Annotated in this window: 42 protein-coding genes (2 of these 42 cut by a window edge); 15 read left to right on the forward strand and 27 right to left on the reverse strand. The window is 49.0% G+C overall.

Translation table 11 applies throughout. The annotated features are described in order from the left end of the window. The 5 genes from ACN0S4_RS01380 to ACN0S4_RS01400 all read left to right on the forward strand — a co-directional run. Nucleotides 1–12,283: the 3' portion of an amino acid adenylation domain-containing protein gene (locus ACN0S4_RS01380; protein ID WP_417655956.1), read on the forward strand. Its footprint begins 5,564 nt before the window's first position; 12,283 of the gene's 17,847 nt are visible here — the last part of the coding sequence; the start codon falls outside the window, past its left edge; the stop codon is at nt 12,281–12,283. 2 nt (nt 12,284–12,285) lie between these two features. After that, on the forward strand, nt 12,286–23,826 hold the full coding sequence (locus ACN0S4_RS01385) for an amino acid adenylation domain-containing protein (RefSeq protein ID WP_417655957.1): 11,541 nt from the start codon (nt 12,286–12,288) through the stop codon (nt 23,824–23,826). A 68-nt stretch (nt 23,827–23,894) separates the two neighbouring features. Then, entirely contained in the window at nt 23,895–24,284 is a 390-nt protein-coding gene (gene gloA, locus ACN0S4_RS01390; RefSeq protein ID WP_417655958.1) for a lactoylglutathione lyase, read from the forward strand. A gap of 25 nt (nt 24,285–24,309) precedes the next feature. After that, entirely contained in the window at nt 24,310–24,963 is a 654-nt protein-coding gene (rnt, locus tag ACN0S4_RS01395) for a ribonuclease T (protein ID WP_417655959.1), read from the forward strand. 35 nt (nt 24,964–24,998) lie between these two features. Beyond that, entirely contained in the window at nt 24,999–25,589 is a 591-nt protein-coding gene (locus ACN0S4_RS01400; RefSeq protein ID WP_417655960.1) for a DUF2238 domain-containing protein, read from the forward strand. A 69-nt stretch (nt 25,590–25,658) separates the two neighbouring features. Here ACN0S4_RS01400 and ACN0S4_RS01405 read toward each other — a convergent pair whose 3' ends face one another. Then, nucleotides 25,659–26,276, reverse strand: a complete 618-nt coding sequence (locus tag ACN0S4_RS01405) for a peroxiredoxin (protein ID WP_169930040.1) — start codon at nt 26,274–26,276, stop codon at nt 25,659–25,661. A 63-nt stretch (nt 26,277–26,339) separates the two neighbouring features. Then, nucleotides 26,340–26,678 carry a Grx4 family monothiol glutaredoxin gene (grxD, locus tag ACN0S4_RS01410; protein ID WP_417655961.1) on the reverse strand — a complete coding sequence of 113 codons (339 nt, stop codon included), beginning with the start codon at nt 26,676–26,678 and terminating at the stop codon, nt 26,340–26,342. Between the two features lie 223 nt (nt 26,679–26,901). Between grxD and ACN0S4_RS01415 the strand changes: the two genes are divergently transcribed. Beyond that, on the forward strand, nt 26,902–27,486 hold the full coding sequence (locus ACN0S4_RS01415; RefSeq protein ID WP_417655962.1) for a superoxide dismutase: 585 nt from the start codon (nt 26,902–26,904) through the stop codon (nt 27,484–27,486). Between the two features lie 61 nt (nt 27,487–27,547). On the opposite strand, the gene fadR is transcribed toward ACN0S4_RS01415, so the two are convergent. After that, nucleotides 27,548–28,258, reverse strand: coding sequence for a fatty acid metabolism transcriptional regulator FadR (gene fadR, locus ACN0S4_RS01420; protein WP_417655963.1), 711 nt, complete (start codon nt 28,256–28,258; stop codon nt 27,548–27,550). Between the two features lie 183 nt (nt 28,259–28,441). Between fadR and dsbB the strand changes: the two genes are divergently transcribed. Beyond that, nucleotides 28,442–28,975 (forward strand): disulfide bond formation protein DsbB, encoded by a 534-nt coding sequence (gene dsbB / locus ACN0S4_RS01425; RefSeq protein ID WP_417655964.1) that lies wholly within the window; start codon nt 28,442–28,444, stop codon nt 28,973–28,975. On the opposite strand, the gene ACN0S4_RS01430 is transcribed toward dsbB, so the two are convergent. The 10 genes from ACN0S4_RS01430 to ACN0S4_RS01475 form a co-directional block, all read right to left on the reverse strand. Continuing rightward, nucleotides 28,947–29,366 carry a YcgN family cysteine cluster protein gene (locus ACN0S4_RS01430; protein WP_417656545.1) on the reverse strand — a complete coding sequence of 140 codons (420 nt, stop codon included), beginning with the start codon at nt 29,364–29,366 and terminating at the stop codon, nt 28,947–28,949. The genes dsbB and ACN0S4_RS01430 overlap by 29 nt on opposite strands. Nucleotides 29,367–29,406: 40 nt before the next feature. After that, nucleotides 29,407–30,045 (reverse strand): fumarylacetoacetate hydrolase family protein, encoded by a 639-nt coding sequence (locus ACN0S4_RS01435; protein WP_417655965.1) that lies wholly within the window; start codon nt 30,043–30,045, stop codon nt 29,407–29,409. Nucleotides 30,046–30,066: 21 nt separating this feature from the next. Further along, nucleotides 30,067–31,059 carry a lytic murein transglycosylase gene (locus ACN0S4_RS01440; RefSeq protein WP_417655966.1) on the reverse strand — a complete coding sequence of 331 codons (993 nt, stop codon included), beginning with the start codon at nt 31,057–31,059 and terminating at the stop codon, nt 30,067–30,069. Further along, nucleotides 31,056–31,319, reverse strand: coding sequence for a YcgL domain-containing protein (locus ACN0S4_RS01445; RefSeq protein WP_169930048.1), 264 nt, complete (start codon nt 31,317–31,319; stop codon nt 31,056–31,058). Before ACN0S4_RS01445 ends, ACN0S4_RS01440 begins: the two co-directional genes overlap by 4 nt. Nucleotides 31,320–31,323: 4 nt before the next feature. Further along, the gene (gene rnd, locus ACN0S4_RS01450; RefSeq protein ID WP_417655967.1) at nt 31,324–32,466 is read right to left on the reverse strand and encodes a ribonuclease D; all 1,143 of its coding nucleotides are present in this window, start codon (nt 32,464–32,466) and stop codon (nt 31,324–31,326) included. Beyond that, nucleotides 32,467–34,146 carry a long-chain-fatty-acid--CoA ligase FadD gene (gene fadD, locus ACN0S4_RS01455; RefSeq protein ID WP_417655968.1) on the reverse strand — a complete coding sequence of 560 codons (1,680 nt, stop codon included), beginning with the start codon at nt 34,144–34,146 and terminating at the stop codon, nt 32,467–32,469. A gap of 68 nt (nt 34,147–34,214) precedes the next feature. After that, a complete protein-coding gene (locus ACN0S4_RS01460; protein WP_417656546.1) occupies nt 34,215–35,240 on the reverse strand; it encodes an alpha/beta fold hydrolase in 1,026 nt (341 codons plus the stop codon). Continuing rightward, the gene (locus ACN0S4_RS01465; protein WP_417655969.1) at nt 35,125–35,700 is read right to left on the reverse strand and encodes a Slp family lipoprotein; all 576 of its coding nucleotides are present in this window, start codon (nt 35,698–35,700) and stop codon (nt 35,125–35,127) included. The genes ACN0S4_RS01460 and ACN0S4_RS01465 overlap by 116 nt, the downstream gene beginning before the upstream one ends. A gap of 115 nt (nt 35,701–35,815) precedes the next feature. Further along, complete coding sequence (tsaB, locus tag ACN0S4_RS01470) at nt 35,816–36,505, reverse strand: tRNA (adenosine(37)-N6)-threonylcarbamoyltransferase complex dimerization subunit type 1 TsaB (RefSeq protein ID WP_417655970.1); 690 nt, start codon at nt 36,503–36,505, stop codon at nt 35,816–35,818. Beyond that, entirely contained in the window at nt 36,498–38,432 is a 1,935-nt protein-coding gene (locus ACN0S4_RS01475) for an ATP-dependent DNA helicase (RefSeq protein ID WP_417655971.1), read from the reverse strand. Before ACN0S4_RS01475 ends, tsaB begins: the two co-directional genes overlap by 8 nt. 398 nt (nt 38,433–38,830) lie before the next feature. On the opposite strand from ACN0S4_RS01475, the gene hisG reads away from it, so the two are divergent. From hisG to hisIE, 8 genes are read left to right on the forward strand one after another with little or no spacing between them, the layout of a single operon-like run. Further along, nucleotides 38,831–39,739 carry an ATP phosphoribosyltransferase gene (gene hisG, locus ACN0S4_RS01480; protein WP_417655972.1) on the forward strand — a complete coding sequence of 303 codons (909 nt, stop codon included), beginning with the start codon at nt 38,831–38,833 and terminating at the stop codon, nt 39,737–39,739. A gap of 26 nt (nt 39,740–39,765) precedes the next feature. Continuing rightward, complete coding sequence (gene hisD, locus ACN0S4_RS01485) at nt 39,766–41,076, forward strand: histidinol dehydrogenase (RefSeq protein ID WP_417655973.1); 1,311 nt, start codon at nt 39,766–39,768, stop codon at nt 41,074–41,076. Further along, nucleotides 41,073–42,140 carry a histidinol-phosphate transaminase gene (hisC, locus tag ACN0S4_RS01490; protein ID WP_417655974.1) on the forward strand — a complete coding sequence of 356 codons (1,068 nt, stop codon included), beginning with the start codon at nt 41,073–41,075 and terminating at the stop codon, nt 42,138–42,140. Before hisD ends, hisC begins: the two co-directional genes overlap by 4 nt. Beyond that, the gene (gene hisB / locus ACN0S4_RS01495; protein ID WP_417655975.1) at nt 42,137–43,213 is read left to right on the forward strand and encodes a bifunctional histidinol-phosphatase/imidazoleglycerol-phosphate dehydratase HisB; all 1,077 of its coding nucleotides are present in this window, start codon (nt 42,137–42,139) and stop codon (nt 43,211–43,213) included. The genes hisC and hisB overlap by 4 nt, the downstream gene beginning before the upstream one ends. Beyond that, nucleotides 43,210–43,830 (forward strand): imidazole glycerol phosphate synthase subunit HisH, encoded by a 621-nt coding sequence (hisH, locus tag ACN0S4_RS01500; protein ID WP_417655976.1) that lies wholly within the window; start codon nt 43,210–43,212, stop codon nt 43,828–43,830. Before hisB ends, hisH begins: the two co-directional genes overlap by 4 nt. 3 nt (nt 43,831–43,833) lie before the next feature. Further along, nucleotides 43,834–44,583: a 1-(5-phosphoribosyl)-5-[(5-phosphoribosylamino)methylideneamino]imidazole-4-carboxamide isomerase gene (gene hisA / locus ACN0S4_RS01505; RefSeq protein WP_417655977.1), complete on the forward strand. Its 750-nt coding sequence runs from the start codon at nt 43,834–43,836 to the stop codon at nt 44,581–44,583. After that, nucleotides 44,553–45,344 (forward strand): imidazole glycerol phosphate synthase subunit HisF, encoded by a 792-nt coding sequence (gene hisF / locus ACN0S4_RS01510; protein WP_417655978.1) that lies wholly within the window; start codon nt 44,553–44,555, stop codon nt 45,342–45,344. The genes hisA and hisF overlap by 31 nt, the downstream gene beginning before the upstream one ends. 11 nt (nt 45,345–45,355) lie before the next feature. Beyond that, on the forward strand, nt 45,356–45,976 hold the full coding sequence (gene hisIE, locus ACN0S4_RS01515; RefSeq protein WP_417655979.1) for a bifunctional phosphoribosyl-AMP cyclohydrolase/phosphoribosyl-ATP diphosphatase HisIE: 621 nt from the start codon (nt 45,356–45,358) through the stop codon (nt 45,974–45,976). On the opposite strand, the gene ACN0S4_RS01520 is transcribed toward hisIE, so the two are convergent. From ACN0S4_RS01520 to ACN0S4_RS01585, 14 genes are all read right to left on the reverse strand, one after another. Beyond that, nucleotides 45,973–47,355, reverse strand: coding sequence for an MATE family efflux transporter (locus tag ACN0S4_RS01520; protein WP_417655980.1), 1,383 nt, complete (start codon nt 47,353–47,355; stop codon nt 45,973–45,975). The genes hisIE and ACN0S4_RS01520 overlap by 4 nt on opposite strands. A 30-nt stretch (nt 47,356–47,385) precedes the next feature. Beyond that, nucleotides 47,386–48,570, reverse strand: a complete 1,185-nt coding sequence (locus ACN0S4_RS01525; protein WP_417655981.1) for an aminotransferase class V-fold PLP-dependent enzyme — start codon at nt 48,568–48,570, stop codon at nt 47,386–47,388. Nucleotides 48,571–48,573: 3 nt separating this feature from the next. Next, nucleotides 48,574–49,410 carry an alpha/beta fold hydrolase gene (locus ACN0S4_RS01530; protein ID WP_417655982.1) on the reverse strand — a complete coding sequence of 279 codons (837 nt, stop codon included), beginning with the start codon at nt 49,408–49,410 and terminating at the stop codon, nt 48,574–48,576. After that, on the reverse strand, nt 49,407–49,817 hold the full coding sequence (locus ACN0S4_RS01535; RefSeq protein ID WP_417655983.1) for an MAPEG family protein: 411 nt from the start codon (nt 49,815–49,817) through the stop codon (nt 49,407–49,409). Before ACN0S4_RS01535 ends, ACN0S4_RS01530 begins: the two co-directional genes overlap by 4 nt. Before the next feature lie 88 nt (nt 49,818–49,905). Continuing rightward, on the reverse strand, nt 49,906–50,550 hold the full coding sequence (gene adk / locus ACN0S4_RS01540) for an adenylate kinase (RefSeq protein ID WP_417655984.1): 645 nt from the start codon (nt 50,548–50,550) through the stop codon (nt 49,906–49,908). A 125-nt stretch (nt 50,551–50,675) separates the two neighbouring features. After that, entirely contained in the window at nt 50,676–52,583 is a 1,908-nt protein-coding gene (gene htpG, locus ACN0S4_RS01545; RefSeq protein ID WP_417655985.1) for a molecular chaperone HtpG, read from the reverse strand. Nucleotides 52,584–52,662: 79 nt separating this feature from the next. Beyond that, nucleotides 52,663–53,271 carry a recombination mediator RecR gene (gene recR, locus ACN0S4_RS01550; RefSeq protein ID WP_417655986.1) on the reverse strand — a complete coding sequence of 203 codons (609 nt, stop codon included), beginning with the start codon at nt 53,269–53,271 and terminating at the stop codon, nt 52,663–52,665. A gap of 10 nt (nt 53,272–53,281) precedes the next feature. Beyond that, entirely contained in the window at nt 53,282–53,611 is a 330-nt protein-coding gene (locus ACN0S4_RS01555) for a YbaB/EbfC family nucleoid-associated protein (RefSeq protein WP_169930070.1), read from the reverse strand. An 11-nt stretch (nt 53,612–53,622) separates the two neighbouring features. Beyond that, entirely contained in the window at nt 53,623–55,569 is a 1,947-nt protein-coding gene (dnaX, locus tag ACN0S4_RS01560) for a DNA polymerase III subunit gamma/tau (RefSeq protein ID WP_417655987.1), read from the reverse strand. A 74-nt stretch (nt 55,570–55,643) separates the two neighbouring features. After that, nucleotides 55,644–56,162 (reverse strand): adenine phosphoribosyltransferase, encoded by a 519-nt coding sequence (locus ACN0S4_RS01565; protein ID WP_417655988.1) that lies wholly within the window; start codon nt 56,160–56,162, stop codon nt 55,644–55,646. Nucleotide 56,163: 1 nt separating this feature from the next. Further along, nucleotides 56,164–56,580, reverse strand: a complete 417-nt coding sequence (locus ACN0S4_RS01570) for a response regulator (protein ID WP_417655989.1) — start codon at nt 56,578–56,580, stop codon at nt 56,164–56,166. 47 nt (nt 56,581–56,627) lie between these two features. Further along, on the reverse strand, nt 56,628–56,753 hold the full coding sequence (locus tag ACN0S4_RS01575; protein WP_417655990.1) for a hypothetical protein: 126 nt from the start codon (nt 56,751–56,753) through the stop codon (nt 56,628–56,630). Nucleotides 56,754–56,803: 50 nt separating this feature from the next. Beyond that, nucleotides 56,804–57,559, reverse strand: a complete 756-nt coding sequence (locus tag ACN0S4_RS01580) for a DNA-binding domain-containing protein (protein WP_417655991.1) — start codon at nt 57,557–57,559, stop codon at nt 56,804–56,806. Beyond that, nucleotides 57,556–57,671, reverse strand: partial view of a DUF692 domain-containing protein gene (locus tag ACN0S4_RS01585; RefSeq protein WP_417655992.1) — the 3' end only. Its footprint extends 721 nt past the window's final position; the window shows 116 of its 837 coding nt (coding positions 722–837); the start codon falls outside the window, past its right edge — the gene reads right to left on this strand; the stop codon is at nt 57,556–57,558. The genes ACN0S4_RS01580 and ACN0S4_RS01585 overlap by 4 nt, the downstream gene beginning before the upstream one ends.

Raw genomic sequence — 57,671 nt, forward strand, 5'->3', positions numbered from 1 at the left:
GACGGTCCGCCAATCGTTGGTGCTTACCAAGGATACCCTGAATAGCAAGGTGTTGGTGGCTTATTATTTGGCCGATTCAGTGCTGGACCACAATAAGCTATCGACCGCTTTAGCCAGTCAATTGCCCCCTCATATGGTGCCTGTGCATTTTATCCATGTTACAGAATTCAAGTTAACCGTTAATGGCAAGCTGGACAAAAAAGCTCTACCGCAACCGGATTTCAGCTCACAAAATTACATCGCGCCACAAAATGAACAGGAACAGCAAGCCTGCCTGATTTGGCAAGAGGTATTAGGTGTTGAAAAAGTGGGAATGCAAGATGACTTTTTCCAGATTGGTGGCGACTCCATCAACAGTATTCGGGTAGTAGCCCGACTCAAAGATCTTCGTTTGGATATTTCAGTTCGGGATATTTTTGAGCACCGAACCCTAGCAGCGTTATTCAGAAACGCGGGCAAGTACAGTGCAGATCAAGCCACTTATGAAGCGTTTGAGCTGGTAGAACCCGCGCTACTAAACCAACTGAGTGTCGACCTTGCCTCACTGGAGGATGCCTACCCCGCAACCTGGTTACAACAGGGCATGTTCGTTGAATCTGATAAGAATCAGCAGGTTTATCACAATATCGAAGTGAACCACATCCCTGCTGCTTTTGAGATGCAAACTTTTGTCCAAATTTGGCAGCAGCTCATCCAAAAACATGAGTTGTTGCGAGCTAGCTACCTAAAACAGGATGGCCTGGGTTATCTGACCCTGATCCACACTGTTGTGTCCTGTGAAGATAAAATTGTCTTTTATGACAAGTATGCTGAGGCTTATCAGCAAGAGCTAGCAACGCCGTTGCCGATCGACAATGCAGGTTTATTCCGTTTGGCGATCGTCCGTGAGCCCGATGCTTTTCAATTACTGTTTACCTCCCATCACTCTATTGAAGATGGTTGGAGTGTGGCCTCATTGCTCAGCGAGTTTATTCAAGCTTATATAAATCATCAATCCATTCAAAAAGACCATGACTTACTGTTTGCCCATTATGTAAAGCAAGAGGTGGAAGCACTTAAAGATCAGACGCATAGCCGTTTCTGGCAGGAATACCTAGCGGATTATAGCATGCCCACAGTGCAGTTCACCGAGCGGCAACAAGAGGTCGATAGTCCCTTGCTGCTGGAGTCTACTCTAACTTTAGACGCGGAGCTGAGTCAGGCATTGTCGCAACTCGCTTTCCAACAGTCTGTTTCGGTAGATACCGTCTATTTATCCGCATATCTCTACCTACTCAGTGTATTTTTCAATCAGGATGATGTTACTGTCGGACTGGTCGTCAATAACCGGCTAGAGTTGGAAGGTGGCGACCAGCAATTCGGTCTGCATCTCAATACTATACCGCTTCGCATGCAACTGACGGATAGCGCTAATTTACTGAAAGAGACCCATCAGCAACGGCTGCAACTACTGCGGCACAAAATATATCCCTACGGTAAAATCAAAGCGGATTTAGCGCTGCAGCAAGATATTTATCAGGCAGCTTTTAATTACATCCATTTTTATCAAAAACATGCCACCTTAGAAAAATCCGGCTCTGAACTGTTGGATGTGTTAGCTATTACTAATATTCCGTTGGCACTCGTAGTAAGTCGTCAGGGCGACAGTTTCGACATTGCTTTTCAAGGTCACAGCTCGTTTATCGACCAGTCTTATTTAGAACTGTTGAAAGAGCATTATTTACATTATCTGCAACAACTCGCCAAACAACATCACATCAATCAGCGTTTAACTGTGGCACATCAAAAGCAGGTGCTGGTCGAACACAATCAAACCGACGGTCCAGTTGCTCAGCAGGACTTGGTGCAGTGGTGGTATGAATCAGCAGAGCAACATGCCGCGCGCACTGCCGTATCGGATCCAAACCGTAGCCTCAGCTATCACCAATTAGACATAGAATCCAACCAACTGGCCCACCAGCTGCTGGAAAAGTTACCCGCTGTCACTGCCAGCCAATCAACTCCACTCATTGCAATAATGATGGAGCGCTCTACCGAAATGTTGGTTGCCATACTAGCGGTGTTAAAAGCAGGTGCTGCTTATATCCCAGTCGACCCGGCGTACCCACCGCAACGTATACGTTATATGCTGCAGGACTCGAAAACACAGTTCGTGTTAACTCAACGCCATTTACTTACTGCCAGCAACCCGTTAGCAGAGCTTGATTTAACTGTCCACTGCATTGATGAGCAGCAGTATCTGACAGCAGCAGAGAACAATCCGCCATTACCCGAAAATCAAGACCGCCTAGCAAACGTGATCTACACCTCAGGGACAACAGGCAAACCCAAAGGGGTGATGATTCCACAAGCTGCTGTAGTCAATCTGGCCGGCGCACAACACCACCTGTTAAACATGGTGCCAGAAGATAAAGTGCTGCAATTTGCATCCTTTAGTTTTGATGCTGCCACGTGGGAGATTTTCGCCACCTTGTTACAAGGTAGCACGCTCGTTATTTGCCCGAATTCGTACAAAGAAAATGTTGGCGCTTTATTAAGTCTGCTGGAACAAGAGCAGATCAGTGTCGCCACCTTGCCTCCGGCATTGTTAAATGTCATGAACGCAGCTCTGCTCCCGAAACTGCGACTATTGATCGTTGCCGGTGAAGCCACGCCGTTAGCGACCATGCAACGCTGGTCCAAAGGCCGTCGTCTGATCAACGCTTATGGCCCGACTGAAACGACCGTTTGCACAAGCTTACATAATTACCAGGACGGTGATTTAGCGACCACCATTGGCAAACCACTCGCTAACCTGAAATGTTATGTCCTCGACGCTCAGTTACAACCTGTGCCGTGCGGTGTCCCAGGCGAACTTTATGTCTCTGGTGCCGGTGTAGCGGCTGGATATCTGCATCAAACTGAGTTGAGCAACCAGCGTTTTATTGCCAATCCCTATGGCAAAGATCTGGGCTCGACGCACCAACGGTTGTATCGCACTGGGGACAGTGTTCGCAGACTTCTCAATGGTGACCTGGATTATCTCGGCCGAGTTGATCATCAGGTTAAAATAAGGGGTAACCGAGTAGAACTTGCTGAAATTGAAGCCGTACTGACCGAATTCCCTGCTGTAAAACAAGCCACAGCTGTGATCCGTGAGCGCGAGGGACAACGCTATATTGCTGCCTATTTTACTTCTCAGTCTTTAGGCCAGTCTGATGATGTATCACTGGTGTCAGACTGGAATAAAATCTACGACAGCGAATACGGTAAAAAGTCAGCTGAAGACTTTAATCCGGCTGATTTCGACGGCTGGAATAGCTCCTTTGACGGGCAACCTATTGACCTTGAAAGCATGCTGGAATGGCGCGACGAAACCATCGAACGTATTTTACACCTCAAGCCCAAACGTATACTGGAAATAGGCAGCGGCGCTGGTTTATTGTTTTATCCGTTGTTGCCGCACTGCGACCATTACTTTGCCACAGACTTTTCAGCTGAGGCCGTCGCCAAATTGAAGTTTGGTGCTACTGTACTCGAGGTCGAACATAAAACTCAGTTCGCCTTATGTGATGCCGCTTCGATACTGCAGACGGTCGGAGACTATCAGCCAGATTTAATTATTATCAACTCTGTCATCCAATATTTCCCGTCTTGTGAGTATCTGTTGGATGTTTGTCAGCAAGCTATGACCCTATTAAACGGGCAGGGTCAGCTATTTATCGGTGATATCAGAGATGCTCGCTTGCTGGATATTATGCATTACGATATCCAAAAGTACCTGCAACCTGAAGCGCCTTTCAAGACCTTGGTGGATGCAACCAAACAAGCCAGAGCGCAGGACAAAGAACTGTTAGTATGCCCCGACTTTTTCCTGAGCTTTGCTCAAAAATTTAAAGAGAATAATGGCTGGGGTAAGACTCACTTGCCTATCGATCTGCTGATCAAGGCCGGCCGCTACAGCAATGAAATGCTGAATTACCGCTATGACGTGATTTTGGATTGCAGTGCGTGCTCTGAGCCACAAGCACTGGCTAAAGTCGAAACCGAGTTTCACTTTTCTGCCGACGTTGCTGTTGAGCAATGCTGCCAACAAAACTTAACCAGTTTTGTGATCCGCAACTACCCGAATAGCCGTGTTTATCAAAACTATATCGAATTTCATAATTTACCCAGCAAACTGGCTGCTAACCAACTGCTAAGTTACCAGCAATTGGTTGATCTTGCGAACACCTATGGCTACCACTTCAAAGCCAGTGTTCAACCTGACGATCCGGCCTTATTAACGCTGATCTTCTATCGCATTGATCAAGCAAGGTCAGCGCCATTAAACGCACAACCCGTCAGCTCGCAATTGATTAGTGCTCGGCCAAGACCACTGGCATATGCAGTGCGCGAACCATTAATACCGCTAGACACCAAGGAACTACGCGCTTACTTAGAACAAAAATTACCGGCTTTTATGCTGCCTAATATGCTGGTGCAGTTAGAGGCGTTGCCACTCACCCCGAATGGCAAGCTGGATCGCAACGCCTTACCAGAGCCTGAACAGGACCAACGTAATTATGTCGCACCAAGAAATGAGCTAGAACAGGCCTTATGCCTGATTTGGCAAGATATTCTGGGCATAACTCGAGTGGGCGTGCAGGACGACTTCTTCCAACTGGGCGGCAACTCCATATTAGCCATTTCACTAAGCCACAGAATATCGACAGTGCTACAACGTGAAGTGAGTTTGGCCAGCTTGTTCAGACATAAAACCATAGCCCAGCTCACTGAGCATGGCCTAAGTAAACAAGCCGTTCTCATCGAGCCAGCTACTGAAGCAAAAAAACCGCTGTCTTTTGCACAAAATAGGCTGTGGTTTTTGCAGCAGTATGAACAAGACTCTAGTGCCTATCATATTCCACTCTTGCTCAAATTAAAGGGCAGTGACGCTGCATGGTTACCCACTGCACTACACGCCATACTGGAGCGCCATCAGGTGTTACGTAGTGTTTATCAACAGTTGGATGACACGACAGAGTTACTGCTCAAGAACGCAAGTGATCTTAGCATCGAGCAACATCATTGCGCTTCCTTACAGTTTGATCAGCTTCTGCAGGAACAAATCAATAGACCGTTTGATTTGACCCAACAGTTGCCTATCCGCGCCAGCCTAATTGATACAGAACAGGACCATTACCTATTACTGGTTATCCACCATATTGCTTTTGATGGTTGGAGTGTGGATTTGCTACTCAATGAATTGACTAGGTACCAGCAACATTATGTGTCGGAACAGCCATTGCAATTACCTGAACTGCCGGTGCAATACACCGACTTTGCCATCTGGCAACGCCAATTCTTAGCGAAAAATGAGTTAGAGCGTCAATTGGATTATTGGCAACAAAAACTGCAAGGGTTTGAGCCGCTACAATTGCCTGAGTCAAACTCACGGCCAAAAGCTTTTGATTATAAAGGTCAGAACTTACAGCTAACGCTTACCAATGATTTGAGCCTGCAGTTGAGAAAGCTGGCCAGACAACAACAAATTACATTAAACAGCCTGCTGTTAGCTGCCTTTAATCTATTGCTGTCTAAGTACTGCAATCAACATGACATCGTCGTCGGTTGCCCCGCTGCCAACCGGCATTATCAAGGTACAGAAGCCCTGATGGGCTTTTTCGTGAACGCCTTGGCAGTGCGCAACCGCATCAATCCAGAACAGCCTTTCCATGCTTTTGCTATGGCTGTGCATCAAGGGCTAGTCGCGGCTCAGGGCCATCAAGATGTGCCTTTTGAGCTGATAGTCGACAGAATGCAGGTTGAAAGAGATAGTAGTCGACACCCTATTTTTCAGGTGATGTTTTCAGTCCAGGGTTTTGGTCAAACTCAACAGCAATGGTGTGAGCTGCAAAGCGTGGATCAGCTCTATCCGGTGGCTAAACATGATTTAACCTGTTTTGTCACTGAACACCAGCATCATCTTACGCTGGATCTAAATTACGCCAGCTCCTTATTTAGTCCTGATTTTATCGCTCAACTGGCGGAATCTTTCCAGAGCATACTGCTACAAGTGTTGCAGCAGCCGGATGCGCAGCTGAGCAGTTTTGAGGTCATCAGTGAGACCCAACGACAGTGGCTGCTGTATGAGAACAATCAACATCAGCAAGAGCTAGAATTCAACCATTTAGCGGATTACTGGCGTCATTCAGTGGACACGCACAACACGGCCGCAGCCATAAGTTGCAAAGGTGAAAAGCTTAGTTATAAACGCTTGGATCAACTATCAGATCAATTAGCTGAATATATCCAACAGCAGCAATATTTGTCGGAGCGACCTGTAATAGCTCTGGTGCTCGACCGTTCCATTGAATTATTCATTTCATTGCTAGCCAGTATAAAACTCGGCGCAGCCTATCTACCCATTGACAGCAGTGTTCCTGAAGACCGCATTGCATTTATGCTGGAAGATAGTCAGGCCGATTTGGTCATCAGTAGCCAAGCCCTGCGGAATCTCATTCCGCATCACCTACCGGTATTAGATATAGCCCAGTTAGAGCTATCAAGCGGAACTGCTAAACCTCTTGTGCTTAAGCAATCGCCGCAAGATCCGGCTTACATTATTTACACGTCCGGCACTACGGGCTTACCTAAAGGCGTTTTGATTTCACAACGTTCGGTAGCCAATTACATTAGCAATGTAGCCAACAGCAGTTTGACCAAAGGTTCTGTTGTCGATTTTTCGTCCAGCATGGCATTTGACCTGAGCGTGACAACCACCCTAGCGCCTTTGATGCTCGGCTGCGAGATTGCGATTTACACGGACACCCTCAAAGACCTAGATGCGTTCCGCAAGCATTTACTTTCAGAACGAATCACTTTTGCCAAAATGGTACCTAGTCTGGCAGAACAAGTGTTTTTGGATGAACAGCACATCCACTTAAATTGCTTAATGGTTGGCGGTGAGAAACTTAAACCTCAGCAAAAAGCACTGCTGTTGCAACACTGTGATCAGCTTTTTGACGAATACGGCCCAACAGAAACGACCGTGGGAGCTTGTCTGGCGAATGTGACAGTGGATCAGGGTATTGGTCGCGCCTATGCAAATTACCGACTTTACGTGTTGGATACCGAGCAAAGACCTGTACCCGTGGGAGTATGGGGAGAGCTCTATATTGCGGGATTTGGCGTGGCTTCAGGCTATTTGAACCGACCAGAGCTAACAGCCGAGCGTTTTCTTGCCAATCCATTTGACTCGAACCCTGAATATCAACGTTTTTATCGCACCGGCGACACCGTGCGCTGGTTGCCAAGTGGTGAATTGGAGTATTTGGCACGCAATGATAATCAGGTGAAGCTAAGAGGTTATCGTATCGAGTGTGGTGAAGTCGAAGCCGCAGTCGAGCAACTGGAACAGGTTCAGCAGGCTGTTGTGATGTTGAAGCAGGTTGGTCAACAACAGGCGCTGGTGGCTTATTATGTTGCTGCCGAAAAGCTCGAGGAAGATCTTCTGCGGGATACAGTCGCTGGGTTCTTACCCGATTATATGCAACCTGCTTATTATCAGTGGATACCTGCCCTACCCCTAACCAATAACGGCAAGCTGGATCATAAACAGTTGCCCGATCCTGAGATCCAACAACAGCAATTCGAGCAGGCCGAAGATCCTCTGGAGCTGCAATTACTCAATATCTGGCAACCACTGCTTGCAGTTGAGCAATTGGGTGTCCACGACGACTTCTTCCGCAGCGGTGGCGACTCTATCTTGTCCATTCAATTGGTCTCTCGTTTGCGCAAAGCCGGTCTGAATGTGTCGGTGAAAGATCTGTTTGAACACCGCACGGTGCGCGCATTAGCCAGATTTTTGCAGTCAGTCACAACAAAGCGAGCTGCAGTACAACCCGGTTTGGCGCAAGGTCAGTTTGGTTTGCTACCCATTCAACGGGATTTTTTCAAACAACTTGAGCAGGGCCAAATTCAGCAACCCAATCATTGGAATCAGAGTTTTTTTATTGCCGTCCCCCAGCTTGAACTTCAACAACTGCAGCAGGCCTGGACAGCATTGATTCAGTGTCACGATATTCTGCGTTGTGTTTTTGTTCGTGACCAAGGTCAGTGGCAACATAGCTATAGTGCGCAGCCGGTCACAACAGTGACCGTGATCGACACTCAAAGCATCGATAAAAAACAATTAACCCAGCAATTAAACAAGCTGCAACAAAGTCTGAATATTGAAACGGGTCCTTTGTATGGCCTGGCATATCTGACCGATGCTGAGGACCGCGGTAGGATTTTTGTCTATTGTCACCATTTACTCATTGATGTTGTGTCTTGGCGTATCGTATTAGAAGACTTGTATGCGTTGTATCGTGGCAAACCTGTCGCACCAAGCACCAGCAGCTACCAGCAATGGGTAAGTTATGTAGAATCCTATCCTGCTGTCTTGGCTGACGAACTCAACTACTGGCAAAACATCTCAAAACAACAGGTCGATTACACCGCCCTAGTTACTGCAAAGTCTGACACTGATCAACATCACCAGCGTATTGAATTTTCAGTAGAGCTGACAAAGCAATTACTAAAACAAGCCAACAAGTCCTATGACACTGAGATTAATGACTTACTACTCACCGCCCTTGCCAGAGCTTTGCAGCAACTCTTTGGATTACCGGCTGTCTCTGTCAGCTTGGAAGGGCATGGCCGCCAGCCACAAGACAATCTATTGGATTTAAGCCACAGCATCGGCTGGTTTACCAGCCAATATCCAGTCAATTTACAAGTAGCAGACGAGCCAGCTCTGGCTATTCGCCAGATCAAACAACAACTGCGCCAGGTCCCAAATAAAGGCTTAGGTTTTGGCGCGTTTGCCGAACAACTACAGCTCCATTTACCTGCTATCCAATTTAATTACCTCGGTGTCTTAAACGCGGATGACTCAGACGAATGGGTGATTCAATTGGATGAGCTGTCGTGTGGTGTTGCACCGAGCAATCAGCAATCTTGGTTGCTGGATATCAACGGTGCTGTCGAACACGGCCGGTTATTCTTTGATGTTAGTAGTACTCTATGCACTGCACAGAGCAACCAGTTTATCTCTCTATTTGAACAGCAAATAACGGCTTTAACTGAACATTGTGTGGCGTTACCAGCCGCTGGTTCCAAAGAAAAAACGCCAGCAGATTTTGGCGTGCCGCTGACGCTCGAATACTATGACCAACTGATGAAGCAACATCAACTGGATGCCATTTATTCTGCAACGTCCCTACAAAAAGGCTTCTTGTCTCATGCGTTAATGCATCCAGACGATGATGCCTACCGAGTGCAGTTTGTCATTGATTATCATCAACAGCTTGATGTGACTTTATACCGTCAGGCTTGGCAACTGGCCGTACAACGTTTCCCTGCCCTCAGAACAGCTTTTGACTGGACTGAGTATCCGGTGCAGTTGATTCACAGCTCAGCCCAAGTTGAACTGGTGGAACTGGACTATAGCCAGTCGGATAATGCAGAGCAGCAGGTACAAGAACTGCAACACCAAGATCGCAAACGCGCCTTTGACTTGCGACAGCCCTGCCTATTGCGACTTTATCTGATTAAACTCTCTGAAGATCATTACTGTCTGTTACGCAGTGAACACCATTCCATTTCGGATGGTTGGAGTGGTCCACAACTAATGAAAACTGTACATGGTTTTTATCAGGCACTATTGAGCGGTAATAAACCCTCTGTGATTAATCAGCAAAGCTACTTGCAGGCGCAAAGTTACTACCATTATCACCAGCAAAGTTGCCAAGCGTATTGGCAACAACAACTGGCCGAGATGGCGACAATCAATGATCTATCGCCACTCTTTGACCTGCCCTTCACAAGAAAAGCGGCAGAACAGCATTTAGTCACTGAGGCTGGCGAGGTGTTTTGTCAAACCTCCGTGTCCGCTTTTGCCGGATTGACGCAACAGCACGGCGTAACTTTGAGCACGTTGTTGCAATTTGTCTGGCACAAGTTAATCACGAGTTATACCTTTGCTCCACAAACCGTAGCTGGTACTACGGTCTCCGGACGTGCTTTACCTATCGAAGGGATAGAGGAAAGCGTCGGACTCTATATCAACACCTTACCACTGCTAGTGAACTGGGATAATTCCAATACGGTTCTGCAGCAGTTGCAGCAGATCAGCAAAGCTATTAATTCCATGAACCATTTTTCTTTTGCTGATTTGGCTGACCTACAGCGTGGTCGCGGTTCGTTGTTCCAGTCTATTGTGGTGTTCGAAAACTATCCATCGGCAGAAGAACAACAAGACATTCAATATCAGTATCGTGAAGCGTTCGAGAAAGTGAATTATCCGCTGGTACTGGTGGCGTATCAGCAAGGCGATAGTCTGCATTATGGTCTGAAGTACGACGCAACCCACTTATCGGACCAAGGTGCCAGCCAGCTCTTGTCGCAACTGAATTCATTGCTTACAGAACTACCTGAAGCTTTGCTGAGACCCCATTCAGAGCTGTGCGTCAAGCAAGCAAGCACGGAGTCATGGTGTCTAGAAGGACCCAGTCGAGCTTTACCGGCAACTGATGTCATCCAGTGGTTTGAAAAAACAGTCGATCTCTATCCAGAACACAAGGCAATCTACTTTGAGGGCGACTATCTAAGCTACCGTCAATTACAGCAAATGAGTGATCAATTGGCTGTTAAACTCATTACTCAATTACGACCCGATCCTGATGCCGTGATTGCACTCTGCCTGCACAAATCTGCTGCTATGATTGTTGCGATGTTAGCGGTGATGAAAGCAGGTGCTGCTTACCTGCCAATTGCACCAGATGCTCCTGAGGAGCGCACTGCTTTCATGCTCAGCGATAGCAAGGCGTTATTGGTGCTTACCGATGCAGATACTCAGCAATCGATCAGTGCACTCAGTCCGTGCCCAACGATGATGCTGAATCTGCAAAAAATGCAGGCTGAAGCCGAAGCAACCACAGCAAACAAACCGAGTTGGACCTTACGCAGTAACCAATTGGCTTACTTGATTTACACTTCTGGCACCACAGGACAACCGAAAGCAGTGATGACAGAGCATCAAGGGCTGATAAATATTACTCAGTCTCAGCAATTGTTACTCGCGCATCAGCCCGGCGATAAAGTGTTGCAGTTTTCTAACTATGTATTTGATGCTTCGGTCTTTGAAATCTTCCCTGTCTTAACCAGCGGTGCTTGCCTATACGTACTCCCGCAACCGCTGCAAAATGACGTAACAGGACTCGTGGATTACCTCTGTACGCATCAAATCATCACAGCGTTTATCAGTACTGCGGTCATTAAGCATCTGCATGGACTGGAGCAAACCAAGCTGCAGCAGCTCTATACTGGTGGCGAATCTTTGGATGGCTTACAGCAAATGCCACCCTGTACTTTATGGAATCAATATGGTCCCACTGAAACCAGTGTTTGTGCCACACAAAGCCAAGTGCTGGACGTCGACAACATTGCCATAGGCCGGCCGGTGCAAAATATGCGGGCTTACTTACTCGATCAATGGGGTTTACCCGCAGTACCTGGGGCGATCGCTGAACTTTGTCTCAGTGGTATCGGCTTAGCACGAGGTTATCTGGGTAAAATTGAACTGACTGCAGAAAAATTCAAAAGCAACCCTTACAGTTCTGAGCCCGGTTTTGAACGTTTGTATCACTCGGGCGATTTAGTTCGCCTTGGTACTGACGGTCAGATGTATTACGTGGGTCGCCGTGATCAGCAAGTTAAAATTAGAGGCTATCGGGTTGAATTGGCAGAAATTGAACACGCTATACTGCAACATCCAGCCGTTGAACAGGTGTTAGTGATGCAGCGTCAACAGGACGAGCAGCTGCTCCTCGTGGCGTATTATCTGTCGCGCCAGCAAGCAGACAGCAAAACACTGGAATCTCACCTCAAGCCTTTGCTGCCAGACTACATGCAACCTCAAGCATGGGTTCTATTAGAGAAAATGCCGTTGGCTGCCAGTGGCAAGATTGATCGAAGCGCTTTACCCGATGCTGAATTTGTCACAGGGTCAGTCAAAGCTAGTACAGAAACTGAGCGTAAAATAGCGCAACTTTGGCAACAAAGCCTTGGGGTTCGTGACCCAGGAATAGAGGATGATTTTTATCAACTCGGTGGAGACTCTATTCTGGCGATTAGTCTGAGTCAGCAAATTGGCTCTACTTTTAATTGCCAACTTACCGTCAGCGATTTTATTCGAGCTAAAACCATAGCCGCTATAGCTCAGATCATTGATCAACAGTTGCTGCAGCAAACTAGCTTTGACAGCGGAGAGATTTAACCATGCAGCTAACAGAGCTTTTGTATCAAGTGAATGAACGCGGCATTTTCTTATGGGTTGAGCAGCAAACAGATGGTGAAGACAAGCTGAAGTTTGCGATTCGGCAGCCGCTGGAGGATAAAGAACAGTGGCTGGCAAAAATAAAACCTCATAAAACTGACTTGATCAAGCTGTTAAAACGCGCAGGGGTCATGTCGGAAAACCTACAGCTACCGATTATTTATCCGAGCGATATCCAGCCATTCCCTTTGTCTTTTGCACAAAAAAGGTTGTGGTTTTTACAACAGTTTGAACCGGATAGCGCTGCCTATAATGTGCCCTTAATATTAGAGCTGCAGAACGGTAATACACAACAAAACATCGTCGCCGCTGAACAAGCTGTGCTGGCCGTATTAGAAAGACATCAGGTCTTGCGTACTGTGCTGGTGAGGAATGATGAAGAACCTGTCGGCATATTAAAACCAGCTTCCGAATTGCAGTTTAGCCACCAAGAGCTAGAAGCAGAATTAGACCAACGTACTCTGCACGATAAATTGCGGGAAGAACTGTCACGTCCTTTTCTTTTGGATCGACAATTACCGGTGCGTGCTTGTTATTTCCAACGACCCGATCACCAAGCAATTTTACTTATCACTTTGCACCATATTGCAGTCGATGGTTGGAGTCTGCCTTGTTTATTACACGAGTTTCAGCAGTTTTATCTGCACTTTAGCCAAGGTGCTGAGGTTGAGTTACCTACACTCACTCTCCAATATCAGGATTTTGCCTTGTGGCAGCAACGGCTGCTTCGTGGTGAACTGCAGCAACAACAATGGCAATTCTGGCAAGCACAACTCAGCGAAGCACAACCATTGGAATTGCCTCTGGATCGCAGCAGGCCCAACAGTTTTGATCCGCGCGGCGATACCGAAAAGTTGCAACTCGATAGCACAACCTCTCAAGGTCTGCATCAACTGGCCCGCTCTTTAGGCTGTAGCTTTTATACCTTAACTTTATCTGCTTACTTTGCGTTATTGCACAAATACAGCCAGCAACATGACTTACTGATTGGTACTGCCGCCGCTAACCGTCACTACCCCGGCACCAAAGATATGATTGGCTTTTTCGTCAACAGTTTGCCTATTCGGTGCCGAACCAAAGCCGATCTCAGCCTGACCGAATTAGTACATTCTGTGCATAAGAGCCTGATTTCAGCACAGCAATATCAAGATATGCCCTTTGATTTGCTCGTAGAAAAATTGCAGTTACCAAGAGACCCAAGCTGTCATCCGTTATTTCAGGTGTTCTTTAGCTTGCAACAAGCTGATGAACAGGCCCAACAGCAAGATTTCAGTCTACTCAGTCCCGATGGCCTATATCAGATTGCCAAATATGACTTATCGCTCTTTGTGACAGAAGAAAAGCATAACGTAACGATAGAACTGAACTATGCCACAGCTTTATTTGATCAGAGCACTGTGGCGCAGATGCTGACACATTACAAAACCATATTATTGCAGTTGCTGGCAGAACCCGGGGTAAAGCTCAACCAGTTGCAGTTATTAAGTGAACAGCAACAACATCACTTAGTATGGGAACTCAATGATACGAATCGGGCATTGCCCGAGTTAGCCACGGTCTCAGCATTGTTTCACCGTCAGGCGTCATTGACACCTCACCAAGCCGCCCTAAGTTTTGGCTCACACAGCTTAAGTTATCAAGAGCTGGACCAACGCAGCACGGAGCTGGCACTGCAACTACTACCGGTGCTTGAGGATTCCCCATCAAAGCTTGTGGCTTTGCTGATGGAACGCTCGCTGGAGTTAATTGTTGCTATTCTGGCCATTCATAAGGCTGGCGGCGCGTACGTACCCATCGCTCCTGAATTCCCGCCGCAACGACAGAATTATATTTTACAGGATACTAAAGCTGTCGCTTTAATCAGTCATCAACCCATGCAAGAGAAAGTAGCCGCGCTGTCGAGTTCACCGCCAATGTTCTGGGCCGATTCAGGGTTGTGGCAGGACCCGACCATTGTTGGAACCCAAGCGCACAACACTTTGCCTAAGCAGATTACACCGGATCAACTCGCTTATGTTATTTACACTTCAGGTACTACCGGTAATCCAAAGGGCGTCATGCTGGAACATCAGCAATTACTGAACCGAATCGACTGGATGCAAAATACTTATCCGCTTACATCAACGGATAAAGTCTTACAAAAAACCCCGTATATTTTTGATGTGTCCGTATGGGAGTTGCTATGGGCAAACGCTTATGGTGCTGAGATTGTCGTTGCCAAGCCTGAAGGTCATAAAGATCCAGATTATTTGTACCAGTTAATCGAACAACAGCAAGTCACCGTACTGCATTTTGTACCGACCATGTTTCAGGCCTTTTTGGATGATCTGCAGCGCCGGGGCCGCCTTGTGCCGTCCTGTTTACGTTATATTTTTTGTTCTGGTGAAGCTCTGTCTGTCGCCACAGTGCAGCAATTTCAGCAGTTGAACCCGAACCAACGAACCCAGTTGCACAACTTGTATGGCCCTACAGAAACGGCGATAGATTCCAGCTATTTTTATTGCCAAGGCGACCTTCGTTCCGTGCCGATTGGCAAACCCATCCAGAACACTCAGTTGTATATCCTTGATACCGACCAACAACTGGTGCCCAAAGGCGTGGCCGGCGAACTTTATATCGCCGGCCATGGCGTAGCTCGTGGTTATCTCAATCTGCCCGAGTTAACCGCAGAGCGGTTTTTACCGAATCCTTTCTATCATGCGACACAGAATGCCTCAGCCGGCCGGCGCATGTATAAAACTGGTGACCGAGTGAGAATGCGTGCTGACGGCAATATCGAGTATCTAGGTCGCAATGACTTTCAGGTTAAGCTACGTGGTTTTCGTATTGAGTTGGGTGAAATAGAAGCGGCGCTCTCTGCATTGCCACACATCAGCCAGGCTTTAGTGATGGTTAAACAGGCCGCCGGTCAAGACAGGTTGGTAGCGTATTGCCAAAGCGACACGATGCCAAAGCCTGATCAACTGCGTGCATTGTTACTACAAAAATTACCCGATTATATGGTGCCCGAGCATTTTATTGGTCTCAGCCGCTTTCCGGTCAATGTAAACGGCAAGCTTGATCGCAATGCTTTACCCGAACTAGAACTAAAAACAGAGCACTATTTAGCACCCAAAACGGAGCACGAAAAGCAGTTAGTAGCGTTGTGGCAAAGCTATCTAAAACTGGACAAAGTAGGCATTGAAGATGACTTCTTCCGGCTCGGTGGCAACTCGATATTGGCCATCAGTGTGGCTCATGCGATGGCAGAGATGTGGCAAACTCACTACCCGGTAGCCCAACTTTTTGCGGATAAAAACATCCGCAATGCGCTGGTCAATTTAACCCAAAACTTGAACCAAGCAAACGAACATCAGGCTATACAGCCCTGCACGCTGGCCGAACCGCCATTGTCTTTTGCCCAGCAACGACTGTGGTTTTTACATCAATATGATGCAACCAATACTGCCTACAACATTCCTATCGCCCTTAAAGTGCAAGCAGCTTCAGCCAATCAACTGCAACAAAGCTTGCTGCTACTGGTTGAACGACATCACGTATTGCGTTCTTTGATCAAGCAAACTGATGAACAAGCCCGCGCCATACTCCAGTCTACAGACAGCTTTCAACTGGAGACAGTAGCGCTCAATGATGCAGACTTTGGCGAAACCTTTAATCGCTGCGTAAATTATTGCTTCAATCTACAACGGGAAATTCCCATCAAAGCCTGGTGCTTTGAACGAAGCCCAAGTCAGACTACAGTGTTACTGATCAACATCCACCACATTGCATTTGACGGCTGGAGCCATAGCCTTTTTCTGGCGGAGTTGGAACAAGCAATGCACCATGTCTGCCGGGACCAACCTCTGCATTTTGAACAGCTTCCGCTGCAATACCGGGATTTCAGCTACTGGCAGCGCGAAGCATTTACTGCAGGTCAGTTCGACGAACAGTTAAACTACTGGAAGCAACAACTGCACCAATTGAGCCCGCTTGAAATGCCGTTGGATAAGCCACGTCCTGCCAAACTGAGTTATGCCGGTGATAACTTGCTGTTTCATTTTCCGCCTCGATTATCTGCTCAGTTAAAAGCGCTTGCAGCCAATCGTGGTTGTACCTTGTATAGCGTGATGTTGTCTGGTTTTGCTATCTTGATGCACAAGTACTGCGGGCAGCAGGATATCGTACTCGGCACACCGTTTGCGAATCGTCATCACAAGCACACTGAGCAGTTGATTGGTTTTTTTGTCAATACACTTCCACTTCGTTTGCACATTCAACCCGATCAAGGCGCACAGCAGTGGCTAGAGCACGTGGCGAGCACCGTCACAGAGGCGCAACTGAATCAGGATCTGCCGTTTGAATATCTGGTTGATTTGCTCAAGCTGCAGCCGGATCCATCCCGTCATCCGGTATTCCAACTGCTGTTTTCGATGGACCAGTTTGCAGATCCGACGCAGTCGGCCTATTTTTCTGAATTTGATTTAGGTGAAAATTATCAGGTAGCCAAATACGACCTATCTTTATATATCAAAGATGAAGGCGAACAATTACTCGGTGCGCTGAATTTTTCCACTGCACTGTTTAATAAAGACACTATGCAGCGCCTGACTGAGCGTTATCTGGTTTTAATGCAGCAACTAGCTGCACACCCTCAAACCAAGATTGATCAATTACAATGGTTTAGCGCTGCGGACCAACACGTTCTTTCAGATGCCAAAGCGGAGCCTGACGATACCAACAGCGCCACCTTTGCCGAACTGTTTTCTCAACAGGCTGCCCTGACACCTACACAACAGGCCTTAGTCTGGCAACAACAAAGCTGGAGTTACCAGCAGTTGGATCAAGAATCTAATCAGCTTGCCCATCAGTTACGCCAGCTAGGCTGCGACGCGGGGGATATCATTGGTTTGCTGTTGCCACGAGGACCAGAGCTTATTCTGTCAATACTGGCCATCCTCAAAGCCGGCTGCGCCTACGTGCCTATCAGCCCGGATTTCCCGCTGCAGCGCATCCGCTTTATACTGCAAGATACTGACTGCCGCTTAGTACTGACGGACCGATTAGATGTCGATACAGAAGTTCCAGTCTATGATCCTGCTGGCCTTGAGCACCACCAACAACCGAATACACCTTTATCGCTGAATGTCGGCAGCACCGATCTGGCTTATGTCATTTATACTTCAGGCACTACAGGCCAACCGAAAGGTGTGATGGTAGAGCAGCACAGTTTTACTAATTTCTTGCTCAACTTCCCGCTCTATTTGCCGGATAATCAGCCAGTCCAGCTGTTATCTTTAACCGCAGTCACGTTTGATATTTTTGGTTTGGAGTATGGTTTACCACTGTTGCGTGGCGGCACTTTGTATTTATCCGACCTGCAAAACGCGGTGGCTGATTTACAGCACCATCCGCAGATTAACCTTATTCAGCAAACCCCTTCGGTGTTACGTACTTTACTGGCTATGGACGCTGCTGATTTAAGCTCAATCACTTGTCTGGTTGGTGGCGAAGCCCTCGATAGCGAATTGTTACATCAGTTGCAACATCACTTTGCTCAAGTGGTGAACGTATATGGTCCTACCGAAACTGTCATTTGGAGTACCTGCCATCGTTACGATCAACATCAGTATCACAATAACCCGCTATTGATTGGCAAAGCGCTGCCGCATGAGCATATGTATGTACTCGACCCAGAACTCAAATTTCTGCCCGCTGGCGTCGTCGGTGAACTCTATATTGGAGGGGCAGGATTGGCTCGCGGTTATCTAAATAGACCAGAGCTGACAGCTGAACGTTTTATTATTCATCCACAGACCCAAGAGCGGCTGTATAAAACCGGTGATCTGGTCAAGCAAACTCTGGATGGACAGCTTGAATATAGAGGCCGTACTGATTTTCAGGTGAAAATTCGTGGTCATCGTATTGAGTTAGCTGAAATTGAAACCATACTGCAGCAACACAACAGCGTCAGTCAGGCTTTGGTAGTTGCCATGCATGAAGAGCAACACAACGAGCCTTATTTGGCGGCTTACTACCAGTCAGAATCGGACATTTCTCCGGAGCAACTCGCAGATCGCCTTGCCCAGTTTTTACCTGATTTTATGTGGCCTGAAGTCTATACCCGAGTGCCACAGTTCCAGCTGACAGCGAATGGCAAACTGGACCGAGCTGCTCTGCCGAAGCCACATCGAACGCTCACTTCAGAACAAAAGTATCAGGCGCCGATTACAGAGTTTGAACAACGCATTTCACACCTGTGGCAACAGGTGTTGGAACTGGATCAAGTGGGTCTTGATGATGATTTTTTCCGGTTGGGCGGCAATTCCATCAAAGCTCTTCTACTCTGTCACAAACTGGCCAAAGAAGCAGATTGGCCAGTGGCTGTAGCTGATTTGTTTCAGTACCGAACGATTGCAGCTCTGCTCAACCACTGCCAAGCCGACGATCGAGAGCAACGAGACCTGCCAGTGTCTGCAACTGAAAGCAGCACCGCACCGCTATCTTTGGCACAAAATAGATTGTGGTTCCTCTATAACCTAGAGCCAAACAGCAGCGCTTATCACATTCCTATGCTGCTTCAACTGAAAACATTGGACTTAGCTCGACTGCAGCAAGCATTGAGATGTCTAATGCATCATCAACAGGTGCTTTGCTCGGTCATAGAAGAGCGTGATGGCTTGGCTTGGCAACAATTGGTTTCTGCTGATCGTTTTGAGCTGGAATACCAAAAGCTTACGACCGAACACTTGCCAGTGCAGATTGAGACGGCAGTGCAGAAGCCGTTTTCGCTGCAAACACAATTACCTATTCGAGCCACTGTCTTCGAGCTTGATGATGGCACTTATTATCTACTGATCTTAGTACACCATATCGCTTTTGATGGTTGGAGCATGGATTTGTTATTTAGTCAGCTTGACCAGTTTTACCAGCAGACTGATAAAGCGTTACCACCTTTGGCTTACCAGTACCGCGACTATGCCCGCTGGCAGCAGCAACAAGCCCAATCAATGGAGCAGAATCCATATTGGCAAAAACTAATCGATGTACCACCGTTAGACCTGCGCACATGCTACCCCAGGCCGAAAAACTTTGACTATAAAGGAGCCGATCTTGAATTTAGTTTGAGCTTAGACCTGTCCACTCAAGTACAGGCCTTAGCGCGAAAGCAGAAGGTGTCGGTCTATAACTTGTTGCTAGCTGTGTGGAGTTTAACGCTGCACAAACTGACCGGGCAGCAGGATATACTGCTGGGTACGCCGATGGCCAATCGCCAACTCGCTGGATCCGATGCCATAATCGGCTTTTTCGTAAATACGCAGGTACTGCACCATTATATCGATCCAGAAGCCGATTTTCTCACTCTACTGTCCGACATTACCGAACAGAGCACTGTAGCACAGCGTTATCAGGAACTGCCTTTTGAACAACTGCTGGAGCAACTCTCCGTCGAACGGGATGCAAGCCGTCACCCACTATTTCAAGTGATGTTTTCAGTCCAAACATTTGCAAAAACTGCCACGGGTCTCGACTGGCTAAGCCCTGCCCCGTTGCCTGCCGGCGACTGCAATGCCAAGTATGATCTGTCGTTTCAGTTGGAACTGCGAGATCAATACATCAGCGGTACATTGAATTATGCCAGCTCGTTATTTAGCGAACGGCGCATACGGCTCATACAACAGGGATTTGTTAATCTACTCCAACACGTAGTCAGTGCACCGCAGAGTAAAAATGGACAGTTGTCTTTGCTTAATGCCGAACAAAAAGCTGCTATGTTGGCACTTGGCGACAGACAACAGCAACACTCAGACGCAGCGTGTGCATCCACGCTAAATGCCTTATTTGCAGTTCAAGTGGCAAATCATCCACATCAAATAGCAGTGCAATTGGACCAGCAACAACTGACCTATCGCGAGTTGGATGAACTGTCGAACCAATTAGCGCATCAGTTATTACAGATGGGTGACGGTGAACAACAACAAATGATCGCCCTGCTGCTGCCGCGCTCTGTCTGGATGATAGTTGCTATTTTGGCAGTACTGAAAACCGGTTCAGCATGGGTGCCCATTGAGCCCTCCACTCCGGAACATCGCCTGCAACATATACTGAATGACACTCAAGCAAAGCAGGTATTGAGCATGTCAGACGTTGATTGCAAGCTCCTGTTACCTGAGCACTGCCAGTTGCTTAATCTGGACTTGCTTGATTTCCACCACCACCCCAAAGCGACACCAGATGTAGCCGTGTCGGAGCGAGACTTAGCTTATGTCATCTACACCTCGGGTACTACAGGGGTACCGAAGGGCGTACTCATTGAGCATCAGTCTGTGCTTAATACAGTGCTGCAACAGCGGGATATCTATCAGATAAACCCAGATTCTGTGCTCTATCTTGGCTTATCTTATGCCTTTGACGCTGCTGTGGCGGTAATCATGAATGCGCTGCTGTCTGGTGCCAAGTTGCTCCTCAGCAAAGATATAGACTTTGGCCAGCCCTGCATGAGTAGCGTCAGCCACCTGATTTTATCAGGCGCTGTGCTCGATTTATTACAGCCAGAGTGTCTGCCCAATTTGAAGTACCTGATTTATGGTGGAGCTGCGGCAAGCCACTCTGCTTTGCAGCGCTTTCCTGAGGTTGAGATTTACACGGAATATGGCGTTACCGAAGCGGCTATTACCTCCAGCTTGACTAAGGCCAATCGGAGCCAGTCCGCTATTATTGGTTCGCCATTGAATAATACCAGCCTCTATGTTCTGGATTCTAAGCGAGAGCCGCTGCCTTTTGAAGTTACAGGTGAGCTTTATATTGGCGGAATCGCTGTAGCCAGAGGTTATCTGAATCTGCCAGAGCTAAATCAACAAGTCTTTATTTCAAGTCCATTTATTGAAGGCGATCGGCTCTATAAAACTGGCGACCTAGTGCGTTGGCACAGCAACGATAACGGTCATAGCCAACTGGTATTTGAAGGCCGCAGAGACAAACAACTTAAATTACGTGGTTATCGTATTGAGCTTGCGGAAATAGAACATCAGCTACTCAGTCACAGCCATGTACGACAAGTCGCATTGAAGCTGCAACAGGTGAATGGTCGTGACCAGCTGTTGGCTTATTTAGTGACTCCGCAACCTGATATAGAGCAACTCGTTACAGAGCTGAAACCACGGCTTGCGGATTTTATGCAACCCGATCACTGGTTATGGTTAGAGCAATTACCACTAACCAGCAACGGCAAATTAGATGAAGAAGCTTTGCCGCTGCCACAAGTTACACAAGACTACAGTTCCCCTGCCACCGCTACCGAACAGCAACTGGCAGTTCTGTGGCAACAACTCCTTGGTGATGTCAAAGTCGGGCGAGATGATGAATTTTTCCTGCTGGGCGGCGATTCGATCCTTGTCATGCAGCTCGTGGCTTTGCTGAAAAAAGAGGGTTTACACAGCAATGTCAAAGCTCTGATGCAGCACCGTAGTTTAAAAAGCATGGCGTTCATGCTGGATCAACAGCACGAACAAAACGAGATAGTCGCAGAGCAAGGACTATTGAGCGGCAGCTTTGACTTGTTACCCATTCAGCAATGGTTCTTTCATTTGGTTCAATCTGGTCAGGTGGTCAATCAGAACTATTGGAATCAGTCATTCCTCATCAAAGTTCAGCCGTTAAATCTAGAATTGTTGCGACAAGCCGCTGAGCAATTGGTTGCTCATCACGATATCCTCAGAGTTCAATTCTGCAAGACAAACGCAGGCTATCAGCAATCGTATTCGGCTGACCTGCCGCAGTTCGTGATCGAGGAACTTGACCGAGCCACTTTCACGGATGAAGCATTTGAGAAACAACTGTCGGAATGGCAAAGCGAATTTAATATTGAACATGGACCGCTGTTTAAGCTGGCCTATCTGTACAATTATTCCGATAAAAGCGCGCGCCTATTTTTTGCCTGCCATCACTTACTAATTGATGTGGTAAGTTGGCGCTTGCTGGTGGAGGATTTAAGCAGCCTGTATCAACAACAGACGTCTAAGCTTCAACAGCTGCCGGAAAAGACCACCAGTTATCGGCAATGGGTTGCAGCCCAAAATTCAGCGCCACAACTTTATCCAGAGCATTATTGGCAAGCGTTCTATTCAACTCTACCCGAAGTACAACGACCTGCCGCAACTGCCAGCACCCAGGCGAAGCTGCAATTGACACCAGAGCATTCGAAGTTGCTAATGCAACAAGCGCATCAGGCTTATCAAACAGAGATCAATGAATTATTACTTTCTGCTTTAGCTTTGGCGTTACGAGATATTTGGGGGAACACTAGTCAGGCTGTGCTGCTCGAGAGTCATGGTCGTCAAACCAATAAGAACAGTCTAAACCTAAACCGAACCATGGGCTGGTTCACTAGTTTTTACCCCGTAATTTTGGCCGCCACGGACGACCTAGCGCACAACATTCTCTATAACAAAGAAACCGTGCGACAAGCCTCAAGTTATGGTCAGAGTTATATCCGCTCCGGCTGTTATCGGCATCAAAAAGCTGAACATCTAGCTGTGAGTTATAACTATTTGGGACAAATAAATGCAGGTGGAAGTGCCGATGACTGGCAGATAGTTGCTGAATCTAGTGGAGCCAACTACCCATCACAACAAAGCTCTTTTGAACCTGTCAGTATTCTGGCGGTGTATCAGGATCGGCAACTGCGGTTCTCCTGCACCACCTTGTATGGACAAGAGTTTAGCGATCAGCTTACAGCTAACTTCGAGCAACGCTTGCTGCAACTGATTGATTTCTGTACACAGCATCAAGTATCTAGACCGCAATCGCTTTGTGACTATCCGCAGTTTAATCCCTATCAGTTGCACAATCCGGAGCAAACCAACACCGTTTTTGTATTCCCTTCAGGCGAAGGCGATAGTATTGATTTTTATCAACCGTTTATTGCGCGTGTAAAGGACACTAGGCTGGTACTGCTGAATAACTTTTACCGCTATTTATTAGAGCAGCACACTGAGCAGGCAGCTTCATCAAGTTTCACTGCGCTTGCACAGCAGTTGGTTCCGTTGATCAAACACCTACAGCCACAGGGCCCTTGGCATTTTATTGGCTGGAGTTTTGGAGGCGTACTGGCGCTTGAAGTTTGTCGTTTGTTGGAACAACAGCAAGAGACACTTGGCTCGGTACAACTTATTGACAGTTACTTCAGTCTGCATAAAGCTCGATTGCTCTTACCAGAACTGGATGCACTGCTGGCCAATGAGGAAAGTAGCCAGAATATCAACGCCAACCATCAGCCCACCACCAAAGTGCAGACAAAAATTACTTTGTATAAGGCTTCCAGCCCTTCGGGAGCCAAACTTGCGGAGAATTTACAATGGTTAGAGCAGGCGTATCTGCCAACTCCAGCGAACTTCATTGAAGACTTTGCGGCTCAACTGGAGATAATCCCTTATCAGACTGGGCATTTTGATCCTCTGTCGACTGAACTAACAGACGCTTTGATCGCAGGGTTACGATTTTAAATATGTTAATATCTCTACCCATATTGCGAATTTAAAGAAACAACCTCAGACGAGTAAGGATTGAACTCATGCGTTTATTACATACCATGCTTCGTGTTGGTGATTTACAACGTTCTATCGACTTCTATACGCAAGCACTGGGCATGCAATTGCTGCGAACTTCGGAAAATGAAGCCTACAAGTATTCGTTAGCTTTTGTCGGTTATGGTGATGAGCGTGATCACAGCGTCCTTGAGTTAACCTACAATTGGGGCGTCAGCGAATACGAGCATGGCGAAGCATTTGGACACTTGGCTATTGCTGTCGAGGATATTTATGAAACCTGCGACCAATTACGTGCGGCTGGTGCCGATGTCTACCGTGAGCCGGGGCCGGTCAAAGGTGGCTCCACCGTTATTGCTTTCGTTCGCGATCCCGATGGTTACGCTATTGAATTAATCGAGCGCAAACCTGCTTAATTTCCGCAACCGAGAGCAATAAAACATGGCAACTGACGAACGTATGAAACAACGATTTCGGGGCTATTTGCCAGTCGTGATTGATGTTGAAACGGCGGGATTTAACTCGAAAACAGATGCACTGTTAGAAATTGCTGCGGTCACTCTCAAGTTCAACGAAGCCGGTGCATTGGAACTCGATCAAACCTTTCACTTTCATGTCGAACCCTTCGCCGGCGCAAATATCGAGCAAGCGGCGATCGAGTTTAACGGCATTGATCCGCATTCACCTTTGCGTGGTGCCATTGCTGAAGATGAAGCAGTGAAAGAAGTCTTCAAAGGGCTTCGTAAAGCGCAGAAGGACGCAGGGTGCCAACGCTGCGTTCTCGTCGGTCACAACGCCACTTTTGACCATAACTTTGTTATGGCAGCAGCCGAGCGTGCCGAGCTTAAGCGTAACCCGTTTCATCCCTTCGTCACGTTTGATACCGCAGCTTTAGCGGCACTCACGCTGGGCCAAACCGTGCTGGTGAAGGCTTGTCAGGCAGCCGGCATTGAATTCGACAGCAAACAAGCGCATTCTGCGTTGTATGATACCGAGCGCACCGCCGAGCTATTTTGTTGGATGGTGAATCGCTATCAAGCATTAGGCGGCTGGCCACTGGCAACTGAGACAGACGAAGCATCTGCTGCTGAGTAGCTCGAGCTGAACCATTTATCCAGAAGAGTACGCATATGAAGCACTATTTCCCACAAGGATTGGCACTGGGTTTATTCCTATTAATGGTGTGGTCGGGGATCAATCCAGCCATGTTTGATGTTTGGGTCGCAGAAATGATCCCGGTCGTAGCCATCTACTTGTTACTGGTATTCACCTATCCCAAATTCCAATTTAGCAACACCAGCTATGCATTGATGTCGGTGTGGCTGATCATGCACACCATCGGCGCCCATTACACCTTTGCGAATGTACCGTTTGAGTGGTTCACCGAATGGTGGGGTGGTGAGCGTAATCATTTTGACCGCATTGCGCATTTTTCAGTCGGATTCTATGCCTATCCCATGGTTGAGCTGCTTCTCAAGAAAAAATGGGCTGTGCCGGTCACTGCGGGCTTTTTTGGGCTCTTTCTGATCATGAGCGTTGCTGCCGGCTACGAGATTATCGAGTGGTGGTATGCGGATCTTGCGGGTGGCGATGCAGGTATCGAGTTTTTAGGCTCACAAGGCGATATTTGGGATGCACAAAAGGATATGCTGGCCGATACACTCGGTGCCATTGCTGCTTTAGTTTTATATTTCTTAAAGCGCCCCGACCGTCGGGCATAGGATGCATTATCCATAAAAAAGGCCGTTCCCAGCATCACTGAGAACGGCTTTTTTCATCTACAAACGGAATTAAGAGACTTTTTTCAGCTTATCAAAGTTTTTCGACAGGTAATCAGCAACGCCTTTCGCATCAGCTTTCATACCTTCATCACCTTCTTTCCAACCCGCTGGACATACTTCGCCATGCTCTTGGTGGAAATTCAGCGCATCAACCATGCGTAACATTTCATCAATGTTACGACCCAGCGGTAAGTCATTGACGACTTGATGGCGAACAACGCCCTCTTCATCGATCAAAAACGACGCGCGGAAAGCAACACCAGCTTCTGGATGCTCGACGTCGTAAGCTCGGCAAATACTGTGTTTCACGTCTGCGACGAGTGAATAGTTTACTTCACCAATACCACCGTTTTCGACGGCTGTATTGCGCCACGCATTGTGGCTGAACTGTGAGTCAATTGAAACGCCGATGACTTCAACGCCACGCGCCTCAAAATCAGCTAAACGCTGATCGAAAGCGATCAATTCTGACGGACAAACAAACGTAAAGTCGAGCGGATAAAAGAATAATACCGCTTTCTTACCTTTGATTTGCTGATGAAAGTTAAAGTCCTCAACGATTTGGCCAGAACCTAAAACTGCTGCTGCAGTGAAGTTAGGAGCCCGACGGCCAACCAATACACCCATTATTTTCTCCATTTTTCAGTTAGTGAACAAATATCCTTGCGCACCCGGCATCAGCGTCTTACTTTACTCAGCACTAGGCTGTGGATGCCGTTCTGCGACTTCGTTAATCAAGCTTTGTAATTCACCTTTCTGGAACATTTCCAGAATAATGTCGCAACCACCGACTAACTCGCCTTCGACCCACAATTGTGGAAACGTTGGCCAGTCGGCAAACTTTGGCAGTTCCGCTCGAATATCTGGATTCTGCAGAATGTCGACGAAAGCAAAAGCTTGCCCACAAGACATCAACGCTTGCGACGCTTGTGATGAAAACCCGCAGCTGGGTAGCTTCGGTGAACCTTTCATGTACAACAACACCGGATGCTCGGCAATTTGTTGCTTAATTTTGTCTACAGTTTCCATAAATGAATTATCACCTCTTAACGGTATAAAGCGGGGCATATTTTATCATAAACCGACTCAGCTCGCAGCATCAGATTTGGCCAGAAGAAGTCATGTACTCCCCTTGAAAATAAACTTTTCTGCCACTATCTAGGTATATTGTAACGGTCCTTACAGAATTCAATGTTAAACTGAAGGCCTGTTTGGAATTCTATTCGAACACTCAGCAACAAGGAGAGTCCACATGGCTTTTGAATTACCAGCACTACCTTATGAAAAGAATGCTTTAGAGCCTCATATTTCGGCCGAAACGCTAGAATATCACTACGGCAAGCACCACGCTGCTTATGTGACCAAATTGAATGACGCAGTGAAAGGTACCGACCTTGAGAACAAATCTCTTGAAGACGTGATCAAGACTGCTTCAGGTGGTTTGTTTAACAATGCTGCGCAGGTTTGGAACCACACTTTTTACTGGCACTGCTTGAGCCCAAATGGCGGCGGCGAGCCGACCGGTGCGGTAGCAGACGCTATCAATAAGAAGTTTGGTTCGTTCGCGAAGTTCAAAGAAGAGTTCAGCGCGCAAGCGGCTGGCAACTTCGGTTCTGGCTGGACTTGGTTGGTCAAAACTGCAGACGGCGGTGTCGACATCACGAATACCGATGACGCTGAAACACCGATTACCGATAGCAGCATCACGCCAATCTTGACCGTCGATGTATGGGAACATGCTTACTATATTGACTACCGCAATGCCCGTCCTAAATACTTGGATGCATTCTGGAACTTGGTCAATTGGGATTTCGTCGCGAAAAACTTCGCAGGCTAATCAGTAATCCTGTAAAAAACGCCGACTTGATGTCGGCGTTTTGATTTGTCTTATGACTTGTTTATTCCACTAAATTCGCTGGAATATCCGCGCGCATGCTTTGCCAGATTTTACCTGAATCATAGCCATACTGACGGACTAACTTCACCGCCTCTTCATGCGCACCGGCTTCAGCGGTCTGACGTAGTTTATGATAAAAATCGCGCGCTAATTGACGAGCTGCTGGGTTGGTAAAGTAAAAATTACCGATCCGCGAATACAGCCCTTTGAAGCCGTTCAATACCAACACGTAAATCGGATTCCCAGAGGCTAGCGCCGCATCATGATTTAACCGGTAATCGTATTGAGTGAACGTCTCTGGTGTGTCATCAAGTTCATGCGCTGGTTCTAGCAACGCCACCACTTTTTCAGGTGCATGACGGACCGCTGCACGAATGTAAATAGCACTGATATTGGTACGGGCTGACAACAGTTGATCAACCAATAACGGCATGCCGTCCTCATCGAGTCGCGCTAATGTCTCTAAGATATTGAGGCCCGATGTTTCCCAGAAATTATTTACGCGCGTCGGTTTCCCATGTTGAATGGTTAGCCAGCCATCTCGCGCTAAGCGCTGCAACACTTCACGCAACGTGGTTCGAGTCACGCCAATCAACTCGGACAGTTCACGCTCTGCCGGAAGAATAGTGCCGGGGGCGAAATGACCGTTCCAAATTGATTTAACGATGTATTCTTCTGCAAAGCCTGCTGGACTCTGTGCCTTTATGATCATGGTCGCGCCTGTGTCCTTGATGACCGCATAGGATAACGGTTGCTATAGCAAATAAGGTCAGCGATTTTAACAGTCTTTCCAATGGTCGGACAAGTACTGTTGTTTCTCTTGGAATGGCTTTACTTTTGTAGCGTTTCGTTTCACCATCGCGACAGCGAAAAATAAGAGACAAGGACCACATTGATGCTTGCGACACTCAAACAACTACCAAGTCAACGTGCAGCATGGGCTGTCCTAGCGGCTTCAGCTTGGTTATTAGTGGCAGCAGCGCTGTATTTTCAGTATGGCATGGGCTTAGAGCCCTGTGTGAAATGCATCTATCAGCGGGTTGCGATCATGGCCATTGGTACCGTCGCCCTCCTCCCACTGGTGGCGCCGCGCTCACGTATTGCTCAGTGGTTAGGAACTTTAGGCTGGCTGATCGCGGCAGTGAAGGGATACCTTATTGCAGCAGAGCACGTGGCTCTCCAGAACAGTACCAACGCATTTTTTATGGTTTGTGATACCTTCCCCAATTTCCCCAGCTTTATGCCGTTACACGAGTGGTTTCCGAGCGTTTTTGGTGCACCTGGATTGTGCGGTGATATTGACTGGCAGTTTGCAGGATTGAGTATGCCGGGCTGGATGCAAATCATCTTTGCCGCCTATAGCGTCACTGCCATCCTCGCTGCCCTCGCGTTAATTTGGGCTACTCTGAGTCGTACAACGGCCAAGTAACGATGCGTAGCTCGAGGTCTTCGTCGGTGTCTTGTTCGCTAATAACTCGGCTGACAGCGCTAATACCTGCAGCAATCATCGCTCGTTGAGAGCCCTGATTGCGCAGCGGATGCCAAGACGCTAGACCGCGTCCCTCAGCTAAGCGGCGATAAGCGCAAGACTGCGGCATATAGGTTAATTCGTGCACATTATCGCGGTGGATGACAACACAATCGGGCACCAGAGATTTTCGTATGGCGTACTGACTACAGCGCGCCGTTTCGGTGTTCAGCAGTTGGCAAGCCACATCGGTGTAATACACGGTTTCTTCAGGGTCATCGTCATCAATCAATTTATGCAGACAGCATTTCCCGCACCCATCACACAGTGATTCCCATTCGGCATCGGACATTTCATCAAGTGATTTGGTTTCCCAAAACGCAGAGTTACTATTAGTCACAACGCACAATTCCAGCCCAAGACCAGTGTCTGTCACCCTGCTGTAACCTGAGTTCCAACTGATCGTTTGGGGCCAATGCAGCGACACCGGCAGGCGTACCCGTGAGCACCACATCACCGGGTAGCAAGGTAAATTGTTGGGAAATATCCGCAATTAAGTCGGGGATGGTATAAATCATTTCTGTTGAACGACCCGCCTGACGCTGGACACCGTTCACTGTCAGTGCAAATTCAAGCGGTTGCTCAGCATCAAGTTCCGTTGCCGGTATCCAATCGGACAATGCACAAGAACCATCAAAGGCCTTTGCGCGCTCCCACGGATGCCCCGCTGCTTTTAATTCACTCTGCACTTGCCGCAGCGTCAAATCCAATCCAACCCCATACGCCTGAATGGCTAAGCTTGCCTCACTCGGCGTGCAGCGCCGCAACCGGGTGCCAATCTGTACCGCAATTTCAACTTCATGATGGCATTCGCCCTGCGCCTGAGGAATGATGACCTCAGGTAGTGCTGTGAGGGCCGTAGACGGCTTGATAAACAGGAGCGGACGACTGGGGGCGACATTATTGAGCTCAGCAATATGCTCAACATAGTTGCGACCCACACAGACAATTTTGCTTGGCAACTCGCCCATCGTCAGCCACTCCTACTCAAATTAACGAGGAAACCGAATGCGATCCGACAGATAGCCCACCGCAGCGACGAAATAATGTGAACGGTTCCAGCGCATCAGCGCATCGTAATTGGCGTAGGCTAAATACACGCGTCCTTGCTTGTCGTCAGGAATGACGACCGACGCCTCTAAATCAGAGCGATTGGGTAAATCATTACCATCCATCCGACGAATGCCAAGTGCTTGCCATTCCGCTAAGGTCTTCTTGGTATTCAAACCCGCCAATGATTCGTCAAAATCACCCGGAATCTGTACTTGCCGTCCCCAAGTCACGTCATCTTGCCAGCCGACACTTTTCAAATAGTTTGCAGCCGAGGCGAAAACATCTCCCATCGAGCCCCAAATATCTTTGCGACCGTCACCGTCATAATCCACCGCATATTCCATGAATGAGCTCGGCATAAACTGTGTTTGCCCCATAGCGCCGGCCCAAGAGCCTTGCATCTGTTCCACATCAATATGGTTTTCCTGCACGATGGTGAGCGCATGCCAAAGTTGTTTCTTGAAGAACTCTTCCCGGCGCCCCTCAAAGGCCATCGTGGTCAGCGCTGAAATCACATCAAAACCACCCGTGTAGGAACCGAAATTGGTTTCAATACCCCACAAAGCAACGATAAACCGCGGCTGAACACCATATTCAGCGCCAATTTTGTCCAGCAACTCACGATGTTTGGCATACATTTCGACCGCTTTATCGGCTTTCCATTCCGGCACAGCGCGCGGCAAATACGTATCTAAAGTCAGTTTGAATTCCGGTTGATTTTTATCTGCTTCCACCGATTTCTTGTAGAATTTCACACCCGCGAATGCTCGATTTAAGGTGTCTTCGGTATAGCCTGCTGCGCGCGCTTCCGCTTTGATCTTATCCACGTAAGCAGGGAAATCAGCCTCATCTGCGCCAATGGCTAGCGAGCTCCAACTCAACACGACGGCCGCGCCTGTGGCGACAACCCAACCTTGTAATTTATTTATCATGAGCGCTTCTCCTGCTGTAATAGGCTCGTCACCGGTGGTGGTATTTGTAAGTAGTAGCCCGGATCCGTTAGATGTTCACGTAATGCCGCCACGCTGATTTGCGCAAGCTTACGCTGGTCTGTCAATGCGAATGTCATGACCTGTATAGGTTGACCAAAATGTTGCCGTAAGGGTTCCGGTAAATCTGAAAAATCGGCGGAATGCGGCAAATAGAGGTAAGTATCAGCACGTTTAGCACTGCGAAACACCGTACATAACATGTTGCTAATCTCTGTTTAATAACGACTCGATGGTTGCTTTGAGCTTAGCGCCCCGCCAGCTGACTAACAAGTCTGGTACTGGCAAACGCGATCGATAGGCGGCAGGAATTTGCCAAAACCAATGAATGACATCGTTCAGCTGTCGCCGCGAACCAATTAATGAAGGCGTCACATCCAACTCTTTCGCGTATGCGTCAACCGCTTTCTTCAATGCATTAAATGCCGGTTTATAGCCTGGCATATCCGTAAGTTTACTCAAACGTTCCGGTTGTTCCGCTAGCGGCACTTCGAGGCCGCGTTGGATTGCCATTACTAATTCTTTGCCTGCGTAACGGCGGGTTACCGGCGACAAATCGGTAATGCTATATAAACCGTCTGCTTTGACGGGATGCTGACGCGCCAGCTCCAGTACGGTGTGATCTTTCGCGACAAAGCTCAGCGGAATATCCGCCTCACGAGCGCGCTCTAAACGCCATTGCAAAACTTCGCGCAGCACTGCCAATTGTTTCGGTGTACATTGCCAGGCATTGCCAAACTGCAAATAGAGTAAATCAGCGGGCCATTGTTGGGTGCGCTTTTCTACTTGAAAGGCGCTCTCAGCGACCGTTAAATCGAGTTTCAGAGGACTCTCACTCAATCGACTGAGTAAAGCGGGATAGACCTCTTGCAAATAGTCTACATCAGCAGCAGCGTAATCCAGTTGCTCTGGCGCTAGCGGTCGCTGCAACCAATCGGTGCGCGATTGTGACTTGTCCAACACCACACCAGTCAATTGTTCGACCAACGCGGCATAGCCGAGCGCATCACCCAGCCCGGCAAAGGCTGCCGCAATTTGCGTATCAAACACGTTGCGTAACGGTTGTCCCATCGCCTGAGCGAGAATTTCAAAGTCTTCACCGCCGGCGTGGATCACCACTTCTAGGTCTTCAGCATGCAGCAATTCCCACAGCGAACTTAAATCAATCGCTCCAACCGGATCAATCAAGACGGTTTGTTCACCAGCGCGCACCTGAATCAGTCCCAAGCGGGCGTAGTACGTGCGAACTCGCACAAATTCAGTATCGAGGACAATCGAGGAAAATTGCCGAGCATGTTTGCAAAATTCAACCAGCTCGGCGGTTTCTGTAACCAATTGGTATGTCGACATCTACGCTTTCGACTTCTTCTCTTCTTCGTCACGAAGCTCACGACGTAAAATTTTACCGACGTTGGTTTTCGGCAGTTCTTGGCGGAATTCAACGAATTTCGGTACTTTATAACCGGTTAAATTCTCACGCGCATAGTCCATCAGTTCGCGTTCGCTCAACGATTTGTCCTTGCGAACGACAAACACTTTCACCGCCTCGCCCGAAGAGTCATGCGGAACACCTACCGCAGCCACTTCTAGCACCTTCGGATGACCCGCAATGACATCTTCAATTTCGTTTGGATAAACATTAAAGCCCGACACTAAAATCATATCTTTCTTACGGTCGACAATCTTGAAGAAGCCGTCTTCGTCCATCACTCCAATATCACCGGTGCAGAACCATCCGTCTTTCATAACTTTTTCAGTTTCATCAGGGCGATTGAGGTAGCCCACCATGACTTGAGGTCCGCGGACCTGAATTTCACCTGATTCACCTTGCGCAACCTCTTCGCCACTATCCACATCAACCACGCGAACGTCTGTTGATGGCAACGGAATACCGATAGTGCCGTTGTAGTGCTCAATATCTGTCGGGTTGGTCGTAACCACCGGCGAACACTCGGTCAGGCCATAGCCTTCCAATAAGCGTGACTTGGTGACGCGTTCCCAATGTTCAGCAACCGAACGTTGCACCGCCATACCACCGCCTAACGCGATTTTTAACGATGAGAAATCTAAGTCTTTAAAACCATCGGTGTGCAAAAGCCCATTAAACAGCGTATTCACGCCAGAAATCATTGAGAAGGGATATTTACCCAACTCTTTGACAAAAGCGGCCATATCACGTGGATTGGTGATTAAAATATTGCGTCCACCGTGCTTCATGAACGTCAGGCAGTTCGCCGTTAATGCGAAGATATGATACAGCGGCAGCGCGGTAATAATGGTCTCTTCACCGTCGACAACAAGCGGCGCCACCACAGCAGATACTTGCTCAAGATTCGCAACCATATTGCGGTGCGACAACATCGCCCCTTTGGCTAAGCCCGTAGTACCGCCGGTGTACTGCAAAAATGCCAGGTCATCTCCGCTCATTACCGGCCGCTCGTAGGATGCTTTTTGCCCTTTTGCTAACACGGTTAGAAAGTCAGTGGTACCGGTCAGGTTATAACTAGGCACCATGCGCTTCACGAACTTCACAACAAAATTCACAATCCAGCGCTTCGGGGTTGGCAACATGTCACCGATGCGGGTCAACAGGACGTGCTCCACTTGGACATCCGCTTTCACTTTCTCAAACGTCGCCGCAAAGTTTTCTAGAATGACCAACGCTTTCGCATTGGCATCACTCAGTTGATGCTTCAGTTCGCGTGGGGTGTACAGAGGGTTAACGTTAACGACTACCATGCCAGCACGCAACGCGCCAAACAATGCAATTGGGTATTGCAGCAAGTTCGGCATCATAATGGCCACGGCATCGCCCTTCTTCAGGCCCTGTGCCTGCAAGTAGGCAGCAAACTGCTTGGAGTATTTGTCTAAGTCATTGAAAGTCAGTTCGTGGTCCATATTGACGTAAGCGACCTTGTCGCCATACGCTTCGATGCTTTGCTCGAAGATATCGACCAATGAATTGAAATGCTCCGGATCAATGGTGTCGGGAACGCCCGCTGGGTAACGTTTTAACCAAATCTTGTCCACGCGTGTCATGCTCCTGCGTCTGAGAATCTGTATCTGGTCGCAATAATGGCATATCCGACCAGTGTTGCCTAGTCATTGAGACCGTCGATCATCGTCATCAATTGGGCAATGACCGCGTTCGGTTGCTCCATATGGACATGGTGACCGCCACTCAACGCATGCACCTGCAACTGCGGCACTGCTGGCCGCCACAACTGCAATGCTTCATGCACCCGCTCATGCCCTTCGGTCCCATACAGCAAGGTAAATGGGCACTGAATGTGGCGCAGCACGTCACTAATCTGTTCTGCCGTCAGTCGCACTGGCGACGCCATTCGTAGTCGCCCATCGGCACGAAAACAAAAGTCTTCCGGTCCCACTTGCTCGATACCTCGCTCCACCAACAAGTGCGCGTAGTCGAGAGAGAAGTCACCGGCTTGGGCGCGTGCGGCTACACCTGCAGCAAACGAAGGATAATGATTCCGACGTTTGTTCTGCATCGCCCAACGACTTTGAAAACCGCTGCGCAAGTTGGCAGCCGTTTCACCTGTCGGTGTCGCTAACAGTCCGAAAGCCTCAATCGCGAGCACCGCTTTGACTTTATCTGGAGCAATTCCGGCCAACATGTTAGCAATGAAGGCGCCCATGGAATGCGCCAGCAACACCACCGATTGCCAGTGTTCTTGTTCGATGAGTTGCCAACAATCATAAACATAGTCGATAAACGAATAATAGTTACCGGCCGGGCGGTGATCAGACAGGCCATGCCCTGCCCAATCGATGGCAATGAGTTGATGCGTGTGCGCGAGCGGCGATTGCAGAAACACTTCAGCACAAGGTAAAAAACTATGGGCATTATCCAACCAGCCATGCCCGGCTAAAATAACTGGCTTATCGGCAGCGCCCCACCTCAGGCCACGAAGTGTGCCCCAGTCGAGCTGAAACGAAACAGGCTCGGCATGGAGCCGAGCCTGTGGGAATAAAGGTGATGCGAATTCGTTATTGATCATTTCCTGATTGACCCGAATCCCCTGTTGGGGTTGTGCGCACAGGTACCGGGTAATAGATACGGTACGGTGGCGCGAAATAATGATGGCGATACCATAACGAACCATAATCAATTTGTACATTGGAAGTTCGTGGTTCGTCCTTCCACAGAAATTTTGCGGTCACGTTTAATGTCGGGAATAGATACCGGAACTCATCAATTTTTCCTTCGATGGGTTCTCCAACGGTACCGACAAAAGTCACCAACCGCCCTTCCTCGTAGACGACTGGATCAACGAACTCAGGCAAAATCGCACGAAAGCGACCTTGGCTTTCATCGCTCGCAACTGGCCGAGCCCAATTTTGTAAATCGAAATTCACGACTTCGATAATCGTTCCATCATCACTATTGCGAACTTCGGCAATAGTGCCACCCCACCGTGCTTGCTGACCCTGCACTTGCTCCGGGCTTGTTAATGCGGTCTCGTAATTCACGAGGTTCTGCTCATTCGTGACCGCCAGTTCATCTGGAACCGCAGAGCATGCTGCTAAGAACAGTGCTGCGATACTGACTAACCAAATTTTCATTCCGAACTCCTTAGGCTGCGTCACAACCTGACTTAAATAGGCAAGCTACCTTTACTTTGATAAGCCTGACTGACTAAAAGTTCCAGTGCATTTACGCCGTTTTAACCTGCAACCACTATCGACCGGGCAACTTTTTCCAGGTTACTTCATTACGCACATACAGAGGCTCAAGTTCAGCGGCTTGGATCGATTTTGCTTGCGGGTGCAGCGCCAAGCTCAGCATGTCTCGAGCTTCGGGTAGCCAGACATCAGGTAAAATCGATACGCGTTGTTCTGCATCGAGTTGCGGCCCATAGGCCTGCCAACCCGTACCAACGCCCACCGGCTGCCCATCAGCCAGCCACCGCTCTTCATTCAGTTGCTCTAGAGCAGCCATTTGCGGGGCTTGTATTTCAATCCAAGTATCATCGCGACGTTGATAGCGAGCGATATAGACCTCGTTCATTCTGGCATCAATAGCCGCAATCACATCGGTTGCCTGATAACGGCGCCACGCTTGTTCCGCAAGAGCCTCTAAAGTACAGATGGGTGTAACCGGCAAAGTGTGACTAAATGCCAACCCTTGCCCTATAGAAACGCCAATCCGAACACCGGTAAAACTTCCTGGCCCATGACCAACCACTAAGCGTTCGATGGCATCGAATGCGATGTCCATTTCCGCAAGGACTTCATCAATAAAGCCCAGAACTTTTTGCGAGTGCTCACGCGGTGCTAAGGTTTCTCGAGTGACTAACCGATCACCCGCCTGCAGCGCGACCGAACAGAGTTCCGTACAGGTGTCCAATGCTAATACAACATTACTCATGCGACTTTGCCGCCTCCAACTCCGCTAAAAACTTTAATGCTTCTTGCAAATCTCGGGTTCGCCGCATCGCAGGCAAACTCGCCAAAAAGGTTCCGCCGTAGGGTTTGCTCACCAACCGTTGATCACAAATAATGAGTACCCCTCGATCATCCTGATCGCGGATCAACCGTCCTGCACCCTGTTTCAATGCGATGATGGCTTGTGGTAATTGTACCTGACTAAACGCATCCAGCCCACGCAAACGCGCATCTTCGACACGCGCTTGCAAAAGCGGATCATCAGGTGATGCAAACGGGAGCTTATCGATCACCACACAACGTAATGCATCGCCACGAACATCGACACCTTCCCAAAAAGACGATGTCCCCAATAAAATGCCATTTCCAGCCGCCACAAATTGCGCTAGTAGCTCGCGTTTGCTGGTACTGCCCTGCACTAACAAAGGACGGTCGGTTTTTTCGGCGAGCGCCGCACCAACGCGTTGTAACATCCGATGACTGGTAAAGAGCAAAAAGGTACCACCGGTTTGATTGACGCTTAATACCTGTTCAACGATTTCCAACACCTTCGCGAAAAACTCCGGTGCTTGAGGCTGTGGTAGATACCGCGGTAAACACAGCAGTGCCTGTTTGGAAAACTGAAACGGACTCGACAAACACAGTGTCTGAGCACTGCTTAACCCCAGTTGTTCGGTAAAGTGACTAAAATCTTGGCCGACGGCCAATGTCGCTGACGTGAATACCCATGCCATGTCGGCAGCGTCGATGTAGGCACCAAACTTGTCTGCAACACTAAGCGGCGTTTGGTGCAGGGTAATTTGTCGCGGCGTGGTCTCATACCAAAAGCTATAACCGGTTCGTTCTGTAGCTTGCAGCTGTTCCCATTTGTGCGCTGCTAAAGTCGCGCGCTCATAAGCTTGATCCAAGTCTTTCGAACGTCCCAAGGCATTCTTTGTGACATCAATCACCAGTTGCAGCTGCTCAGCGACATCGGCTGCCGCCTCTTTCACGCCAGCTCGACGTTGCCAATCACGCCAATTACCACGCTGTGGCTCCACCGGAAACATCAGTCGCCACTCACGCAAGGTCATGAGTAGCTTGTCCGCTATTCTATCGAGTTGTTTTAAGTCTTTGAGTTCGGTTAGATAGATAACCTTTAAATCTTGCGCGAGTTCCTGCAATTGGCGACTGGACACCGCTTCGCCAAAATACTGACTGGCAATGTCGGGTAACTGATGGGCTTCATCGAAGACGACCGTATCGACCGCCGGAATGAGTTCACCAAACCCTACGTCTTTTAACGCCATATCGGCAAAGAACAGGTGATGATTCACTACGACTAAATCGGCGTCGAGCGCGCGCTTGCGTGCCTTAACGAGGTAGCATTCTTCGTAATCGGGACAGTCTCGACCCAAACAGTTATCAACCGTACTGGTAACCTGAGGGAGCACTTCTGCATCTTCCGGAAGCACATTTAACAACCCTAAATCACCGTCTTCTGTGCGCTGTGCCCACTGCCGAACGGTAACTAGTTGGGATTGCACCACCTTCGAAAATTCGCCGCTTTGTGCGCTCGCTTGCTGCATTCGGTGGAGACAGAGATAATTACTCCGACCTTTCAACAAGGCAACCTGTTTACCGGGTGCAATTGCATCGCGCAATAGAGGTAGGTCGCGAAAATAGAGCTGTTCTTGTAATGCTTTGGTACCCGTTGAGATGATCGCTTTCCCAGTTGCCGTCAATAATGGCACCAAATACGCATAAGTTTTACCGGTTCCCGTTTCAGCCTCTACTACTAGCGACTCTTTAGTGCGCATCACTTGCGCCACGGCGGTTGCCATTTCGGTCTGCGCAGCACGCGGAACAAAACCAGTGACGGTCTTGGCGAGAGAGCTTTGAGGGCTAAAATGTTGGGCTACAGCGATCATGCCGATATGCTAGCACAACCCGAAGTTGGCAAGCAGCTAACTTTTATCGGAAGCCGTTTTTTCTCATATTCTCGCGTTTATACAACTTACAGACAAGAAACCCACTGAAACCAACATTTCAGGACGCCACATCGTTGAATCACCCCGCATTTTTCTATACAATCTTATCTATTGTTTTCTTTTACCTATTCACTTTTCACGATTTACGCGAGTAGAGAGAGATTTATGCGCACAGCAACTATAATTTGGCACCACCATCATCATCGACACCCCGATTAGCCAAGCGCTGTGCTCAGGCTAATCGTAGCTATTACGGTTGCCTTCGAGACAAGAACCCCCGAAAGGCATCCTTTACGGGGGTTTTTTCGTATTAGAGTTGTTTAAACATGGAGTTCCACATGGTCGTCGACAAGAATTCACAACGCCTTACTATCGCCATCCAGAAATCTGGCCGTTTGAGTAAAGAATCTATTGCCCTATTGGAAGCATGTGGCTTTAAATTCAGTCTGCATGAAGCGCGTTTGCTCGCGCACAGCAGCAATCAACCCGTTGATTTATTGCGGGTGCGTGACGATGATATTCCAGGCCTAGTCATGGACGGTGTTGTTGATTTGGGTCTCGTCGGCGAGAACGTTCTTGAGGAAGCACGACTCGAACGCCAAGCAACTCAGTTGCCCGCAAAAATGAATATTCTTCGATCACTAGATTTTGGCCAATGCCGACTATCTATTGCCGTACCAAAAGAAGATAGCTATCGAGGATTGGCTGACCTTGAGGGCAAACGAATTGCTACGACCTATCCGTTCTTGCTGCAAAACTACCTCCAACAACAGGGGATTAAGGCCAGTACAGCCATTCTAACCGGCAGTGTAGAAGTCGCTCCGCGTGCTGGTTTGGCCGATGCTATCTGTGACCTCGTCTCTACTGGTGCCACGCTCGAAGCCAATGGTTTAGTCGAAAAGGAAGTCATTTTCCGTTCCACCGCGCAGCTCATTCAACGCCCAGAGCCGCTCACTGCAGCGAAGCAAGCCATTGTCGATCAATTACTGCCCCGTCTCGACGGTGTGCAAATGGCTCGTGAAAGCAAATACATCATGCTCCACGCACCCAAGGCACGATTAGAGGAAGTAGTCGCACTGCTGCCTGGCGCTGAGCGTCCAACAGTACTGCCGTTGCAACACAGTGATGAGCAAGTTGCAGTGCACGTAGTCAGTACCGAGAAGTTATTTTGGGAAACAATGGAAGAACTCAAAGCCATCGGCTGTAGTTCCATCCTCGTATTACCGATTGAGAAAATGTTGGGTTAACCATGACGACGAACGAGCAAAATCAGATGCAAGCAATCAATTGGGCATCATTGAGTGATGCCCACCGTGAACAATTGCTAGCGCGGCCGGCCCAAGCGCAGCCCGAAGTATTGCGCCAGCAGGTCGCCGATATTATTGCAGCCGTGCAACGCGACGGTGATGCGGCGGTATTGAACTATACCCGCCGTTTTGATGCCCCAGAACTGGAGCAACTTGCGTACCCAGCAGCCGAGATTGCGGCTCAGGCGGCGAAATTAGATGCAGCAACGCAGGCAGCTATTGATACAGCCTACGACACGATTTATGCGTTTCACCAAGCTCAGCAACCGCAACCCGTTACGGTCGAAACCGCTCCCGGCGTGGTCTGTAGTCAGCGCTACCATGGCTTAAGTGCAGTTGGCCTATACATTCCGGGTGGTACTGCGGTGCTACCATCAACAGCATTGATGCTAGGTATACCAGCCCAACTCGCGGGTTGCCAACGGCGAGTCTTAGTCAGCCCGCCGGCTGCCGATGGCAGCTTGTCTCCTGCGCTGATGTATGTCGCTCAGAAGTGCGGTATCACCGAAGTGTATCGCTGTGGCGGTGCGCAAGCCGTTGCTGCATTGGCGTACGGAACCGAATCGATTGCTCCCGTAGTAAAAATTTTCGGGCCCGGCAACAGTTATGTCACGCAAGCTAAGCAATGGGTTTCGCAAGATCCGCAAGGTTGTGCCATTGATATGCCTGCCGGTCCATCCGAGCTCATGGTCATTGCCGATGACACGGCTAATCCTGATTATGTTGCTGCTGATTTGCTATCGCAAGCGGAGCACGGCCCGGATTCGCAAGTCATCTTAGTGTCACCGTCGGCTCAGCTTATAGCTGCTACTGCAGACGCTCTGCAATCACAACTCGCATCATTACCGCGTGCGGCTATTGCTGAACAGGCGCTGGCAAGTAGCGCCCTCATTCAAGTTGACTCGCTGGCAACAGCCGTCGAGATCAGTCAGCGTTATGCGCCTGAGCATTTATCGATTCAAGTCGATGATACCGAGACGTTGCTCCCGCAACTCACACACGCAGGCTCAATTTTTGTGGGTCACTACACCCCTGAGTCCGGCGGTGACTATGCGACAGGAACCAACCACGTGTTACCAACCTATGGCTTTGCGCGGAATTACAGTAGCCTTGGTTTGCTCGATTTCTATCGTCGTTATACGGTCCAAGAGGCCACTCGTGAAGGCTTACGTGGTCTGAGTTCGGCAATTATTCAACTAGCTGAGACCGAAGGCTTGCGCGCACACGCACGTGCTGTGTCGATTCGTCTTGACGACTCGCAAGGAAGTGCATCATGAGCATGGTCGAGCGCTTACAGCGCGCCCACCTGCGTAACCTGGTGCCCTACACCTCTGCCCGACGCAGTATGAGTGGGGGTTCCGTATGGTTGAATGCCAACGAAGCACCGACTACGCCAGCGCTCGACGACAACGAGCCTGCCTTAAATCGCTATCCCGCGTTCCAAAGTGACGCCGTCAATCAAGCGTATGCCGACTATGCTGGCGTTCAGGCGGACTCGATTCTGAGTGCGCGCGGCAGTGATGAAATCATTGAGTTGATGATTCGCGCTTTCTGCGAGCCTGGCCAAGACGCCATCATGATTTGCCCACCCACATACGGTATGTATGCGATCAGCGCTCAAACCCATGGTGCTTTGGTGCGTGAAGTCCCACTCATTGATACGCCAGAATTGGGACTACAGCTGGATCTCTCAGCCATGGTCGCACAGTTAGATGGCGTGAAATTGATTTTTGTCTGCAGCCCATCCAACCCATTAGGGAATAACTTGGCGCTTGGCGACTTACGAAACTTATTAGAAAGCGTTGGCGAACAAGCTTTTGTGATTGTCGATGAAGCCTACATTGAGTTTACCGACCAACCGAGCGTGGCCACTTGGCTGACGCAGTACCCACAATTGGTGGTGACACGAACCTTATCAAAAGCCTTTGGTATGGCGGCCATTCGGTGCGGATTTGCGCTCGCAGCGCCTGCTGTCATCGACTGCTTGCGTAAGGTGATTGCGCCTTATCCAATGCCAGCATCAAGTCTTAGCTACGCGCAGCGCGCTTTGGCTCCGGCAGCCATCGGTGCTATGCAGCGAGCGGTGACGGAAACACAAGCGCTACGCGAACAGTGGCTGCAAAAACTAGAAGCGGCGCCGTGGGTCAAACGACTCTACCCGTCTGCGACCAATTTCGTATTGATTCAAGTCGACGATGCTGCCGCACTTGTGGCACAGTGCAGCGCACAAGGTGTATTGATTCGCAATCAGTCGAGCCAACGGGGCCTCGACAACTGCGTCCGCATTAGCATCGGCAGCGCCCAAGAATTGCAACAATTAGAGCAGGTACTCCTACAATGACCGCACAACGTATTTTATTTATTGATCGCGACGGCACTCTGGTTGAAGAGCCGCCGGTCGACAAACAATTGGATAGCATTCAAAAACTGAAATTTGAGCCTGATGTCATTCCTGCTCTGCTCGCATTTCAGCGCGCTGGTTACCAACTTGTGATGGTAACGAATCAAGACGGTTTAGGCACTGACAGTTTTCCACAAGCTGACTTTGATGCACCGCACGAGCTCATGCTAGAAATCTTTGCGTCACAAGGTATTCGCTTTGCCGATATCTTGATCTGTCCGCATTTCCCTGATGCCGGCTGCTCGTGCCGTAAACCAGCTCTAGGGCTAGTCAAAGATTACTTGCAGCAAGGTCGCGTAGACTTTACCGATTCGTATGTTATCGGCGACCGTGACACGGATATCCAACTGGCTGAAAATATGGGTATCCAAGGCATCAAGTACAGCCCAAATGATATGAACTGGCGTGCTATCCAGCATCAATTATTGGATCGCCCACGCACGGCCACCGTACATCGCAAAACCCGCGAAACCGACATTCGCATTCAACTTGATTTGGATGCTCAGCAACCGCTGAAATTTGCCACCGGCATTGGCTTTTTTGACCACATGTTGGAGCAAATTGCGACGCACGCTGGCTTTGCGTTGAGCGTTGAAGTGCAAGGCGACCTGCACATAGATGAGCACCACACGGTCGAAGATACAGCTTTGGCGCTTGGTGCAGCGTTGCGTCAAGCCTTGGGTGACAAACGTGGTATTGGTCGATTTGGCTTTGCCCTGCCGATGGACGAGTGTCGCGCAGAATGCTTGTTGGATTTGTCGGGTCGCCCCTACTTACAACTACAAGCCGATTTTAGCCGCGACAAAGTGGGTGAACTGTCGACCGAGATGGTCGGACATTTCTTCCGCTCGCTCAGCGACGCAATGGCGGTTTCGTTGCACTTGTCGACGACAGAGGGCAATAGCCACCATCAGGTGGAGAGTCTCTTCAAGGTGTTCGGACGTGCACTTCGACAGGCTATCGCGCGCACCGCCGATGGCGCTCTGCCGTCGAGTAAAGGGATGCTGGCATGACCTCGTTAGTCATTATCGATACGAGTTGTGCCAACTTAAGTTCGGTCCGCTTTGCATTTGAGCGTTTAGGCGTTGAGCCCGTGGTTTCTGCATCGCCTGCAGTTATCCGTGCTGCTGAGCGGGTGGTATTACCTGGCGTCGGCACAGCGGCAGCGGCTATGCGTAATTTACAGCAGCTTGGCTTGGTCGAAGTCATTCAACAACTTGAACAACCGGTGCTTGGTATTTGCTTGGGCATGCAACTGCTCACCGACTATTCAGCCGAAGGGAACGTCGATTGTTTAGGCGTTGTTCCTGCACGTACCGAGCGCATGATTGCTGATGGTCTGCCATTACCACATATGGGTTGGAATACGATTACCGACCCGAGTGCTAGTAATCCCTTGTTGCGCGGTGTCGAGAGTCCTGCTTACTGCTATTTTGTGCATAGTTTTGCCGTGGCTGTCGATCAGTACACCAGCGCGCAATGCACATACAGCAAAGCTGAAAACGGACAACCTTTCGCCGCGATGATTCGCTCCAAGAATTTCTTTGGTGCGCAATTTCATCCCGAGCGCTCCGGCACAGTTGGCGCGCAGATACTTCAGAATTTTTTGGCATTAACCGACGGTGATTAAAGCATGTTAATACCCGCTCTCGATCTCATTGCAGGCCAAGTTGTGCGCCTGCAACAAGGCGATTTTAATCGTCAAACCACCTACGCATCTGACCCATTGCCGTTGGTACAGAAATACCAAGAAGCAGGCGCTGAATGGCTGCATTTAGTGGATCTGGATGGTGCCAAAGACCCACAACAACGTCAGCTCACGTTGTTGCAGCGCTTGACTGCAGCTACCACGATGAATGTTCAAGTGGGTGGCGGCATTCGCTCCGTGACCGATGTCGAAGCACTCTTGCAAAGTGGCGTGACTCGGGTGGTCATCGGCTCACTCGCGGTGCGCGAACCTGAGCTGGTCGAGTCTTGGTTCCAACAGTTTGGCGCTGAAGCCATTGTCTTAGCCTTGGACGTGCACATTGATGCTGAAGGTATCGCCCGCGTTGCAACCCACGGTTGGCAGCAAACATCGACAACGACTTTAGACAGTATTATTCAACGCTTCCTCGCCTCTGGTTTAAAGCATGTGCTATGCACAGACATTAGCCGGGATGGGATGCTATCAGGTGCCAACACCGAACTCTATGCTGCGTTAAAACGTGACTATCCGACTATTGAATTACAAGCGTCAGGCGGTATTGCAACCTTAGCTGATTTAGAACAACTGCAAGCCGCACACTGCGATAGCGCTATTCTTGGTAAATCGTTACTGACTGGGCAATTCACACTAGAGGAGGCGCTCGCATGTTGGCCAAACGCATCATCCCCTGTTTAGACGTTCGCAATGGTGAAGTCGTCAAAGGTGTGCAATTTCGTAATCATGAAGTCATCGGGGCTATTGAGCCACTGGCACAACGTTATGCTGCTGAGGGAGCCGATGAGCTCGTGTTTTACGACATCACCGCATCTTCAGATGATCGGGTGGTCGATAAATCATGGGTCGAGCGTATTGCCCGTGTCATCGATATTCCCTTTACCGTTGCTGGCGGCATCCGCACTATTGCCCAAGCACAAGAAATTCTCGCGATGGGAGCGGATAAGATTTCCATCAATTCACCTGCGCTGCGTGACCCCGATTTGATCAACACCTTAGTGGATGAATTCGGACAACAATGTATCGTCATCGGTATCGATAGTTTTTATAACCAAGAACAGAATCGGTACGAGGTTTATCAGTTTACTGGCGATGAGACTCGAACGCAGAAAACGCGTTGGCAGACGCGCGACTGGCTGAACGAAGTGGTCGCGCGCGGCGCGGGTGAAATTGTTTTAAACTGCATGAATCAAGATGGTGTGCGCCAAGGCTATGATCTGGAGCAATTGACAGCATTGCGTGCCCACTGCCCGGTACCACTGATTGCCTCTGGTGGCGCCGGTGCCATGGAACACTTTGCCGACGTCTTTACCACGGCCAACGTGGATGGCGCTCTCGCAGCGTCCGTCTTTCACAAACGTGTCATCGACATTGGTGAACTCAAGGCTTATCTTGCTAAGCAAGGCGTCGCTATCCGGCCTTTTACCGCAGCGACTCAATAAGGAATTTAGTCATGGAAATTAATTCAACCACGCGGTCACAGCTCGATTTCAGTAAAGCCAGCGATGGCTTGATTCCTGCTATCGTACAGCATGCATTAAGCGGTGAAGTGTTGATGCAAGGATTTATGAATGCTGCTGCCGTCGACAAAACGCTCGAGACTGCCCAAGTCACTTTTTATAGCCGCAGCAAAGAACGGCTGTGGACGAAAGGTGAGGCGTCTGGCCACGTGTTGCAATTAGTAAGTTTACATACCGACTGTGATGCCGACAGTTTATTAGCGTTGGCTTTGCCGCAAGGCCCCACCTGTCATTTAGGTACCCGTTCGTGCTTCTCCAGTAGCACAGCAACTGCAGTGCCACTGTTACAACAGTTGAATGACACGATAGCGAGTCGTAAGTCGGCCACGCCAGAGTCGAGCTATACGGCACGTTTGTTTGCCGAGGGCACCAAGCGCGCAGCACAAAAAGTCGGTGAGGAAGGTGTTGAAGTTGCACTTGCAGCTTGTGCGGGAGATGACCGCGAACTCCTGAATGAGTCCGCTGACCTGCTCTATCATTTGTTGGTGGTTTTGGAGAGTCGTGATTTGTCACTGAACCAAGTACTCGAGGTACTTAGACAACGCCAATCTTAATCTCGAATCGGCGCTGCCAGCTCACGCTCGTAGCGTCGACTTACTCGAATTAACCGCCACGTCAGCAATACCGCCGCCCCAGTTAATCCCGTGATAAAACCAATCCACATGCCCGCAGCGCCCATGGCTGGAACAATGGTGTCCGTACGCGACAGCAAGTAACCTATGGTCAACCCAAACGGCCAATAGGAAACAAACGTAATGAGCATCACAATGCGAGTGTCTTTATAGCCACGCAAGGTTCCCATAGCAATCGCTTGGAACGAATCCGAAATGGAGAACAAAGCAGCTAGGCCCATTAAAGTAGCAGCCAATTCAATGACTGCTGCATCGGCAGTGTAGAGGCTTGCTAACCACCCTCCAGCTAACCATAAAATAGTCGCATTCACGACAGCAATGGACATCCCATACACGTTCGCCAGTTTATGGCTGAGCATTGCATTGCGCGGGTTTCCAGCACCCAAAGCAAAGCCAACACGCAACGTCACTGCCATCGCGATGCTCATGGGCACCATATACACCAATGATGAGATATTCAGTGCAATTTGGTGGCTCGCCACCACAGTTGCGCCTAATGGGGCGATAATGAGCGCTGCCGCCGCAAACAGACTGACTTCAAAAAACATCGACGTGGCAATTGGGAAGCCTAAACGAACGACATACCAAATATCGTCCCAATTCGGTGCAAACCAACGGCCAAACAAATGGATTTCTTGGTAGCGTTTGGCGACAGCCACATACACCACCATGCCGAGAGCCATGACCCACAACACGATAGCCGTTGCGACACCACAGCCTGCACCACCCATAGCCGGAATCAAATCGCCGTAACCGTATATAAACAAATAGTTCGCGGGAATGTTAACGAGTAAGCCAATGACCCCGATAACCAATGATGGAATGGTATTCGACAAGCCTTCGCAGAAGTTGCGCAACACCATATAGATCACGATAGCTGGAACACCCCAAGCAATATAGCCGAGGTAGTCCAACGTAATACGGCGAAAATCGTCCGCGACGTCCATTTGATTCAATATTAACGGCGCACTCGCAATCACCAATAAACTCAGCACGGCGCCGGCAATAGCCGCATAAAAGCCTTGGTGAACCATATTCGCCACTTGGGTCACTTTACCAGCGCCGTGAAAGTGAGAAATGATCGGCGCCAAAGCCAGCGCTAAACCAAAAATTAATAGAATCGACGGAAACCAAATACTACTACCAACGGAAACTGCAGCAAGATCGGTCGGGCTGACACGACCAGCCATCACCGTATCGACCACGCTCATCAACACTTGGGTGACCTGCGCAATCAATATAGGTACGGTTAGTTTGGCGAGCTTGATGGACTCAGGCCACCATGCGCTTTTCGTTTCCATGTTGTTTCCAATCGATACACTTGTTCAGTGTTAGGAAAATAATTCGTAAGCCTCGTCTAAGGCTGAGACAAGGCGTTCAAGATGTCGCGGCGTAGTATACGCGCCAAGAGCAATTCGGACTACTCCTGAATACCCCAAATACTGCAGTAGCGGCTGTGCGCAATGGTGACCTGATCGCACTTCGATGCGTTGACTATCTAAATAAGCCGCTATATCTTGCGCATGCACCGAGGAACTAGCAAAACTGAGCGTAGGTGTTTGCGTTGGTCCTGCCGGGAGTACTCGTAACCACTCTCGTTGTGCTAATGAATGATTTAGTTCGGTTCGCTGTGTCTCTAAATAATGAGATAAGTCAACGTGCCGATCCAGCCACTCGGTTGCTGTTGCGGCAGCAACCACAGCGAGTGTATTCGGGGTTCCCGCCTCAAAGCGATGCACATCACTCAGGTAGTCCGCCTGCTCACGCGTAACCCTAGTGACGATGCCACCACCGACTCGAAATGGCTCTAATTGTTCTGCAAATTGTGGCGCTAAAAGTAATAGGCCAAGGCCCGTTACCCCGTAGAATTTATGCGCACTACAGACCACCGCATCCGCATCCAACAAACCAAGTTGACGCGGCTGATGTGGTGCTAATTGGGCTGCGTCGACTATCGACACAACACCACGCTGACGTGCAGCACTCAACAGTCCGCCGAGTTCATAGATAGCACCGGTTACATTGCTGGCAGCGCTGACAGCAACAACTCGCGTTCGCTCATTCAACAGCAACTCCGGTGCCGCCAAATCCCCTTCTGGAGTAAGCTCTATAAACCGCAATTTAAGATCAAACCGCTGGGCGAGTCGCTGCCACGGCAATAAGTTGGCATGATGCTCAGCAATGGACAGAAGAATTTCGTCACCAGCCTGCCAATCTATTGGCAATGCTTGCGCCAAATCATTCAATGCCTGCGTAGTCGAAGCAGCGAATGCCAGTTGTTCCGGTTGTACCTGAAACCACCTTGCTAGCGTTTGTCGTCCCTGCTCGAGCTTCTCCGTTGCCGCGCGACTGCGTGCATAAGAACCACGATGCGCATTGGCATGCGTATCCAACAAGTAACGATCAACAGCATGACGAACACAGGTTGGGACTAAGCAAGTCGCTGCCGTGTCGAGGTAGGCATAATCGGGCTCTTCAGCAAGCCACGGAAAATCATCACTCGAAGGCTGATACATGACCTAACCTCGAACATCCGTGGCTGGCTGCGGTTGCACCTCTAGCCCATAAATAGCTGCTAAGAACTCCAAGATTTCAACATTGACAGCTTCGGCGTGCGTAATCGGCCCCATGTGTCCACACGGTAAGGTTCGACTAATCACAGCAGGCAAAGCAACTTCCAATTTGTGCGCAACAGTCCGTGCACTGCTTTGCGTATACTGGCCCTGCAAAAGTAACGTGGGTTGTTGTATCGAGGCACAATCGCGAAGATCGTACTCCTCCCCCATAAGTGCCGCAAAATCACACTGTACTTTGCTGGCTTGCAGCGTCATCGCTTTCTGTATTTTGTCAGGTAATGCTGCGAAATAGCCCGGTTGATTCCAATAGTCCACAAAAGCTGCAGTTGCGGCTTTGGCGTCATTGTTCATCATTTGGCCAGAGATGGATTCAATTTCGAGCCGCGCGGCTTCATTGGCTTCCAACAAGTGAAACGCGACCGGTTCAAAGACAACCAAACTGCGTACATCGATAGATTTCTCGACCGCAAGCTTCAACGCCAATGCGCCGCCATAGGAATGGCCAATAAGCGTCACCGGCTGCTGCCAGTTCAATGTCTGAATCGCATCCATAATGCGCGGCAGCTCATCACGAAATCGAAAATCCTGCGGATCAGCTGTCGTCACCGCTGGCGCCTTGCCATAACCCAACAGGTCGACAACGAGACAATCAAAATGAGGCGCTAAGGCATTGAGCAAGGCTCGCCATTGCCCACCATTACTCTGTGAACTGTGCAGCAACACGACGGGGCTTTGCCCCGCCGTACCCGTGCGATAGAGACCCGGTTGAACTTCCATCATGCGCCGATTAACCGTCCAACAGCAAAGCCAACCATGTACCCGGCTTGCGTGAGCAACACCACAAAGGTCAGCAATACACCAATAGCTCGCGGAGCTGATGTGCCAGCGGTTTTGGTTAAGCCAATAGCATGCGCAATGCGCGCGATAAAGAGCGCCGCACCTAAAACATGCACCAATTCAGTCGGCCCACCACTCGCTTCAATCAAAAACAACAACAGCAGGCTCAGCGGCACATATTCAGAAAAATTCCCATGAATTCGGACCGCAGCTTTGAGATCTTTTGATTCACCGGTGCCAATCCCGACTTTGTCACGCCAACGGAGCCGAATAATACGAACGGAGAGCACAAAATAAAGTAGGGTCAGTAAACCCGCATACAACATGGTGTTATGAAAACTAAATTCCATGATTCGATCCTTATTATTATTGGTCTGACTCGATAAACACTCACAAAAAAGCCCACACCAAGGTGGGCTTTGTCGAAGCGGTCACGCATTAGCCAAGTAGCTTACCCAGCTCTGAACTAATCGTTTCGACATCACGGGTTCCATCAATACGATGAAAGGCCGTCTTGCCCTGTTCCGCCAGTTTACGATAATACGCGACTAATGGCTCGGTTTGTTCATGATAAATTGACAACCGTTTACGCACTGTCGCCTCTTTATCATCCTCACGAATGACCAAATCTTCACCGGTCTCGTTGTCTTTACCTTCGGTTGCAGGTGGATTGTGTTCAATATGATAAACACGGCCCGAACCAGGATGCACGCGGCGCCCTGCCATCCGCTTCACAATGACTTCATCGGGTACGGCAAATTCCAGGACACAATCGATTGAAATCCCCGCCTCATGCATCGCATCGGCTTGTGGAATAGTGCGTGGAAATCCGTCCAGCAAAAAACCATTTTGGCAATCAGGCTCAGCGACGCGTTCTTTGACCAAACCGATCATGATGTCATCGGAAACAAGTTTACCGGCATCCATCACCTGTTTGGCCTGTTGCCCGAGCGGCGTTCCCGCCTTGATTGCGGCTCGCAGCATGTCGCCCGTCGAAATCTGTGGAATCCCGAAAGTTTTCATTAGGAACTGCGCTTGAGTGCCTTTCCCTGCGCCCGGAGCGCCCAACAGGATAATGCGCATCAACAACCTCTTTTTTCTTATCTTGGGTTAGCGTTTGAATAAGCCCGAACTTTACCTTGCATACACGGGCTTTACAAGTCCGAGGATTGCCCGACTTTGGTCGGACAACCCTCGCTAGAGGCAGGTTATGCGTCGGTTAATTCCAACATCAATTTGTTCAACCGTGTGACAAATTGTGCCGGGTCTTTCAAACTACCACGTTCGGCTAATGTTGCCTGATCCAGAAGTAACTGCGCCCATTCACCAAAACGCGCTTCGTCATCCAACCCAACCACGCGCTGAACTAGCGTGTGCTCAGGATTGATTTCAAAAATGTACTTGGTTTCTGGCACTTTCTGGCCTGCGGCTTCCATGAGCTTCGCCATTTGCGTGCTCATATCGTTGCTGTCGGTCACAATGCAAGCAGGTGATGCAGTGAGACGATTGGTCACACGCACACTTTTGACTTTGTCGCCGAGAGCTTTAGCAAAGCGCTCTGTGTGCTCAGCGAAGGCTTTTTCCGCCGCTTCTTGCTGTTCTTTATCTGCACTATCTTCGAGCTCACCCAAATCTAAATCGCCACGCGTCACCGCTTGGAATGATTTTTCTTTGTACTCACTGAGATGGCTCATGAGCCATTCATCAATGCGCTCTGACAGTAACAAGACTTCAATGTTTTTCTTGCGGAAGATCTCTAATGCAGGATTATCACGCGCAGCTTCATAGCTATCCGCTACAATGTAGTAAATCTTCTCCTGCTTGTCAGACATCCGCGCCAAATAATCATCCAGGCTGACAGTCGCTTCGCTAGAATCCTGTTGCGTCGATGCAAACCGCAATAAGCCGGCAATTTTCTCTTGATTGGCTTGATCCTCAGCGGGGCCTTCTTTCAAGACGGTACCAAAAGTGTTCCAGAAGCTCTGATAAGTTTCCGGCTCGTCCTTGGCTAGCTTGCTCAGCATGCTTAAGACTTTCTTAGTGCTACCGTTCCGCATAGAGCGAGTAATTTTGTTGTCTTGCAAGATTTCGCGAGACACGTTCAGCGGTAAATCACTGGAATCCATCAAACCGCGGACAAAGCGCAAATAGCTCGGCATCAATTGGGTCGCGTCGTCCATAATGAACACGCGCTTCACGTACAGTTTAATGCCATGCTGTTGTTCGCGATTCCACAAATCCCAAGGCGCTCGTTTTGGAATGTACAGCAAGCTCGTGTATTCCGAGGTCCCTTCTACTTTGTTGTGACTCCACAACAATGGATCTTCGAAATCATGGGCAACGGTTTTGTAAAACTCTTTGTATTCGTCGTCACTGATGTCCGCTTTCTCTCGCGTCCATAGTGCTTGTCCAGAGTTAACCGATTCCCACTCTTGCTTCGCGTCTGCCGCTTTTTCTTCCTCGTCGTCAGCCTTCGGCATCTGTACGGGAATGCTCAGATGGTCAGAGTATTTGGTAATGATACTTTTCAAGCGCCATTCATCGAGATACTCGGCGGCATCATCACGCACATGCAAAATAATATCAGTGCCGCGCTTGGCTTTTTCGATAGTTTTTAAATCGAACTCTCCTTCACCGCGTGAATGCCACTCAATCGCCTCATTCGCGGCAGCCCCTGCTGCTCGAGTCCGCACGGTAACGGCCTCGGCCACAATAAACGCGGAGTAAAAGCCGACACCAAACTGACCAATCAACCGGCTATCTTTGGCTTGATCGCCAGACAGTTGGCTAAAGAATTCAGCGGTACCCGACTTAGCGATGGTACCTAGATTGCTCATGACTTCATCTCGAGTCATGCCAATACCGTTGTCGCTAATGGTGATGGTTTTACTGTCTTTGTCCGCACTGACGCGGACATAAAGTTCTGCATCGTCGCTCAATAATGAGCTGTCACTCAGCGCCTTAAAGCGTAACTTATCGGCCGCATCCGATGCGTTAGAAACCAATTCCCGAAGAAATATTTCTTTATTGGAATAAAGCGAATGAATCATCAAGTGCAGCAATTGCTTCACTTCGGTTTGAAAACCGTGGGTTTCAGTTTGACGGGTCTCCGCCATAGTGTTTTCTCCTACACATGTGGACTAACGAATGCTGGAGTAAACATGGGGGTATTCGACGCTATTTCAAGCGTAAATTTTAATTATTCTCAATCCATTTACGGCCGCTGAACGCATGACCCAACGTGGCTTGATCCACATATTCAAGCTCACCACCCACTGGCACACCATGAGCAATTCGTGAGGTACGGATTTGGTGGCGGCGCGCGAGATCGGCAATGAAGTGCGCAGTTGCTTCACCTTCTACGGTGGGGTTGGTCGCCAAAATAATTTCGGTGATCGACTCTTGTTCAAGTCGTTGCGCAAGGATATCTAAGCCAATTTCGTCAGGACCAATACCATCTAAGGGCGATAAGTGCCCCATCAAGACAAAATAACACCCTTGATACTGCGAGGTTTGTTCAATTGCCACGACATCTGCTGGTGATTCGACAATACACAATAGCCCGCTATCTCGTCGCCGTGTATCGGCGCATAGCTCGCAAACTGAATGTTCCGTAAGTGTCCGACAGACACTGCAGTGACCGACTTGTTCAATTGCGGTCTGCAACGCCACAGCCAATCGCTCGCCTCCTTCACGATGGCGCTCCAGTACTTGGAACGCCATGCGCTGTGCCGATTTTTGACCGACACCCGGAAGCACCTTCAGGGCTTGAATCAACTCTTCAATAATTGGGCTAAAACGCACTTGAGAGTCCTTAGAAAGGCATCTTAAAGCCAGGTGGTAAATTCATACCACCGGTGACTTCAGCCATTTTTTCTTTGCTCGTTTGCTCAACACGACGTACTGCATCATTGATAGCCGCAGCCACCAAATCTTCAATCATTTCTGCATCATCGTCACTGAATAAACTCGGATCGATGGTAACCCGTCGGACGTTATGATTGCCAAGCATAGTCACCTTCACCATGCCCGCGCCGGCTTCACCCGTCACTTCGAGATTGGCAATTTCCTCTTGGGCGCGCTGCATCCGCTCTTGCATTTGCTGCGCTTGCTTCATCATGCCGCTCATACCACCTTTAAACATACTAAATTCCTCTAACTAGGTTGAATACTGTCTTCAATTAATTGCGCTTGAAACGTGTTCTGTAGTGCCTGCGCCAATGGATCGTCTTGTAAATTCTGTCGCGCGCGCAACAGCCGCTGACGGTCAATTTCCGCCTGAATTTCCACAGGTGTCTGCTGTTCTGATGGTGCCACTTCAATACGCACCGTGGACACGTCCAAAGAATCCTTCAGTGCAGTCGACAGCACTTGAACAGGACCGTCACTCAGCAAATGCGCCCATTGTTGCCGCAACCGAATGATGCACTGCCCTGGTTCCGTCAATTCATAGGTACTGTTCATCGCCAGTTGCCGCGGCAACCCATGAATATCTAAATTATCGATAATAGCAGCCCAACCGTCCACTTCAGCAGCCTTTCTGACATCACTGGCATAAGCTTCTCGACTGGTTGTCGATACCTCGGTTGCGTGCTCACTCTGATGACTCGGTGATGGCGTGCTGAGATTTGCCTCGGGGTCGGTCTCGAGCTCTGGTTCAGGATCTAATTCCAGCGTTGATTCAGCAGCGGGCTCTGGCTCCTTTACGAATTCTGGAGCGGTTTGGACGGCTTGCGAGGCACGTTGGTTATTGTTTTTTTTTTGGTCCAGCGCATCACGCGTTGCGATTAATGCTCGCACCGAGTCTGCGCTGCTTGATGTTGGTTCTGGTTCTGGTTCAGGTTCTGGTTCTGGTTCTGGTTTAGGTTCTGGCTGTGACGCTAACGGCGGCTCAGGCTCAAACCGAGACTCTGGCTCTGTCTCCGGCTCTGGCTCAGGCACTAGTTCCGAATGAACTGGAGCCGTACGCATAGGTTCTTCGCGTGTGACAGTATCAGGTGACGTTTCATGAACCTCAATGACTTCAGGACGAAATGCCAAGAGTCTCAGAATCGTCATTTCCACACCCGAACGTGAGTCGACCGCATAATTTAAATCACGGCGCCCCAAACTCAGAATGTCGTAAAAAATATGCAGTAACTCAGCAGGAATAAGCTGCACAAGCTTCTGTTCAGCATCGGTGAAAGCAAACAGTTCTGCGCTCGCAGGCACTTGTTGCACCAATGCAAGCTGATGTACGAGGCGCTGTAATTCGGTCAACAACGAGCCGATATCAGGCACTTGTCCCGCCACTTTATCGACTAAGTCGAGTGTCTGTTGCGGATGCCCATGAATGATTGCGTGCAATAGCGCCGCTAACTCATAGCCAGGAACATTGCCTAGCATTTGTTGCACCGCAGCATTGGTGACTTTTTGCTCACCTTGCGCGATGGCTTGGTCAGTCAAACTCAATGCGTCACGCAAACTGCCCTGCGCTGCTCGCGCCAAATGTTGGAGGGCGGGTGCATCATACGGAATCGATTCGGCGTCCAAAACATGCTGGAGATGATCGGCAATCTCCTGCCGTGACAATGCTTTCAGATTAAACTGCAAACAACGCGATAGAACAGTGATTGGAAGCTTTTGCGGATCCGTTGTCGCCAGTAAGAATTTGACGTGTTCTGGTGGCTCTTCGAGCGTTTTCAGGAGTGCATTGAAGCTGTGGCGCGACAGCATATGCACTTCGTCTATCAGGTAGACTTTATAGCGCCCTTGCGTGGGCTTATATTGCACGTTATCGAGCAGTTCTCGGGTGTCTTCAACCTTAGTTCGAGAGGCCGCATCAATCTCGAGCAGGTCAACAAACCGACCTTCGTCGATAGCCTTACAAGCACCACAAGTGCCGCAGGGTTGTGGCGTAATACCCTGTTCACAGTTCAGGCTTTTTGCCAGAATCCGTGCGATGGTGGTTTTACCAACGCCGCGCGTACCGGTTAACAGCCAAGCGTGGTGCAGGCGTTGAGTGGTCAGTGCATGGGTTAATGGCTTCAACACATGTTGCTGACCCACTACCTCGCTAAAGGTGTGGGGACGCCATTTACGAGCTAAAACCTGATAACTCATGAAACCCAATTCCTCACTTCACACATGCGTGACACCAGCTCTTCTATTCTGGATTAATGACGGTCTACGTTACCTTAAAATCGACAGAGGGTATAGCTTGGAATACTCGCATCGGCTAACCGTTGTGCTCCCGGCAAATCATCAAGTTGCACTAGAAAAGCGCACTCCACTAGCGTTGCCTGAGTCTGCGCAATTAAGTCGACCGCTGCCAACACCGTACCACCGGTTGCCAATAGATCATCAATAATGACTACGCGGTCGTTTGCAGAGAGTGCATCTTGATGAATTTCCAGCGTATCTTCACCATATTCCAGCTGATACGTGTGACGATAGGTAGCACTCGGTAATTTACCTGGCTTTCGCAACGGCACAAAACCGACACCAAGCTTATAGGCCAATGCCGTGGCAAATATAAAGCCCCGTGCTTCAATACCAACTACATGCGTGAGTTGCTGATCGTGATAGCGCTCTGCCAACCGGTCAATCACTTCTCGAAAACCATCCGCATCGGCAAGTAGCGGCGTAATATCGCGAAATAGTATGCCAGGCTTAGGGTAATCAGGAACCACCCGAATCAGATGTTCAATAGACATCTTAACCAACCTGCTGCGGTGACGTCGACAACGTTTGCGGTTGGATACGGTAACCCTGCGTGAGATCAGCCAAAATGGTGAGCAGTCGTTCAGCATCAACCGGCTTAGCAAGACACAAATCAGCGCCCGCTTGTTTCGCTACCGCTTGCACTTCACGCACGTCTTGCGTCGTCAAAAGTAAGATAGGGGTATACAAATAGCCACTCAACTCGCGTAAGTTCTTACACAAAGTTAAGCCGTCCATTAATGGCATCTTGTGATCGACCACAACGATATCAAAATGTTGGTGCTTCGCATGATTCAAACCGTCTAAGCCATCATTGGCAACGGTTACCACAAACTCTGTCTCGGCGAGTATTGCCATCAACATTGCTTGGGTGGCCGGCTTATCCTCAACCAGCAATAACGACAGTGACATAAAGTTACCCGTGTAGTGTGCGCTCTTGTGTTAAAGCAGAAATATGTTCAAGCAGAAATGATTTTTGCCCACGCTAAGACGGCTGGCAATAAAGGTACCGCAACGAACACGATGACAGCAATCCAGCCAACGGCTGACGTCGATTGATCTTTAAAGTTCTCATCATGAGACATCTGAAATTACCTCAACAAATTGACGATTGAACGCCGCGGATCATACTTGATCAGGCCTTCACTAACAACACAGAACGTGCTGCAAAATCAGTGAGAATTTGTCGTAAGCCCTGCTCGAGTTGCTCAGATTCGAGTTGCGGTAATAGAGGTTGTAACCGCATCAATAACTCTCGAAGACTTTGCTTTGGGGTTTGTTGTAGGAGCTCTAATAAGACCGCTGTCAGCGGCGTCAGTTCCAAAAATTGAACCGATCCTACGTTTCCCGTATCAACATGTGGTCGATAGACCAAAATGAATTGCGGGTGTTCCTGTCGGGCAGGATTCTCTGACGACGAATCAAGCGTCGTAACAGGGTAATGAAATTGGTCTAAAAAAGCAGCTGGACTCACAACCCAACGCTGATTTTCAATGTCGTCCCTATTCGCACGCCGGAATTCGGTGGGAATATGAGCAAACATGGCATCGACATCCATTCGCTCATATCGAGCTAATTCGCGTTCTAATTGACCGACCTGAGCATTCTCGTACTGCTCCAAAAATGAGACAAACTCACGTCCTATTTCAGAAAAAAACGGTGAATTAGACTGATGAGAAACCAAGAAAGCGTCAACCCAAGATTGCCAAGTAGCAGCTGGAGTTCTTGCTTTGAGTATTGGAAACCCACTACTCAAAAAGCTGGCTACGTTATTCCGAATCAGACGTCGGTAAATCGCCAGCCGTCTTCCTTCAACAGCGGTTGGAGCTGGATTATTTTGCGGGTCCCGTAAATACGCAACAAATTGCTTTTGGGTATCAATGAAACTCATACGGCACGATGCTTCGATTGCACTTCATTCTCGAACGCGTCCTGAATGCGTTCGATAACACCTGCCTCATCAAGCAATTGCGGTAGCGGAGGAATATCAAAGTCACGCTCCA

The sequence above is a fragment of the Pseudidiomarina aestuarii genome (assembly GCF_048263735.1).
Lineage (GTDB): Bacteria > Pseudomonadota > Gammaproteobacteria > Enterobacterales > Alteromonadaceae > Pseudidiomarina > Pseudidiomarina aestuarii_B.

Coding starts and splice junctions, on each gene's coding strand:
- ACN0S4_RS01520 (WP_417655980.1), bottom strand. CDS start 47,355: ATGGAAACGAAAAGCGCATGGTGGCCTGAGTCCATCAAGCTCGCCAAA.
- ACN0S4_RS01555 (WP_169930070.1), bottom strand. CDS start 53,611: ATGTTTAAAGGTGGTATGAGCGGCATGATGAAGCAAGCGCAGCAAATG.
- ACN0S4_RS01570 (WP_417655989.1), bottom strand. CDS start 56,580: ATGTCACTGTCGTTATTGCTGGTTGAGGATAAGCCGGCCACCCAAGCA.
- rnd (WP_417655967.1), bottom strand. CDS start 32,466: ATGTCGACATACCAATTGGTTACAGAAACCGCCGAGCTGGTTGAATTT.
- hisC (WP_417655974.1), top strand. CDS start 41,073: ATGAGCATGGTCGAGCGCTTACAGCGCGCCCACCTGCGTAACCTGGTG.
- ACN0S4_RS01430 (WP_417656545.1), bottom strand. CDS start 29,366: ATGTCCGATGCCGAATGGGAATCACTGTGTGATGGGTGCGGGAAATGC.
- adk (WP_417655984.1), bottom strand. CDS start 50,550: ATGCGCATTATCCTGTTGGGCGCTCCGGGCGCAGGGAAAGGCACTCAA.
- ACN0S4_RS01460 (WP_417656546.1), bottom strand. CDS start 35,240: ATGGTTCGTTATGGTATCGCCATCATTATTTCGCGCCACCGTACCGTA.
- dsbB (WP_417655964.1), top strand. CDS start 28,442: ATGCTTGCGACACTCAAACAACTACCAAGTCAACGTGCAGCATGGGCT.
- ACN0S4_RS01405 (WP_169930040.1), bottom strand. CDS start 26,276: ATGGGTGTATTGGTTGGCCGTCGGGCTCCTAACTTCACTGCAGCAGCA.
- ACN0S4_RS01580 (WP_417655991.1), bottom strand. CDS start 57,559: ATGAGTTTCATTGATACCCAAAAGCAATTTGTTGCGTATTTACGGGAC.
- hisF (WP_417655978.1), top strand. CDS start 44,553: ATGTTGGCCAAACGCATCATCCCCTGTTTAGACGTTCGCAATGGTGAA.
- ACN0S4_RS01525 (WP_417655981.1), bottom strand. CDS start 48,570: ATGTATCAGCCTTCGAGTGATGATTTTCCGTGGCTTGCTGAAGAGCCC.
- fadR (WP_417655963.1), bottom strand. CDS start 28,258: ATGATCATAAAGGCACAGAGTCCAGCAGGCTTTGCAGAAGAATACATC.
- ACN0S4_RS01400 (WP_417655960.1), top strand. CDS start 24,999: ATGAAGCACTATTTCCCACAAGGATTGGCACTGGGTTTATTCCTATTA.
- htpG (WP_417655985.1), bottom strand. CDS start 52,583: ATGGCGGAGACCCGTCAAACTGAAACCCACGGTTTTCAAACCGAAGTG.
- hisH (WP_417655976.1), top strand. CDS start 43,210: ATGACCTCGTTAGTCATTATCGATACGAGTTGTGCCAACTTAAGTTCG.
- ACN0S4_RS01440 (WP_417655966.1), bottom strand. CDS start 31,059: ATGATAAATAAATTACAAGGTTGGGTTGTCGCCACAGGCGCGGCCGTC.
- ACN0S4_RS01415 (WP_417655962.1), top strand. CDS start 26,902: ATGGCTTTTGAATTACCAGCACTACCTTATGAAAAGAATGCTTTAGAG.
- ACN0S4_RS01385 (WP_417655957.1), top strand. CDS start 12,286: ATGCAGCTAACAGAGCTTTTGTATCAAGTGAATGAACGCGGCATTTTC.
- hisD (WP_417655973.1), top strand. CDS start 39,766: ATGCAAGCAATCAATTGGGCATCATTGAGTGATGCCCACCGTGAACAA.
- hisA (WP_417655977.1), top strand. CDS start 43,834: ATGTTAATACCCGCTCTCGATCTCATTGCAGGCCAAGTTGTGCGCCTG.
- ACN0S4_RS01575 (WP_417655990.1), bottom strand. CDS start 56,753: ATGTCTCATGATGAGAACTTTAAAGATCAATCGACGTCAGCCGTTGGC.
- ACN0S4_RS01465 (WP_417655969.1), bottom strand. CDS start 35,700: ATGAAAATTTGGTTAGTCAGTATCGCAGCACTGTTCTTAGCAGCATGC.
- dnaX (WP_417655987.1), bottom strand. CDS start 55,569: ATGAGTTATCAGGTTTTAGCTCGTAAATGGCGTCCCCACACCTTTAGC.
- hisG (WP_417655972.1), top strand. CDS start 38,831: ATGGTCGTCGACAAGAATTCACAACGCCTTACTATCGCCATCCAGAAA.
- tsaB (WP_417655970.1), bottom strand. CDS start 36,505: ATGAGTAATGTTGTATTAGCATTGGACACCTGTACGGAACTCTGTTCG.
- hisB (WP_417655975.1), top strand. CDS start 42,137: ATGACCGCACAACGTATTTTATTTATTGATCGCGACGGCACTCTGGTT.
- ACN0S4_RS01445 (WP_169930048.1), bottom strand. CDS start 31,319: ATGTTATGTACGGTGTTTCGCAGTGCTAAACGTGCTGATACTTACCTC.
- ACN0S4_RS01565 (WP_417655988.1), bottom strand. CDS start 56,162: ATGTCTATTGAACATCTGATTCGGGTGGTTCCTGATTACCCTAAGCCT.
- ACN0S4_RS01435 (WP_417655965.1), bottom strand. CDS start 30,045: ATGGGCGAGTTGCCAAGCAAAATTGTCTGTGTGGGTCGCAACTATGTT.
- hisIE (WP_417655979.1), top strand. CDS start 45,356: ATGGAAATTAATTCAACCACGCGGTCACAGCTCGATTTCAGTAAAGCC.
- gloA (WP_417655958.1), top strand. CDS start 23,895: ATGCGTTTATTACATACCATGCTTCGTGTTGGTGATTTACAACGTTCT.
- ACN0S4_RS01475 (WP_417655971.1), bottom strand. CDS start 38,432: ATGATCGCTGTAGCCCAACATTTTAGCCCTCAAAGCTCTCTCGCCAAG.
- grxD (WP_417655961.1), bottom strand. CDS start 26,678: ATGGAAACTGTAGACAAAATTAAGCAACAAATTGCCGAGCATCCGGTG.
- ACN0S4_RS01535 (WP_417655983.1), bottom strand. CDS start 49,817: ATGGAATTTAGTTTTCATAACACCATGTTGTATGCGGGTTTACTGACC.
- rnt (WP_417655959.1), top strand. CDS start 24,310: ATGGCAACTGACGAACGTATGAAACAACGATTTCGGGGCTATTTGCCA.
- ACN0S4_RS01530 (WP_417655982.1), bottom strand. CDS start 49,410: ATGATGGAAGTTCAACCGGGTCTCTATCGCACGGGTACGGCGGGGCAA.